Here is a 55222-nt window from a genome sequence, read left to right as displayed (position 1 = left end):
CAGCGTGTGAGTGGCTATCTTCGGCAAAACGACGCAACTTCATGCCTGGCAGATCCTGCACCGCCACAGTTGCAGCCGTACGACCTTTAAGCACACGGGGCAGGAAGCTCTCCATGTCCGGGCCGATCCAGTACAGCAGGTCCACCGATTGCACGCGCCGTACGTCGGATGGACGCAACGCATAGTTATGCGGCGACGCACCGGGTGGCAACAACACCTCCGGAACCGCCACACCGTCCTGTACAGCCGCGGCGATCAACTGCAACGGCTTGATGCTGGTCAACACCTTGACCTCGGCCTGAGCGGCGCCAGTAATGAACAAACTGGTGACAAATACGACAAAAACGGGAAAAAGTCGGGACACGATGACCACTCAATGGCGTAGGAACGGGTAACATAATAACGTCTCTATCAAATATCTGTCGCCGCTCATGCCTAAAACACCGCTTGCCAGCCGTCCCCACGACCACTCTCACTGCGTGCATACCGCGCTGTCGGAGGCCGACACCCTGTGCACACAGAAGGGTCTGCGCCTGACCGCACTGCGTCGCCGCGTGCTGGAACTGGTGTGGCAGAGCCACAAGCCGCTGGGCGCCTACGACATTCTCGGCGTACTCAGCGAGCAGGATGGCCGCCGCGCCGCGCCGCCCACCGTGTACCGCGCGCTGGATTTCCTGCTGGAAAACGGCCTGGTGCATCGCATCGCTTCGCTGAACGCCTTCGTCGGCTGCAGCCACCCGGAACACGCGCACCAGGGCCAGTTCCTGATCTGCCGCGAGTGCCACGCCGCCATCGAGCTTGAACAAAAAAGCATCAGCGACGCCATCATCAAGAGTTCTGCCGAGGTCGGCTTCCGGGTCGAAGGGCAAACGGTCGAAGTGGTCGGCCTGTGCTCGGGCTGCCAGGGGGCTTGATGAGCAACGCGTTAATCCGCCTGGAACAGGTCGGGGTCACGTTCGCCGGGCTAAACGTGCTGGATAACATCGCACTGAGCGTGGAACCGGGGCAGATCGTTACCCTGATCGGCCCCAACGGCGCCGGCAAGACCACCCTGGTGCGCGCCGTGCTGGGCCTGCTCAAGCCCGACACCGGCAGCGTGTGGCGCAAGCCCAGGCTGCGTGTCGGCTACATGCCGCAGAAGCTGCATGTGGATCCGACCTTGCCATTGTCAGTCCTGCGTTTCCTGCGCCTGGTGCCCGGCGTGGACCGCGCACGCGCCCAGGCTGCGCTCAGGGAAGTCGGCGCCGAACAGGTCATCGACAGCCCGGTGCAAAGCATCTCCGGCGGCGAAATGCAGCGCGTGCTGCTGGCCCGCGCCCTGCTGCGCGAGCCGGAGCTGCTGGTGCTGGATGAGCCCGTGCAGGGCGTCGACGTCGCTGGCCAGGCCGAGCTGTACAGCCTGATCACCCGCCTGCGCGACCGCCATGGCTGCGGCGTGCTGATGGTGTCCCACGATTTGCATCTGGTGATGAGCACCACCGATCAGGTGGTGTGCCTCAACCGCCACGTGTGCTGCTCGGGCCACCCGGAACAGGTCAGCGGCGACCCGGCGTTCGTCGAGCTGTTCGGCAAGAACGCCCAGAGCTTGGCGATCTACCACCACCATCACGACCACGCCCACGACCTGCATGGCGCCGTCGTCGATGACCCCGCCGCCCCTCACACCCACGTTCATGGAGATAGCTGCAAGCATGGCTGATTTTCTGCTCTACGCCCTGCTGGCAGGCTTGGCTCTGGCGTTGGTGGCGGGCCCGTTGGGCTCGTTCGTGGTCTGGCGGCGCATGGCCTATTTTGGCGACACCTTGTCGCACGCCGCGTTGCTGGGCGTGGCCCTGGGCTTTCTGTTGGATGTCAGCCCGACCATCGCCGTGACAGTAGGCTGCCTGTTGTTGGCGGTGCTGCTGGTGACCCTGCAACAGCGCCAGCCCCTGGCCTCCGACACCTTGCTCGGCATCCTGGCGCCAAGCACCCTGTCCCTGGGCCTGGTGGTGCTGAGCTTCATGCATGAAGTGCGCATCGACCTGATGGCCTACCTGTTCGGCGACCTGCTGGCGATCAGCCCCGGCGACCTTGCCTGGATCCTCGGCGGCAGCGCGGCTGTACTGGTGCTGCTGGTCGCCCTGTGGCGCCCGCTGCTGGCGATAACCGTGCATGAAGAACTGGCTACGGTGGAAGGTTTGCCCGTGCCGGCCCTGCGCATGGCCCTGATGTTGTTGATCGCCGTGGTGATTGCTGTCGCGATGAAGATTGTCGGCGTATTGTTGATCACGTCGCTGCTGATTATTCCCGCGGCCGCTGCCCAGCGCCACGCCCGCTCACCGGAGCAGATGGCAATCGGCGCCAGCCTGCTGGGGATGCTCGCCGTGTGCGGGGGCCTGGCGCTGTCCTGGTTCAAGGACACGCCGGCCGGGCCATCGATTGTGGTCACGGCCGCCGCCCTGTTTCTGCTGAGTTTTGTCCTGCCCCGTCGAGGGGTGTAGACTTGCTCGCTTTTTGCGCAAATAGAGAGTCGCAGGAATGAAGCCGTTCACCTCCCGTTATCTGCTCCTTGCCGCATTTTCCCTGCTGCTGGGCGCCTGTCAAAGCACACCGCCCGCCGCCCCCGAGGCCCCGGACGCACGCGCTGTGGCCATCGCACAGCTGGAGCAAAACCTGGCCAGCAGCGAGCTTGCCACTGCCGAGGACCAATTGGCGGCGCTGCAAGCCCAATCGCCCAACGACCCAGCGCTGGAAACCTACCAGCGGCAATTGGCCGAAGCCTACTTGCAACGCAGCCAGATCGTGCTGCAAAAGGGTGATGTAAACGCCGCCGCGACCGCCCTTAGCCGTGCCCGCGCCCTGATGCCCAAGGCACCCGCACTGACCGGTGGTGTCAACAGCGCCATCAGCCATGCGCGCAAGGCCGAGCTGGACAAAGCCGAAGCCGACCTGAAAGCCGCCGAAGCCAAGCCCGCCGCCAAGGTCATCGACCCGACGGCACCCAGCACCACCGTGGCACTGAACCTCACCAACATCGAAGAACTGCGCCATCAGCTGGATGCCATTGCCACCGACGTGGTGAATTATCAGTGCGATGTGAGCATCCAGGCGCCGCGCACAGAGGATTACCCATGGCTGGCCACGTTGCTGACCAAACGGGTGAAACGAATTGATTCGGGGTATGACCTGAAGATTCACCGGCAGATTCTGAAGAAGATTCCGGCGCAGGTTGTGTTGATTCCGCGCAAGGCGGAATAAAACCATCGGGGGCAAGCCCCCTCCCACATTTTGAGCTGTGAATACATTCAAAGTGTGGGAGGGGGCTTGCCCCCGATGACGATCTAACAAACCACCAAAGACTTAAGCCGGAATCGCCTTGGCCTTCGCCTCACGATCCCATACCCGATGCTGCCCAATCGCGGCAAAGAACGCCTTGAACGCCTTAGCGTCCGCGCCCACGATCAACCCCGCATCCACTTCAAGTTTCAGCAGATCCAGCAAGGGCTTGGCATCACTGGCCACGGCAATCGCCTTGAGGTGCTTGTACGCCTCCAGCACGTAATGCAGCGCCACGCCGTCACCACTCAGCGCCTTCACCGACTCTTTGCCGCCAGGGATGAACACCGCATCGAACGCAACCGACGGCAGGCCTTCCATCGATGCATCCACCGGCAGGCTCTTGCCATCGGCCGTCTTCACCGGCGCCGAGGTCGGCCCCAGCAGCTTGGCATGCGCACCTTCGGCCTGCAGCGCCTTCTTCAATGCAGCAATCGCCGCCCCGTCCACCCCGTTGGCTGCCAGGATCGCCACCTTGCGGGTCTTGATATCGCCCGGCAGCAAATTCGCCTGGCTCAGCGCAGGCGAACGCTCCGGCTGGGTTTTACGTACCGGCACCGTGCCTTTGGTCGGCGCGGGCAGCCCCAGGTTCTGCGCCACGCGCTTGGCCAGTTCCAGGTCGATATTGGCCAGGATCTCGTTGACCTGGCGTGCACGGATAAACTCACGCTCGACCTTGCCCAGCTCAAAGCTGTAGGCAGCAATGATGTGCTCCTGCTCGTGCTTGCTCATGCTGTGGAAGAACAGACGCGCCTGGGAGAAGTGATCGCCGAACGACTCGCTGCGCTCACGGATCTTGTGCGCGTCGATACGCTCAGGGTAGGACTCAAAACCGCCATCCTGCGCAGCCGGTGGGGTTTCTTTCGGCCAGCCGCCATCGATGGAGTTCGGCTCATAAGCGGCGCGTCCTTTATCGATGGTGCTGCGGTGCATGGCATCGCGCTGGTTGTTATGCAGCGGCGTCACCGGCTGGTTGATCGGCAATTGATGAAAGTTCGGCCCGCCGAGTCGGCTGATCTGCGTGTCGGTGTAGGAAAACAGCCGCCCCTGCAGCAGCGGATCGTTGGAGAAGTCGATACCCGGCACGATATGGCCAGGGCAGAACGCCACCTGCTCGACTTCAGCGAAGAAGTTGTCCGGGTTGCGGTTGAGCACCATCTTGCCCAGCGGTGTGATCGGCACCAGCTCCTCAGGGATCAGCTTGGTCGGGTCGAGGATGTCGAAGTCGAACGCATGTTCCTTGTCCTCGGGAATCACCTGCACACCCAATTCCCACTCGGGGTAGTCGCCCATCTCAATGGCTTCCCAGAGATCGCGGCGATGGTAGTCGGTATCTTTACCGGCCAACTTTTGCGCTTCGTCCCACACCAGCGAGCAGGTACCGGCTGTAGGGCGCCAGTGGAATTTGACGAAGTTGGATTTGCCTTCGGCGTTTACCAGGCGAAAGGTGTGCACGCCGAAACCCTGCATGCTGCGCAGGCTTTTTGGAATGGCGCGGTCAGACATCGCCCAGATCACCATGTGCGCCGATTCAGGCTGCAATGAAACGAAGTCCCAGAACGTATCGTGTGCCGACCCGCCGGTAGGGATTTCATTGTGCGGCTCGGGCTTCACGGCGTGCACGAAGTCAGGAAACTTGATCGCGTCCTGAATGAAAAACACCGGCATGTTGTTGCCCACCAGGTCGAAGTTGCCTTCTTCGGTGAAGAACTTCACGGCAAAACCGCGCACGTCACGTACGGTGTCACCCGAACCACGCGGGCCCTGCACGGTGGAAAAGCGCGTGAAGACCGGCGTTTTATGTCCAGGGTCACGCAGGAAACCAGCCTTGGTCAGCGCCGAATGGTTCTCGTAGGTCTGGAAATAACCATGGGCACCGGTGCCACGGGCATGCACGATGCGCTCCGGGATACGCTCATGGTCAAAGTGCGTGATTTTTTCACGCATGATGAAATCTTCGAGCAGCGACGGCCCGCGTGCGCCGACCTTCAAGCTGTTCTGGTTGTCGGAGATCTTCACACCCTGGTTGGTACGCAGGGCCTGGCCGGTAGCGTCGGAGCGGAATTCTTCCAAAGACTCTAGCTTGGCATTGGTGTTCTTACGGTCCAGGGTGTCGGTCCCTGCGAGTTCGCTCTTTGGCTTTTTCGTACTCATCAGTCAAAACTCCTTATTCAGACCCAGGCACGGCACCCGGGAATCGCATTGCTTAAGTAGTGACTGATGGGGTTTTGGGCCGTTCCTTTTTTATGACCTTTGATCGCGTTATTGCCAAATCGCTGGTTGAATACGAAATAAATGCTAAGAAACGCTATACGGACAGGCTAAAATGCGCGCCCGGCTAACCGCTGATCCCTTTTCCATGCGCCCCACAAGGTTCGCTACGTGATCGAGTTTCAAAACGTCCATAAAACCTACCGCGTCGCCGGTAGGGATATTCCCGCGCTGCACGCCACCAGCCTGAGTGTCGCAAACGGCCAGGTGTTCGGCCTGATCGGCCACTCCGGCGCGGGTAAAAGCACCCTGCTGCGCCTGATCAACCGCCTCGAAGAACCCAGCGGCGGCACAATCACGGTAGACGGCGAAGAAGTCACCGCCCTGGACGCCAACGGCCTGCGCCGTTTCCGTCAGCAGGTCGGGATGATCTTCCAGCACTTCAACCTGCTGGCCTCCAAGACCGTCGCCGACAACGTGGCACTGCCGCTGACCCTGGCCGGCGAACTGTCGCGCAAGGACATCGACCTGCGCGTCGCAGAACTGCTCGCCCGCGTCGGCCTGTCGGACCACGCCAAAAAGTACCCGGCGCAGTTGTCCGGCGGCCAGAAACAACGCGTCGGCATCGCTCGCGCCCTGGCGACCAAGCCAAAGATCTTGCTGTGCGACGAAGCCACCAGCGCCCTCGACCCGCAGACCACCGCCTCGGTGCTGCAACTGTTGGCCGAGATCAACCGCGAGTTGAAGCTGACCATCGTGCTGATCACCCATGAAATGGACGTGATCCGCCGTGTCTGCGACCAAGTGGCCGTAATGGACGCCGGCGTGATCGTCGAGCAAGGCTCGGTGGCCGACGTGTTCCTGCACCCCAAGCACCCGACCACCAAGCGCTTCGTGCAAGAGTCCGAGCAGGTCGACGAAAACGAGCAACGCGACGACTTCGCCCACGTGCCAGGCCGTATCGTGCGGCTGACATTCCAGGGCGAAGCGACCTACGCGCCGCTGCTGGGCACCGTCGCCCGCGAAACGGGCGTGGACTACAGCATCCTCGCCGGTCGTATCGACCGCATCAAAGACATCCCTTACGGGCAATTGACCCTCGCCGTCACCGGTGGCGACATGGAAGCCGCGTTTGCGCGCTTCACCGCCGCTGACGTCCACATGGAGATCCTGCGCTAATGGACGTCCTGTTGAGTTTCTTCGCCAATATCGACTGGTCCGAAATCTGGCTGGCCACCGGCGACACCATGACCATGCTGTTCGGCTCGCTGTTCTTCACCGTGGTGCTGGGCCTGCCCCTGGGCGTGCTGCTGTTTCTGACCAGCCCGCGCCAACTGTTCGAACAGAAAGGCCTGTACGCGCTGCTGTCGCTGATCGTGAACATCCTGCGCTCGCTGCCGTTCATCATCCTGCTGATCGTGATGATCCCGTTCACCGTGCTGATCACCGGCACTTCGCTGGGCGTGGCCGGTGCGATTCCGCCGTTGGTGGTGGGCGCGACGCCGTTCTTTGCACGCCTGGTTGAAACCGCGCTGCGCGAAGTGGACCGCGGCATCATCGAAGCCACGCAATCCATGGGCGCCAGCACGCGCCAGATCATCACCAACGCCTTGCTGCCCGAAGCCCGTCCGGGCATTTTCGCGGCGATTACGGTGACGGCGATTACACTGGTGTCCTACACGGCTATGGCCGGTGTGGTGGGTGCCGGTGGCCTGGGCGACTTGGCGATCCGTTTCGGTTACCAGCGTTTCCAGACTGACGTGATGGTGGTCACGGTGGTGATGCTGTTGATCCTGGTGCAAATTCTGCAAACCGTCGGCGACAAGCTGGTGGTGCACTTTTCTCGAAAATAACGGCCATTGCCGGTGACATGCCGGCACATGCCCGAACAAGGAGCTTGTTGGATGAAAAAACTACTGGTTGCTTTCGCCGCCGTTGCCGCGTTTTCCGCCCACGCCGAGACCCTCACGGTCGCCGCTTCGCCGGTCCCGCACGCGGAAATCCTCGAATTCGTGAAGCCTGCCCTCGCCAAAGAAGGCGTGGACCTGCAGGTCAAAGTCTTCACCGACTACGTGCAGCCCAACGTACAAGTCGCGGAAAAGCGCCTGGACGCCAACTTCTTCCAACACCAGCCATACCTGGATGAATTCAACAAAGCCAAGGGCACTCACCTGGTGAGCGTTGGCGCGGTGCACCTGGAACCCCTGGGCGCGTACTCCAGCAAGTACAAGAAGCTGGACGAACTGCCAAGCGGCGCCAACGTGGTGATCCCGAACGACGCCACCAACGGCGGCCGCGCCCTGTTGCTGCTGGCCAAGAACGGCCTGATCACCCTGAAGGATCCGACCAATATCCTGTCGACCATCAAGGACATCACCGCCAACCCTAAAGGCCTCAAATTCCGCGAACTGGAAGCCGCCACCCTGCCGCGCGTACTGACCCAGGTCGACCTGGCGCTGATCAACACCAACTATGCGCTGGAAGCCAAGCTGGACCCGTCCAAGGATGCGCTGGTGATCGAAGGTAGCGACTCGCCTTATGTGAACATCCTGGTGACCCGCGAAGACAACAAGGATTCGGACGCCGTGAAGAAGCTGGTTGCAGCCCTGCACACGCCTGAAGTGAAGAAGTTCATCGAAGAGAAGTACAAAGGCGCGATCAAGCCGGCGTTCTGATGTGATTCGATCTCCAACACGCTGAAGATCAAAAAATGTGGGAGGGGGCTTGCCCCCGATTGCTGAGTGTCAGTCACTGCACCTGGTGGCTGACCCACTGCTATCGGGGGCAAGCCCCCTCCCACATTTGTTTTGCGGTGTATTTACTGACGCTTCAACAACCCCGGCAACTGCGCCACCAGCTTCTGGTTGTTCAACGGCGCCCGAATAAACCCACGCTGCGTCCCATCCGGCCCGATCAATGCCAGGTTGCCGCTGTGGTCGACGGTGTAGTTGGGCTTGCTGGTATCCGCCGGGATGAACGGAATGCTCACCGCATTCGAGACCTTCTGCACCTCCTCCACATTCGCGCCGGTCAGGCCCTGGAACTGCGGATCGAAGTAACCCAGATACTGCTTGAGCTGAGTCGGCGTGTCGCGGTTCGGGTCCACGCTGACCAGGATTACCTGCAACTTATCCACCGCGTCTTTAGGCAGCTCGCTCTTGATCTGGCGCAGCTGGGCGAGGGTGGTCGGGCAGATGTCCGGGCAGAAGGTGTAGCCGAAGAACAACAGGCTCCACTTGCCTTTCAATTCATTGACCAGCACTGGCTGGCCGTCCTGGTTGGTCATGGTCACCGGCGGCAGTTGGCGACTTTGCGGCAGCAGGATGATGCCGGCGTCGATCAAGGCAGTGGGGTCGCCCTGGCCCTTGCCCGAGAGCACTTTGTTAACGGTCAGGCCCATGATCAATGCCACCAGGGCCACCAGGATGAAGACAGTCTTTTGAGTTCGAGTCATAGGTTCAACAGTAGGTAGTGGTCTACGAGCAGGGCGATAAACAGCAGCAGCAAGTACCAGATAGAGTACTTGAAGGTGTTGATCGCCGCGTGCGGCCGACCGCCACGGTACAACACCCAGGCCCATTGCAGAAAGCGCCCGCCCAATACCAGGGCGCAGCCGAGGTACAGCAGGCCGCTCATGTGGATCACATAGGGCATCAGGCTCACCGCCAGCAGGGCGAAGGTGTAGAGCAGGATATGCACCTTGGTGTAGTGCTCGCCGTGGGTCACCGGCAGCATCGGGATATCGGCCTTGGCGTATTCTTCCTTGCGATGGATGGCCAAGGCCCAGAAGTGTGGCGGGGTCCAGGCGAAGATGATCAGCACCAACAGCAGGGGCTCGGCGCTGATATGCCCGGTCACGGCAACCCAACCCAGCAAAGGAGGCGCTGCACCGGCCAGGCCACCGATGACGATGTTCTGCGGCGTCGCCCGCTTGAGGAAGCCGGTGTAGATCACTGCATAGCCGAGCAGCGAGGCCAGCGTCAGCCAAGCCGCCAGAGGGTTGGTAAACGCCAGCAGCAGAGCCAACCCTGCAACAGCCAGAAACAAAGCAAAGGCCAGCGCCGCCAGCGGCGACACACGGCCTTGCGCCAATGGCCGCTTGTGGGTCCGCGCCATCACCGCATCGATCCGCCGATCCACCACATGATTCACCGCCGCCGCGCCACCGGCACACAGGGCAATCCCCAGGTTGCCAAACACCAGCACGGTCCACGGCACGCCGGCGCGGGTCGCCAGGAACATCCCCACCAGCGAAGTGATGAGCATCAGCACCACCACCTTCGGCTTGGTCAGCTCCAGATAATCACGCCAGATGGCCTGGCCGTGACGCGCGCCGATCAAGGTCGCCATGGCATCTCTCCTTTAAGAGTAACGAGGCCCGACACATGCTTGCGCGGGATAAAGCGCCAGCCGAACGGCAGCTGGTTGCGCACCCGGACCAGGCTGGTGCGGGCGTGGTAGTTGACCAGCACCAGCGTCAGCAACAACGCCGCACCACCCGCGTTATGCCCCACCGCAACCGGCAGCGGCAGATGGAAATACACATTGCTCAGGCCCAGGCAGATTTGCGCCGCCAGGGCGATCAGCAGCAAGCCGGCCAACCGCGTCATGCCAACCGCGCGCAATTGCCACGCCAGACCCAGCAGCACCAGGCTGACGACGACGGCGCCGATGCGATGGGTCAGGTGGATGGCGGTGCGCGCCTCGCTGTCCAGCTGCCCACCCAGGTAATTGGGGCCGATGTGTTGGGTGAGGTGGAAGCCGTTGGCAAAGTCCGCCGCCGGCCACCACTCGCCATGGCAGGTCGGCAAATCGATACAGGCCACCGCCGCATAGTTGGAACTGACCCAGCCGCCCAAGGCAATCTGGCCGATCACCAGCACCAGGCCTGCCGTCGCCCAATATTGCAGGCGCTTGGGCACGATCAAGGCGGGCAATACGCCGGACAAGCGCAAGGTCAGCAGGAACAGCAGGCTCAAGGTCGCAAAGCCGCCCAACAAATGCCCCGTCACCACCTGCGGCCACAGCTTCAACGTCACCGTCCACATGCCAAATGCGGCCTGGGCGAACACCACCGCCAGCACGAACAGCGGCAGTTTCACCGGCTGGCCCGGATCGCGCCGATGGCTCCACGAGCGCGCCGCCAGCAACACAATCAACAAGCCCAGGGTGCCGGCGAAGTAGCGATGGGTCATCTCGGCCCAGCCCTTGTCGGCCTCTACCGGTGTATCGGGGAAATGCAGCTCGGCATGGGCCAGTTGAGCCTCGGTGTTGGGCACGCTGATAAAGCCGTAGCAGCCGGGCCAATCCGGGCACCCCAGGCCGGCGTGGGTCAGGCGGGTATAAGCGCCGAGCAGTACGACGATCAGCGCCAGCAGGGTGGCAAACAACGCGAGGCGAAATCCAGGTTTGGCCATGACGATGCCCCTATCCGATGTTCGACAGTTTCAGCAGATGGCGCAGGTCGTTGAGCAAGTCCTTGCCCTTGACCCTGGCGTCGTAGCGCAGCACCAGGTTGCCGTGGGGGTCGACGATCCACAGCTGAGCATCGCCCGGCGCAGCAGCATTTTTGCTGAAGGTCGACAAGTCCAGCGGGTAGCGTTGCAGTTGCGGGTACTCGGCCTTGAGTTTGGCGTCATAGTCGCTGCCCAGCGGCAGCGCACTGGCCAAGGCATGGCTGGCACGGGAAGCGTCGCGCCCCAGGCCAATCTGCAATTGGCGCGCAAGGTAAACCAGTTGCTGGCAATCGGCGGCACAGGCGGCGGGCGCGGTGACCAGCAGTTGCCAGCGCTGCTCATCGGCCTGCACGCCAATGTCGGCGCGGGTCTGGCCGTTGCCGATCATCTCGCCGTGGTAGCTGCGGCTGTCCGGCACCCAGAACTGCAGCTTGTACATGAAGGTGGCCAGTGCCATCGGGCCGATCACCATCATCAGGATCAGGATCAACTGCCAACGGCCTTTGCGCCGATCAGGCACCTCAGACATGTTGGGTGGATTCATGGCCGCTCCCATGGGGCTTCTCCTTTTTGTTGTGCCATCCGAGATAGAGGTAAAGCGCCAGCAACGCCAGCGACATGGCGAACCACTGCACGGCATACGCCAGGTGTTTTTCCGGCCCCATGGCCACGATGGGCCAGGCGGTTTCGTAAGTGCCGGGGCCGGGTTCGGCACGTAGCTCATAGGTGAAACCGCTGCGCCCCAGTTCCGCCCACAACGCAGCAGGGTGCAGCGCCGTCAGCAGGCGTGGCCATTGCGCACTGGCGGGGTCGGCGTGCAATTGGAAGGTTTCGCCAGGGGCGACGTAGACCCAGGCATCCAGATTCAAGACCTGCTCCGGGGTGCTGAAGGCCGGAGGTGTGCGCCGGTCCGGCCAGGGCAACCAGCCGCGATTGAGCAACAGCCACAGGCCGCTGGCCTGATCATGGAAGGGTTGCAGCAGCTCTACGCCGGCCTTGCCGTCGCGCATGCGGTTGTCGAGAAACACGCTGTGCTCGGCATCCAACTGCCCGCGCAGGCGCACGCGGCGAAAGGCCGGGTCGGCCATGTCATCGAGTTGCGCACTGCTGACCGGCTCGGCTGCGCGCCGCTCGGCATAACTGTCCACCAGCCGCTGCTTTTCATGACCGCGCGACAGTTGCCAGAACCCCAACCCCACCATCAGGGGCAGCAGCACCAGCACCACTAAAGTGGGTGCAATCCCTGGACGAAAGCGTTTTGCGGCGCTGGCTATACTTGTTTTCATTGCCCGCCCATCCCCGTGGAGCCCGACCATGCTCAAAGCCGCTATTGCCCTGATGCTGATCGCGACCGTCGTGAGCCTGTTCAGTGGCTTGTTCTTCCTGGTCAAGGACGAGGGCAACTCCAACCGCCTCGTCAACGCCCTGACCGTGCGTGTCGTACTGGCCGTGATCACCCTGGCCTTGATCACCTGGGGCTTTTTCAGCGGCCAACTGGTTTCTCATGCGCCGTGGTAAGCCGTCTCACAACACGTAGACGAAGAAAAACAGCCCGATCCACACCACGTCCACAAAGTGCCAATACCAACTGGCCGCCTCGAAGCCGAACTGGTGCTCGGCATTGAAATGCCCCTTGAGGATGCGCATCAGCATTACGAACAGAATGAGGGTGCCGATGGTCACGTGGGCGCCGTGGAAGCCGGTGAGCATGAAGAAGGTCGCGCCATAGACGCCGGAGCCGAGCGTCAGGCCCAACTCTTTGTACGCGTGGATATATTCCTCGGCCTGGAAGCCCAGGAACGCCATACCCAGCAGGACGGTGATCGCCAACCAGATTTTCAGCGCGCCGCGATGGCCTTTGCGCAGGGCATGGTGAGCGATGGTGATGGTCACGCTGGAACTCACCAGCAGGATGGTATTGACCAGCGGCAGGCCCCACGGACTGATGGTGCCTTCCGGTGCCGGGTACATTTTCGGGTCGGGGTTGTTCAGCAGCGGCCAGGCAAACTCAAAGTTCGGCCACAGCATGTGCGCGACACCCTTTGAGCCTTCACCCGCCAGCCAAGGCGCCGACATATGCCGCACATAAAACAGTGCACCGAAGAAGGCGATAAAGAACATCACTTCGGAAAAGATGAACCAGGTCATACCCCAGCGGAACGAGCGGTCCATCTGCGGACTGTACAAACCGGCGCGGCTTTCCTTGATGACCGCACCGAACCAGCCGAACAGCATGTACGCCAGCAGCAGCCCGCCGACGAAAAAGATCCACGGGCCGTGGGATTCCGGGCGTGCCGCCTTCAAGTCGTTGAACCACACCGCCAGTCCATACACGGTGACCAGCAGGCCCATCGTGGCAATTATCGGCCATTTGCTTTGCGCCGGTACGTAGTACGTATCATGAGTCGACATGTATTCGCTCTCCTGATTGAGGGGGCAAACAGTAGCTAGCCGCCGCTGTGCACAGCCACGGGCGGTTGGCGCGCAGTGATATCGAACAGCGTGTACGCCAGGGTCAGATGCTTCACATCCTTGGGCATGTCGCGGTCGACGATGAAACGCACCGGCATCTCGATGCGCTGACCCGGCTGCAGCACTTGCTGGGTGAAGCAAAAGCATTCGGTCTTGTGGAAATACATCGCCGCTTCGGCCGGGGAAATGCTCGGTACGGCCTGAGCGGTCATCGGCTTGTCGGTGGGGTTGTGGGCCACGAACAGCACCTCGGTCACCGCGCCCGGGTTGACCACCACTTCGTCCGCCTTGGCATAGAAATCCCAGACCATGTCGATGGCGTTGGTAGACAAGAACTGCACGCGCACCTGGCGTGTCGGGTCGACCACTTGCTCGCCCTCGTACTGCCCGGCGGTCTTGCCGTTGATGCCGAACGCCTTGCACATCACGTCGTAGATCGGCACCAGCGCAAAGCCGAAGGCGAACATTGCCACCACCAGGATCAGCAGCCGTGTGACCAGGCGCTTGGTTGGCAAGGATTCAGCCATGACGCCCACCCAATGTGAATGAGGCCATTGTGGGAGGGGGCTTGCCCCCGATAGCTGTTTTACAGCCAATAATGACGTCGGCTGGCACACCGCCATCGGGGGCAAGCCCCCTCCCACATTGGCCGTGTACGCAGTGCCAAGGCGTGTTCATTTGACCTCCGGCGGCGTGGTAAAGGTGTGGTACGGCGCCGGCGAAGGGATGCTCCACTCCAGGCCTTCGGCGCCATCCCAGGGCTTGGCCGGCGCCGGCGGGCCGCCACGGATGCACTTGATCACGATAAAAAGGAAGAAGATCTGCGTGGCGCCGAACATGAAAGCGCCGATCGACGAGACCATGTTGAAGTCAGCGAACTGCAGGTTGTAGTCCGGCACCCGCCGCGGCATGCCCGCCAGCCCGACGAAGTGCATCGGGAAAAACGCCATGTTCATGCCCACGAAAGACAACCAGAAGTGCAGCTTGCCCAGGGTTTCGTCGTACATGTGGCCGGTCCATTTCGGCAGCCAGTAGTAGGCCGAGGCGAAGATGCCAAAGATCGCACCGGGCACCAGTACGTAATGGAAGTGCGCCACCACGAAATAGGTGTCGTGGTACTGGAAGTCCGCCGGGGCAATCGCCAGCATCAGCCCGGAGAAACCGCCGATGGTGAACAGGATCACGAAGGCCACGGCAAACAGCATCGGCGTCTCGAAGGTCAGCGAGCCTTGCCACATGGTGCTGACCCAGTTGAACACCTTCACCCCGGTGGGCACGGCAATCAGCAGGGTGGCGTACATGAAGAACAGCTCGCCCACCAACGGGATACCCACCACGAACATGTGGTGCGCCCACACGATGAACGACAGGAACGCAATGCTCGCCGTGGCGTAGACCATCGAGGTGTAGCCGAACAACGGCTTGCGCGAAAAGGTCGGGATGATCGAGCTGACGGCGCCGAAGGCCGGCAGGATCATGATGTACACCTCGGGGTGGCCGAAGAACCAGAACACGTGCTGGAACAGCACCGGGTCACCGCCGCCGGCCGCGCTGAAGAAGCTGGTGCCGAAGTGGATGTCCATCAGCATCATGGTCACGCACCCGGCCAGCACCGGCATCACCGCGATCAGCAGGAACGCGGTGATCAGCCAGGTCCAGACGAACAGCGGCATTTTCATCAAGGTCATGCCCGGCGCACGCAGGTTGAGGATGGTGGCGACCACGTTGATCGCGCCCATGATCGAGCTGATGCCCATCAGGTGGATGGCGAAGATAAAGAACGTCACGCTTTCCGGCGCGTAGGTGGTGGAGAGCGGCGCGTAGAAGGTCCAGCCGAAGTTCGGCCCGCCGCCTGGCGTGAACAGCGTCGAGACCAGCAGCAGGAACGCCGCCGGCAACAGCCAGAAACTGAAGTTGTTCATGCGCGGCAGGGCCATGTCGGGCGCGCCGATCATCAACGGGATCATCCAGTTGGCCAGGCCGACAAACGCCGGCATCACCGCGCCGAACACCATGATCAGCCCGTGCATGGTGGTCATCTGGTTGAAGAACGCCGGCTGCACGATCTGCAGGCCGGGCTGGAACAGCTCGGCACGGATCACCATGGCGAACGAGCCGCCGAGCAGGAACATGGCGAAGGCGAACCACAGGTACATGGTGCCGATGTCTTTGTGGTTGGTGGTCAGCACCCAGCGCATCAGACCCTTGGCGGGGCCGTGGGCATGGTCGGCGTGACCATGGTCGTCGATCACAGCGCTCATGGTCGTTCTCCTGCAAGCGAGTGGGCGGGGCGGGTCGAGGTCAATGCCATGGGAGAGGTCATTTGCTTTCCGCCTGCTTGATGGCCAGCACGTCTTTAGGCGTGACCATGTCGCCTTTGTTGTTGCCCCAGGCGTTGCGCTCATAGGTCACCACCGCGGCGATGTCCACTTCCGAGAGCTGCTTGCCGAACGCCGCCATCGCGGTGCCGGGCTTGCCGTGGTACACGAGGCTCAGGTGATCGGCGGCGGGGCCGGTGGCGATCTTCGAACCCTTGAGCGCCGGGAACATCGGCGGCAGGCCCTGGCCTTCGGCCTGGTGACAGGCCACGCAGGTGGTGTGGTAGACCTTGTCGCCACGGGCCACCAACTCTTCCAGGGTCCACTCTTTGGAGGTCAGCTCCTTGAGCTTGGCGGCCTCTGCCTTGCGCTCGCCGAGCCAGGTGTCGTAGTCGGCCTTGGACTTGACCTCGACGACGATAGGCATGAAGCCGTGGTCCTTGCCGCACAGTTCGGCGCACTGGCCACGGTAGATGCCAGGCTTCTCGACACGGGTCCAGGCCTCGTTGACGAAGCCGGGAATCGCGTCGCGCTTGACCGCAAACGCCGGCACCCACCAGGAGTGGATCACGTCGGCGGCCGTCACCAGAAAGCGCACCTTGGCGCCCACCGGCAACACCAGCGGCTGGTCGACTTCCAGCAGATAATGTTCGCCCTTGGTCGCCTGGTTGTGGATCTGTTCGGCGGGCGTGGCCAGGTTGCTGAAGAACTCCACGTCCTGGCCCAAGTATTTGTAATGCCACTTCCACTGGTAGCCGGTGACCTGGATGTCGATATCCGATTCACTGCTGTCGTAGATATTGATCAGGGTCTTGGTCGCCGGAATGGCCATCGCGATCAGGATCAGCAAGGGCACGACGGTCCAGAGGATTTCCACCGTGGTGCTCTCGTGGAACTTGGCCGCGACCTGGCCCGTGGACCGGCGATGAACGATCATCGACCAGAACATCGCGCCAAACACGATGATGCCAATCACCACACAGATCCAGAAAATGGTCATGTGCAGGTCGAACACAGCGTGACTGACTTCTGTCGCCCCTGGCGCCATATTCGTTGTCCAGGCGGCATGTGCCTGGCCGAATACTGACCACAACAGGAGGCCCATCCAAACGTGTGGATGTCGCATCATTGCGGGTTCCCCTTATCGTTCTTGTTATCCCGCCGGTTTGCACCTGCGTCGAAGGGAGCGGCTTCCATACTGCTTACAACCGCCTGGCCTTGCCTGCTTATGCAGTCTGGCGTCATCAGCTAATCGCGTACAAATCCGAGTATAGACAGGCTCTGCAACCCCGCAATGTGTAGGGGCAAATGAGTAAAAATGAGCGGCCGGAGCCAATAAAACCGGGTACGGAATCGTTTATCCGACGAACGATGGCAATTCGATATAACGCGGGCGCATAACCATGAAATAATTATGACAAATGCGTCTTAGGCGCTCGTATAAACGAGCTACCTTATCTTCTCCCTTTTCCTACGCCTGCATCACTGGAGCTTTCATGAACACCGCCGCATTGCGCGAGCAGATTTCCCGTGCCCATCAACACGAAGCCAGCACGGGCCAGCTTGCCCAGCAACTGGAAAAACAATTGCCGCACCTGCATTCGGCCATTTCCCTGGCTGACGGTGATCGCAACATTGTCATGACCCGCTTTGTCACCGCCTACATCGACTTGGTCCCGGACTTGCTGGACGCCGCCAACGACGTGGCCCGCGAGGCCGGTATCGAAAGCCAGATCAAGCCGGTACTGAAGATCGCCGAGCATTTCTTCCTGCAACCGCCCGCCATCCTGGCCGGCCATGAAGGCCTCGATGGCCTGCTGGACGAGGCCTATCTGGCTCATCGTCTGGTCGAAGAGGTCAACGATCTGTATATCAAGCACTTTGGCCAGCCGTTGATTCCGGCCGATACCACTGTGGCCAATGTCATTGCCCATCAGCTGATCGGCGAAGCCTTCGCCAACCAGCTGGATGAAGCGGTGCACCACGCCGTGGATGAAATGCTCAACGAAGACAGCTTTGCGCTGGAGTCCGTGGAGGCTTATCGCGAGCAGCTCAAGAGCCCGGACACTGAAGCCGCATGGAAGCGCTGGCCGTGCCTGTCGCGACAGCTGGGGGTTGAGTTGGCGCTGGATCAGCCAGCCTGAGGCCCATCACGCTTCTGTAGGAGCGAGCTTGCTCGCGAAAAAACCAAAGACACCGCGGGCATTCAGAACACCCGCGTCATCGTTGACGTTCTTCGCGAGCAAGCTCGCTCCTACAAGAGGGTTCAGACGGCGGCGGAGCCTATCCCCGTGGTCGTGCGCACACGCCCTTCCAATCGGCGCTTCAACCCGCGCGCCTCGATCACCAGCTTCGAGCCCTTGGCCGCATTGGCCCGCCCCCATTCCTCCAGTAACTCCAGGCAGGAATGGTCGATGTAACTCAGGTTGCTCAGCGGAACATGCACAGTCGTCCCGGCAGGCACCGTCGACAAGACTTGGGTCAACGCAGGCACTTTCAGAAAGGTCGCCGCACCGGTCAGGCGCAGCTCCATCTCACCGTCCTGAGGCAGGTCGATCAGGCTGACCTTCAATCGCGACGCCTTGAACGCCAGCTTGACCAACGTCAACCCGAAGCCCACCAATACGCCGGTCAGCAGGTCGGTAAAGATGATTGCCAGCGCTGTGGCCGCGTAGGTAAACATCGGCATCCGCCCATAACGTCCCAGTGCCTTGAACGCCTTGATGTCCACCAGCTTGATACCGGTGTACACCAGCACCCCCGCCAGGCTCGCCACCGGGATACTTTGCAGCACGCTCGACAGCAATAGCACGAACGCCAGCAACCACAGGCCATGGAACATCGCCGACAAGCGCGTGGTAGCGCCGGCCTGCACGTTGGCCGAGCTGCGCACGATCACGCCGGTCATCGGCAGGGCGCCGACCAGGCCGCAGAGCATGTTGCCGACACCTTGAGCAGACAATTCCTTGTCGAAATCCGAACGCTGACCGCTGTGCATGCGGTCGACCGCCGCTGCAGAAAGCAGCGTTTCAGCGCTCGCGATAAACGCCACGGCAAATGCCGCGATCAACAGCTGGGGATCGGCGAGGTTCAACAGGTCGCTGGGGCGTAGCCAGTCGATAGCATCGGCGAGGTTTTCCGGGACTTCGACACGCTTGACCTGCAACGCCAGCACCAGGCTGACCACCGTGGTCAGGCCCACGCCCAGCAAAGCACCGGGCACAAAGCGCAGCTTCTGCGGGCGCAATTTGTCCCAGGCGTACATCACCAGCATCGTCGACAAACCGAGCAGCCCCGCCTGCCAGCCGAGGCCACCGCCCAGGGTCGGGATAGCGTCGGCCAGTGCCGCCGGGAAGCCTGCCAGGTTGTCGAGCCCCGAAGGCTTGGGCGCTCCGTCGAGCATCACATGAATCTGCGACAGCACAATTAACACGCCAATCCCCGCCAGCATGCCGTACACCACCGCTGGGGCCGTGACGCGAAACCAGCAGCCCAGGCGCAAACGCCCGGCAACCAGTTGCAGGAATCCCGCCAGCAACAGAATCGGCCCGAGCATCAGCATGCCGTGCTGGCGCACCAACTCGAACACCAGCACCGCCAGGCCCGCCGCCGGGCCACTGACCTGCAACGGTGAGCCCGCCAGCCAGCCCACCACCAGGCCACCAATAATCCCGGTAATCAGGCCTTTGGCCGGCGGCATGCCGGAGGCGATCGCGATCCCCATGCACAAGGGCAGGGCGACCAGAAACACAACTACGGAAGCGAGCAGCTCCCTTGGCAATACAGCTTTCAATTGAGCAGCACGCATGATGACTCTCCCGAGGCATTCGCCGGGCGCGGTAAAGCCTGGCTGCGTCCATGGCAGCCACCGCTTTACCCGGCAGGGAAGTGTTTTTAGAAGCGCGCTTTAGGCGTCGCGCAAGGGATCGGTCCGTCGCCGCTCAACGGTCGGAACGTCGACTGGTCGGCATCGTAGGCGCGGATTTCGCTGGTCTCGATGTTGTAGATCCAACCGTGGATAAACAAATGACCATTGGCCATGCGCGAAGCCACGGAAGGGTGGGTACGCAAATGTTGCAGTTGGGCGATGACGTTTTCTTCGGTGAGCACCTTCATGCTCTCGCCTTCATTGGCGCAGTCGCAGTTGTCATGGACCATGGTCTTGGCGACCTCGGCGTGCCGCAGCCAGGCCTTGACCGTCGGCATCTTCTCCAGGCTGTCAGGGTTGAGCACCGCGCGCATGGCGCCGCAATCGGAGTGCCCGCAGACGATGATGTGCTGCACGCCCAGGGCAAGTACCGCGTACTCGATGGCCGTGGAAACACCGCCGTTCATCTGGCCGTAAGGCGGTACGACGTTGCCGACGTTACGGGTCACGAACAGATCGCCCGGAGAACTTTGGGTGATCAGCTCGGGCACGATGCGCGAGTCGGCGCAGGTAATGAACATCGCCCTTGGGCTCTGGGCCGTGGCGAGTTTCTTGAAGAGTTCTTCCTGCTGGGGGAAGACGTCGTGATGGAAATGCAAAAAGCCGTCAACAATGTGCTTTAGCGCTGCATCGGCGGTTTCAGCCACCTGAGGGGCAGAAGCCGACGCAGCCAACGGCTGTTTATCCTTGTCACTCATGATTCATCCTCTTGATTAATGCAGGGGAGTGTTCAGGTCAGTTGGACGCTTGGCCAGTGGATTAGTTGTAAAACGCCAGGGGCCAGAGTGCCGACTCATCAGTCACTCGCTGAACAAGGTAACCGCCGAAACTTAACTCAAACTGAATGAACCGCTCTAGATCGCGGGTTTCAGTGATATCAAAACGCGACTATTCCTACAGGAACGGTGCATTCGACCCTGTCAGTCTACAACAATGCCATCTGTCTGCCCGGAGGGCAGAACGCCGTGCAATCCAGGTCAAACCCTTCCCGCCGGTTGAGCCCCAGCCGTTTGATGGCTTTGCTGAAGCGCTGCGCCAGCAAGTCTGCAAACGGCCCTTCGCCACGCATGCGCACGCCGAAGCGGCTGTCATACACCTCGCCGCCGCGCACCTGGCGCACCAGGCTCATCACATGGGCCGCACGCTGCGGGTAATGCGCCGCCAGCCACTCCTCGAACAACGGTGCCACCTCCAGCGGCAGGCGCAGCATCATGTACGCCGCACTTTGCGCGCCCGCTGCGTGAGCTTCGGCCAACAGGCTTTCCAACTCACTGTCGTTGATCATCGGGATCATCGGCGAGCACAACACACCCACCGGTATCCCCGCCTCACGCATCACCCGGATCGCCCGCAGACGCGCCTTGGGCGCTGCCGTGCGTGGCTCCAGGATGCGCTTGAGTTCATCGTCCAGACTGGTGAGGCTGATCATCACGGCCACCAGCCGTTGGCGCGCCAATTCTGTGAGCAGGTCCAGATCGCGCAAAATCAGCGACCCCTTGGTGATGATGGTCACCGGGTGGCGATAGCGCAGCAGCACTTGCAGGGTTTGCCGGGTGATCTTGTATTCGCGCTCGATCGGTTGGTACGGGTCGGTGTTGGAGCCCAGGTTGATCGGCGCGCACACATAACCCGGTTTCGACAGTTGCTGTTCCAGCACATCGGCAGCGTTGGTCTTGGCGATCAGTTTGGTCTCGAAATCCAATCCCGGCGACATGTCCCAATAGGCATGGCTCGGCCGCGCGTAGCAGTAGATGCAGCCGTGCTCACAGCCACGGTAGGGGTTGATCGAGCGATCAAACGGCAAGTCCGGTGAGTTGTTGCGGGTGATGATGGTCTTGGCCGTTTCGATACGCACTTCAGTGCCCAGGGTCGGCGGCACTTCCTGGAACCAGCCGTCATCCTCCACCACGCTGACCGTCGGTGCGAAGCGGTTGTGCAGGTTGGTGGCCGTGCCCCGGCCTCGGGGCGGCAGCGGAGTAGACATGAAAGCGCCTCGGTACTGTTTTTATATACAGTATCGAGGCGCAAGGCTTCTGACCAGTGCCGTTTGGCGGTAAGCCAGGGATCAGTGCTGTTGCGTAACCTGGCCCAGGTCATCGCCCGAGGTGGTGCGCATATCGTTCTTGCGCAGATCCGCCACATCGTTGGCTTTCACCGGCGCACCTTTATTGCCCCAACTGCCCCGAACGAAACTGACCACATCCGCCACTTCCTGATCCGACAAACGCCAGGCGAACGCCGGCATGGTGAAGGTCGATGGCGCCGCGTGGGTAGCCGGCAAGGTGCCGCCGTTCAACACAATGTTGATCAACGACGTGGCATCCGCCGTCTGCACCACCGGGTTACCCGCCAGCGCCGGGAACACCCGCGTATAGCCATGCCCGTCGGTACGGTGGCAGGCCGCGCAGTTGTCGATATAGACCGACGCTCCCGGCTTGCGGTCATCGCCTTTCCACAGCGCCTCGGCCACCTGCTTGTCGTACTGATGCGGCTGGTCCTTGGAGTCCACCGCCGGCAAGCTCTTGAGGTAACGGGCGATAGCCGTCAGGTCAGTTTCCGACATGTACTGCATGCTGTGGACGACAACGTCGCTCATGCCACCAAACACCGCGCTGCGATCACTGCGGCCGGTCTTGAGGAATTGCACCAACTGTTCCTCACTCCAACTGCCGAGGCCATCCTTGTGGTCACCGCGCAGGCTTTTGGCGATCCAGCCCTCCAGTGGTGCGCTGCCGGACAGAAAGGCATTACCGTCAGCGGCACTCAGGGCTTTTTCCTGCATGGTCAAGGCCCGTGGCGTATGGCACGCGCCACAGTGGCCGAGACCTTCTACCAGGTAGGCACCGCGGCTCACCACCGGGTCGGCGGCGGCTTGCGCCTGATGCGCTTCGACCGCCGGCGCAAACATCCAGCGCCACGCTGCCAGCGGCCAACGCATGCTCAAGGGCCACGGAATATCGCTGTCCTTGTTCTCTTGGGCGACGGGCTCGACACCTTTCATGAAGTACGCATACAACGCCTGCATATCGCTGTCGCTGACGCGTGCGTAAGACGGGTAGGGCATCGCCGGGTAAAGCGTACTGCCGCTCTTGGCTACGCCATGGCGCACGGCCTTGTCGAAGTCCTCGAAGCTGTAGTCGCCCAGGCCGGTCTTGTCCGGGGTGATGTTGGTGGAATAAATCACGCCGATGGGCGTTTCCATCGGCAAGCCACCGGCAAAAGGCTTGCCGCCCTTGGCGGTGTGGCAGGCCACGCAATCGCCGGCGCGGGCCAGGTATTCACCCTGCTTGATCAAATCGCTTTCAGCCGCACTGACAGAGCAGCTACTGAAAAGCGCGAAGGTGGCGATAACAAGTGCTTTCATGGTCATCGCTCCTTATGCCTGAACCAGTGGGCCGGGGTTTTTCAGGTACTGCTCGCGAATGGCCCGCGCCGACCAGTAGGTCAACGCCGCCACAAGGCCGGTAGGGTTGTACCCCAGGCCTTGTGGGAAAGCGGACGCGCCAGGAACAAACACGTTGTGCACATCCCAGCACTGCAGGTATCGGTTCAACGCGCTGGTTTTCGGGTCGGTGCCCATGATCGCGCCGCCGTTGAGGTGGGTGGTCTGGTAGGACGCCGTGTTGAAGTGCTCACCGACCTTTTTGCCGAGCAGGGCAATCGCCTTGGGGTTCATCGCCTCGGCGACCTTGCTCATTTTCTCGACCATGAAGCGGTTCATCTTGATGTCGTTTTCCTGCCAGTCGAACGTCATCCGCAGTAGCGGCAGGCCATAGGCATCGCGGTACACCGGGTCCAGATCCAGGTAGTTGCCCCGGTAGGATTGATGCGCACCGTGGGCATCCATCGACACCTGGTGCGTGTAGTAATCGGCGGTGGCGCGTTTCCAGGCGCTGCCCCAGGCCGGAGTGCCCGGGGGGTTGGACGTACCGGCAATCGGCCGGCTGCCGGCCTGGTTGACCCACATCGGCGAGCCACCCACGAAGCCATGTGGGCCGTGGTCGAAGTTGTCGGCGTTGAAGTCATCAATGGCCACGCCATTGCCGCCTGCGCCGATGAAGTTGTTGGTATGGGTATCTTTGTCGAAGAAGGCCTTGATGGTGGCCATGTTCTGGTAGGCGAAGTTCCTGCCCACCACGCCCTCATTGGTTATCGGGTCGTAGGGCTTGCCGATGCCCGACAACAGCATCAACCGCACGTTGTGGAACTGAAAGGCGCCAAGGATCACCAGGTCCGCCGGCTGCTCACATTCCCGGCCCTGGGCGTCGATGTAAGTCACGCCAGTGGCCTTGCTCTTGGTGCTGTCGAGATTGACCTTGAGCACGTGCGAGTTGGGCCGCAGCTCGAAGTTCGGCACCTGGCGCAACGCCGGCAGGATGTTCACGTTCGGCGAGGCCTTGGAATACATGTAGCAGACATAGCCGCTGCAGAAACCGCAGAAGTTGCACGGCCCCATCTGCGCACCGTAAGGATTGGTATACGGCCCCGAGGTATTGGCGGACGGCAGGTTGTAGGGTTTGTAACCCACCTCGGCAGCCGCTTTCTGAAACAGCTGTGCGGAGACGGTATTCTTCTGCGCTTCCAACGGAAACGGATTGGAACGGTCCGGTGCATACGGGTTGCCGCCACGGCCTTCGCCGACCAGTTGGCCTTTCACGGTCCAGGCTTGCCCAGAGGTGCCGAAGACTTTTTCCGCGTAGTCGAAAAACGGCTCCAGCTCTTCATAGCTCACGCCGAAGTCCTGGATGGTCATGTCCTTGGGGATGAAGTGTTTGCCGTAGCGCTCCTCATAGTGGCTGCGCATACGCAGCTCGATCGGGTCGACACGGAAATGCACGCCCGACCAATGCAGGCCCGCACCGCCCACGCCGTTGCCCGGCAAGAACGCGCCCAGCTGACGGTTGGGCAAGGCGACGTCATTCACGCTATGGCGAATGGTCACGGTCTCTTTGGAAATGTCCTGGAAGAGTTTTTTACGCACGCTGTAGGTCAGTTCGTCGATGACCTGGGGATAGTTGCCGTCCGGGTAGGTGTCCTGCATCGGGCCACGCTCCAGCGCGACCACGTTGAGGCCAGCTTCCGTCAGTTCCTTGGCCATGATCGCGCCGGTCCAGCCGAAGCCGACGATCACCGCATCCACTTTCTTCATGATGGTCGCCACGTTCAAGCCCTCTCGCCACGGATGGAAACTGCCGGGAAGGGGTATTGCTCGTTGCGTTCAACCCAGTCCATGAAATCGGCGCGAGCGCCGGGGAAGCCGATCATGGTCCAGCCGACCATGCCTTTGTTACCACCGTGGATGGGGTCGCAAAAGAACCCTTCCTTGGTGTTTTGCAGCAACAGGTTGAAGAACATCTTCGGCGGCACCGCTTCAAAATGTGCCGTCACTTCACTTCCGCCGGCTTCCAGACGACGCAACATATCGTCTCGGGTAGCGCTGTCTTGCGCAGCAAAAGTTTTACCGTTGAAGGCTTTCGACCAGGCATCCGTCGCGGCAATGCCCAGGCGATAGATGTCCTTGGGCACGAGCTTGGACTGCCAGCCCATCTCTGGAGCAGCATCCGCGTTGAACGGGCCTTGCATGAACCACAAGGCACCACTGGCGTACGGCGTGTTCATCTGACGGTCGATGTACTCCGGCGCACCGGCTTCGAGGGCGCCCGGGCCTTGCTCATCGGCGGGGATCAAGCGCTCGACGGCGGCGTTTATAAACGCCCACTCCTCGGCCGTGAAGTAAGTAGGCTCATAAGCCTTTTCACTCGCCGCAGGCTTGGCTGGAGCGGCCTGCGCCGGCTCTGGTGTTGCCATCAGCATCGAGCCGCCAAGGCCGGTGCTGGCAACCGTGACCACCGGGATCAAGGTCAAGGATTTGCGCAAAAAGTCACGCCGGGGGTTGTCTTGATCTTGATCAGACATGGTGGCACCTCATCATGTGGTCACGGGTTTATCCGCCGCTTCTGGGAGCAGCGTGATGTGTGGCAAGCCAGTGGGATATCACGCACCGGCAAACAATAGTTACAAATGATAGCAGCCTAAGCATCAGGACGAATCGATTGAGCGGTAAAAACACCGGATCAGATGAGGCCATTCACGTTTCTTTGACGAGCACCTCACACGGTGTTGACCCCCCCTGGGCGAATCTGCGCTCCATCAGCCATTTCCCTATTGGGTCACAAAGCGCATGTCCAACACTCGATTGCTGCCTGCTCTCGGCCTGGCACTCATGGCACTGCTCGGCGCCGTTCACGCCAAGGCCGATGAGACTTCGTCCATTCGTTCACCCGAGTGGGCCCAGCCAGTGGGCAACCAATTCAACCTGCACCAAATGACGCCAACGCTCTATCGCAGCGCTTTGCCCGATAGCAGCGCCGTGCCTGAGTTGGAAAAACTCAAGATCGGTACAGTGATCAACTTTCTGCCGGAATCTGATGCCGCCTGGTTGAAGTCATCTGATATCAAACAGGTACAGCTGACTTATCGCACTAACCATGTCGACGATTCCGACGTACTGGCGGCACTCAGAGCCATCCAGGAAGCCGAAGCCAACGGCCCGGTACTGATGCATTGCAAGAATGGCTCTGATCGCACCGGCCTGATGGCCGCGATGTATCGAGTGGTGATTCAGGGGTGGAGCAAGGAAGACGCGCTGAACGAAATGACCCTGGGCGGGTTTGGCACCAGCAACGGCTTCAAGGACGGCGTTCGCTACATGATGAAGGCTGATATCGACAAGTTGCGCACCGCCTTGGCAAATGGCGACTGCAGCACCAGCGCGTTTGCGCTGTGCTCGATGAAAGATTGGATCACAACCTCCAGCAAAGCTGAGGAACACCTGTAGGAGCAAGCTTGCTCGCGAAAAACGTTAACGATGACGCGTTTATCCTGGATAAACGTGGCGCCTTCCAGTTTTCTTCGCGAGCAAGCTCGCTCCTACAGTGATTCGTGCGGTGCGTCAGTCTTTTTTCAGCTTGGGATTGGGGAAAAACTGCACCGCCTGCACCTTCGGGTCCGCCGGCGCTTTCAACGCCGTGGTATTGACCCGCGTGCCCAATTCCTTGGGCACCGACAGACCTTGGTCATTCAACGTGTCGGTATAACCGCAGGCCACACACTCACGGTGCGGCACGCTGTCCTCGGTCCACATCTTCAGCTTGTCCGGCTCACTGCACGCCGGGCAGACCGCCCCGGCGATGAATTGCTTTTTGGTAATCACAGGCCCTTCACTCATGCTGCCGCGTCCTCACTCAGGCCGCTGTGGCGCAAGAGTGCGTCAATCGACGGCGCACGTCCGCGGAAGTCGACGAACAGCACCATCGGCTCCTGGGAACCGCCACGCGCCAGGATCGCTTCGCGGAAAGCACGACCGGTTTCGGCATTGAGCACGCCGTCTTCTTCGAACTTGGAGAAGGCATCCGCCGAGAGCACTTCGGCCCACTTGTAGCTGTAGTAACCCGCCGCATAACCGCCAGCGAAGATGTGCGCAAAACTGTTGGGGAAGCGGTTGTAGGCCGGCGGACGCATCACCGACACCTCATCACGCACGCCTTCCAGCACCTGGGCCACGCTGCGACCATCGCCATGGGTGGCGTGCAGCTCAAAGTCGAACAGCGAGAACTCCAGCTGACGCACCATCATCAGGCCGGACTGGAAGTTTTTCGCTGCGAGCATTTTTTCCAGCAGGTCCTGGGGCAACGGCTCGCCGGTTTCATAGTGGCCGGAGATCAGTGCCAAGCCTTCCGGCTCCCAGCACCAGTTCTCCATGAACTGGCTCGGCAGTTCCACCGCATCCCAGGCCACGCCGTTGATGCCGGACACGCCAGCGTGTTCAACACGGGTCAATAGGTGATGCAGGCCGTGGCCGAATTCGTGGAACAGCGTAGTCACTTCATCGTGGGTCAGCAGGGCAGGCTTGCCGCTGTCGGCCGGGGTGAAGTTGCACACCAGGTTGGCCACCGGGCTTTGCAGCACGCCGTCGATTGTGCGGCGACGGTCGCGGGCGCCATCCATCCAGGCGCCGCCGCGCTTGTTGGCACGGGCGTACAGGTCAAAGAAGAAGCGGCCCACGTGCTGGCCGTTTTCCTTGATTTCAAACAGGCGCACATCCGGGTGCCAAGTGTCGAAGCCTTTCTGCTCGGCGATCTCGATGCCGTACAGGCGCTGCACGATGGCGAACAGGCCGCCCAGCACTTTGTCGATCGGGAAGTAAGCGCGCAGGGCTTCCTGGGACACGCTGTAGCGCTGCTCGCGGAGTTTTTCGCCGTAGAAACCGCTGTCCCAGCTTTGCAGATCCGCACAGCCTTGTTCGGCAGCATAGGCTCTGAGCTGTTGCAGGTCCTGGGCGGCAAACGGCTTACTGCGCTTGGCCAGGTCACGCAGGAAGCTCAGCACCTGGTCGCTGGACTCGGCCATCTTGGTGGCCAGGCTCAGTTCGGAGAACGACGCATAACCCAGCAACTGGGCCAGCTCTTGGCGCAGGTCGAGGATCTGTTCCATCACCGGGCCGTTATCGTTCTGACCGGCATTCGGGCCTTGGTCCGACGCTCGGGTGCAGTAGGCCGCGTAGACTTCTTCACGCAGCGCGCGATCCTGGGCGTAGGTCATGACGGCGTAGTAGCTAGGGAATTCCAGGGTGATCAGCCAGCCGTCGAGGCCTTTGGCCTGGGCGGCAGCGGCCATCTGCGCCTTGGCCGAGTCGGTCAGGCCCGCGAGGGTGGCTTCATCGGTGACGTGCTTGGTCCAGGCCTGGGTGGCGTCCAGCAGTTGGTTGGAAAATTTGCTGCCCAGCTCGGAGAGTTTGCTCTGCACTTCGGCGTAGCGCTTTTGCTGCTCCGGCGGCAGATCGATACCCGACAGACGGAAGTCACGCAGGGAGTGCTCCAGGATGGTTCTCTGCGCCACGTCGAAACCGGCGGCTTCCGGGCTATTGGCCAGGGCTTCGAAGGCCTGGAACAGCGCGCGGTTCTGGCCCATCTCGGTGGAGTAGGCGCTCAATGCCGGCAGGCAGCCTTCGTAGGCTTCGCGCAGTTCAGCGCTGTTGCACACGGCGTTGAGGTGGCTGACCGGGCTCCAGGCGGCGCCCAGGCGGTCATTCAGTTCGTCCATCGCCAGGACCAGACCGGCCCATGTCGGATTTTTGCCCTGGCTTTGCAGGATGCCTTCGATGGCAACGCGGTTGTCGGCGAGGATCTGTTCGATGGCCGGCTGGACGTGCTCGGCACGGATCGCCGAGAACGGCGGCAGGTCGTAGGGCTGCAGAAGAGGGTTGTTCGCGCTCACGGTGGGCACCTTGGCTGAAGAAACATATAAGAACAAAGATGGGGCCATCTTAATTACAATCAACGCCCACCGCAGCTATCAGCAGAAGAGAGAGAGGCTATCGTGACCCTTCGCACCTATCAGAACCACACGCCAGCCCTGGGCGCCGGGGCGTTTGTCGATATTTCGGCGGTGGTGATCGGCGATGTCGAAATCGGCGCCGACAGCTCGGTCTGGCCACTGACCGTGATCCGTGGCGACATGCACCGCATCCGCATCGGTGCGCGCACCAGCGTGCAGGATGGCTGTGTGCTGCACATCACCCACGCCGGGCCGTTCAACCCGGACGGTTTCCCGCTGCTGATCGGCGACGACGTGACCATCGCCCACAAGGTCATGCTGCATGGCTGCACAGTCGGCAATCGCATCCTGATCGGCATGGGCAGCATCGTGATGGATGGCGCCGTGGTCGAGGACGATGTGATCATAGGCGCCGGCAGCCTGGTACCTCCGGGCAAGAAACTTGAGAGCGGTTTTTTATATGTCGGCAGCCCGGTTAAACAAATCCGCCCGCTGACTGACAAGGAACGCGCCTTTTTCACCTACAGCGCCGCGAATTACGTGAAGCTCAAAGACCTGCACCTGGCTGAAGGATTCGACCGATGACCCTGCGTTACCAAACCGTCCTGTTCGACCTGGATGGCACCCTGACCGATCCACGTGAGGGCATCACTCGCTCGATCCAGTACGCCCTCGGTAAAATGGGTATCGACGAGCCGGACCTGACCAAGCTGGAGCACTTCATCGGCCCGCCCTTGCTGCAGGCGTTCATGCAGTTCTATGGCCTTGATGAAACCCAGGCCTGGGAGGCATTGAATTTCTACCGGGAGCGCTTCAAGGTCACCGGGCTGTATGAAAACCGCGTATTCGACGGTGTGATGCCGTTGCTGGAGGACTTGAGCGGCCAAAGTCGCCAGCTCTACATTGCCACCTCCAAACCATGGGTGTTTGCCCGCGAAATCGCCCGGCACTTTGACTTTGCCAAGCATTTCAAGGTGATCTACGGCAGCGAGCTGGACGGGACGCGCACCAACAAAGTCGAACTGATCGCCCACCTGATGAGCGAGGAAGGCCTGGACCCGGCCACCACCTTGATGATCGGTGATCGCAAGCATGACCTGATCGGCGCACACAAAAATGGGCTGGATTCGGCGGCGGTGGGGTATGGGTTTGGTAGTTTCGAGGAACTGAATGCCGAGGCGCCGACCTGGCATTTTGAGACATTGGCGCAGATGCATCAGGCGTTTTTGCAGCGCACTTGAGGACGCCATCGGGGGCAAGCCCCCTCCCACAATTGACCGGCGTACACGGTCAAAATGTGGGAGGGGGCTTGCCCCCGATGAGGCCCTAAAGAGCACCCCCTTCCAACTGCCTCAACGCCGCCTTGCGCTGCGCCACTGGCAACCCGCCCATCGCCTCCACCGCCTTATAAAACCTCACCCAATCCCCACCTTCCCGCGCAAACAACGCCGCAAACGCCGGCACCCACTGGTCATACAGCCCAAACGGCAACAGCCGCGCATTGTTCATGGGTTGGTTGATCCACGCGTCATACCGTTTGTCCCCGCCCCACTGGCTGTCGCGCATCTGCCGGTAATCGCCACGCAGACGCTCGAACTCGGCCGCCTTAGCCTGGCGCATCACATCAGTGGCCAAGGGTTGGGCATAGAGTTTTTCCAAGCGTTGGCGGGTATCGAGGATCAGCTGAATGAACTCATCACGCTGCTTCGAAGCCGACAGGCTCTGCGGCGCCAAGCCCCGTGCAGCACGCCACTGGCGCGTGCCTTCCTGCTCGACGAAATTGGCAAACGACTCATTGAACTCGGTGTCGTCCTTCACATAGAAACGCTGGTGCGCCAGCTCATGGAAGATCAACGTGGCCAGGCGCTCATCGCCCCAGTTCATCATCGAGTTCATGATCGGGTCATTGAACCAGCCCAAGGTGGAATAGGCCTCGACACCGCCAATCGACACGTCCATGCCGCGCTGCTTCAACAACGCCGCCTCACCACGCGCCGCGCCCTGGTTGTAGTAGCCGCGATAGGCCACACAACCCGCGATAGGGAAGCAATGGGTTTCGGGGGACAGGGAAAATTCCTGCGTAGCGAAGACGTTCCAGACCACATAGGGTCGGCCAATGTCGGCATACAACCTGTAGCTCTGGTTGTCAGGCAGATGCAGGTGTTCACTGGCGAACGTACGCGCCTTTTGCGATTGCGCCAGATGCTCGCGCAACAGCACTGGGCGGGAAGGGTCGGCGATGACCTGCGTCACCGGCTCCCGGGCGCGCAGCAATTGCCACTGACCATTGGCCAACTGACCGTAATAACTGACACTGGAACAGCCGCTGAGCAGCACAACCATCAACCCTGGAAGAAAACGCCTGACCATGCCCCGACCGCTCCTGGGTAATTTGCTCGCCAGACTATCGCGCCCAGGCGGAATTTTTCCATGGCGAGACGTGTTTATACTTACAAGGAGTCTGTCGCCGCTGGCATCAGGCTTAACTTTTTCCTACGTGAGTGCCTGCCATGCGTCAGCTCTGGTTTCCCGTCGCCGCCCTGTTCCTCAGTGCCTGCACCACTACCCCGGTGCCACCAGTGGACCCGCAACAGGCGTGGGTCGATTTCACCACGCCGACGCCGGGGTCCAAGCTGGTAATGGCGCAACGCTTGGACGGCAAGAATCTGGATGACGGACGTTTCTTCCAAATGCCGCCCGGCCATCATGAACTGATGGTGCGTTTCGACTTTGAAGTTCCCGCCGGCGGCGGTTTGGGTGGGCTCAGCCAGATGATGTACCGCACCTGCTTCATGACCCTGGAATACGGCCACTTCCAGGCGGGCCAGCGCTATGTGCTGGAAGGGCGCTCGCTGGCCTTCACACCCAACATCCGGTTGTATGACGCGGCGCGTCAGTTGCTCGCAGAAGAACGCAGCGTCAACTGCATCTGATCAGTCGTTGTTCTTCTGGTAGACAATGGCCTTGGTGCCGTTCTCACAGCTGCCGACGACCATGGCGCTGTCGTGCTTGTCGGCTTCTTCCTTGCTGACGATCTCCAGGGTGTAGGACGGCACCGCGTTAGCCTGGATCTTGACCTCGATCTCCTTCCTGAGCTCTTCGCAGTCTTTTGGCGCGGCCACAGCCGACGTGGCCACTACACCGCAGATGATCGCCAAGGCAAAACGTTTCATGTGTGAAGCTCCCTGAATGCATTGCGCACGGGTGTGCGCCTAGGCTGCATGGTAATAGGACCACACTGACAAAACACGAGTTCTGATCCAACGCAGAACAAAATGTGGGAGGGGGCTTGCCCCCGATAGCAGTGAAGCAGTCAACATCTCTGTTGCTGATCGACCGCCATCGGGGGCAAGCCCCCTCCCACGTTGGACCTGCTGCTTTAGCTGACCAAAGTGGCATCCAGGCTGATTTTCGCGTTCAGCACTTTGGACACCGGGCAACCTTCCTTGGCTTTTTTGCTGAGTTCATCGAACTGCGCCTGGCTTGCGCCCGGAATTTTGGCCTTGAGCACCAGGTGCACAGCGGTGATCGCAAAACCACCGTCAACCTGGTCCAGGGTCACTTCGGCCTGGGTATCGATGCTGTCAGCCTTGAGCCCGGCGTCGCCGAGAATCATGGAAAACGCCATGGAGAAACAGCCGGCGTGGGCCGCACCGATCAGTTCTTCCGGGTTGGTGCCCTTACCGCCTTCGAAACGGGCCTTGAAGCCGTAGGGCGCTTCACGCAGTACGCCGGTTTCCGTGGAAATGGAACCCAAGCCGGTCTTCAGGTCACCTTCCCAATGCGCAGATGCTTTTTTAACGATACTCATAGCGGTCTCCTCGAACGGTGGTTTTGTGTCAGTAAGGGTTCTGAGGATAGTCGGACTGGCAAAGTTCATCCTGTAAGGGAAACCTAGCAAGACAGTAGGAAATTTCCTGGCGTGCTATTGAATCTCGGGTATATGCCCTTATTGCATAGAGCATGCACATGAAGCGGCAGGTTTTGGTTCGTCTAAAAAGCCTGCGGCCCCTTTGGAGAAGCAGGCTTATGAAATCGCTGTCCGACGTAAAGTTCTCGACCCTCGACCTGGTGCCCGTGCGCGCCAACGGCAGTCCGGCGCAGTCGCTGCGCAATTCCCTGGACCTGGCCCAACACGTGGAAAAGTTCGGCTACAACCGTTTCTGGGTGGCTGAACACCACAACATGGACGGTATCGCCAGTTCGGCCACCTCGGTGCTGCTGGGTTACCTGGCCGGCGGCACCTCGACGATTCGCGTCGGCTCCGGCGGCGTGATGCTGCCCAACCACGCGCCGCTGGTGATCGCCGAACAGTTCGGCACCCTGGAAAGCCTCTACCCCGGCCGTATCGACCTGGGCCTGGGCCGCGCGCCCGGCTCCGACCAGATGACCGCCCGCGCCCTACGCCGTGAGCGCTCCGGCAGTGCCGACGATTTCCCGGAAGATGTGGCGGAGCTGATGGCCTACCTCGGCCCACGCACCCCCGACCAACGGGTGATCGCCGTTCCTGGCACCGGCACCAACGTACCGGTCTGGCTGCTGGGCTCCAGCCTGTTCAGCGCGCAATTGGCGGGCGAGCGCGGTTTGCCCTACGCCTTCGCCTCGCATTTCGCACCGCGCTTGATGCATGAGGCGATTCGCGTGTACCGCAATCACTTCAAGCCTTCGGAAGTGCTGGACAAGCCTTACGTGATGCTCGGCATTCCACTGGTCGCGGCAGATACAGATGAACAAGCCGACTACCTCGCCACCTCGGTCTACCAACGCATCCTCGCACTGATGCGCGGGCAAAGCCTGGTGCAGCGCCCGCCGGTGAAAACCATGGACGGCCTGTGGCTACCCCATGAAAAAGACGCGGTCGGCAGCTTCCTCGGCCTGGCCATGGTCGGCAGCCCGGCGAAGATCCGCGCGAAGCTGGAGGTGCTGATCGAACAGACCGGCGCTGACGAGCTGATCTTTACCTGCGACCTGTACGAGCACGCCGACCGGATTCATTCCTACGAGCTGCTGGCACAGTTGATGAAGGGCTAAAACCTTCAGGCGAAAAAAAACCGACGCACTTGCGTCGGTTTTTTACGTCTGCAACACGGGATTAACCGCGCTTGTAGGCGATTTCCTTGGTGCCGGCTTCGCAACTGCCGACTACTTTGTGGTCACTCGGCGCAGCACCTTTATCCACCACTTCCAACGAATAACCCGAAGCGCCCTTGGCGTCGATTTTCGCTGCAATTTCGCTTTTGAGCTCTTCACAAGGCTTGCCCGCCGCCAAGGCCGTGCCTGCAATGCTCAACAAACCTACCGCTAACAGGAACTTCTTCATCCGTTACTTTCCTTGCGCTGATCAAAAAGAGCGTGCCGACGCTTGCGGCATCGGCACCCATTGGTTGTAGCGCAGGTTATGGCAATCGGCCAGTCAGCAAGTTCAACCGCTGCGATCAACTACTGGCAATTCGGAACCCTACCTTGAGGGTGACCTGATAGTGCGCAACCTTGCCATTCTCGATGTGGCCGCGTGTTTCAGTCACTTCAAACCACTCCAGATGCTTGATGCTCTTGTTGGCTTCAGCGATAGCATTGTTGATCGCGTCTTCAATACTGGTGGTCGACGAGCCGACCAATTCGACTTTCTTGTAGGTGTGATGATCACTCATGGCAGTTCTCCTAAGGGTCGTTAAGCAAGCGTAGCAGTCAATGTTCGTACTGCTTCTGGCGACCGTTCCTACCTGAAAGTTCAGATTAACTGCACTTTCTGAAACGCCCGCAGTCGGTATCTACACACGCCACTCAATCACTTCAGGAGAGTCCACATGGCCAACACTTCTTTACGCAAAGCGTCGCTGGAAAGCATGGAAGCCGAGATTTCGAGCCTGCTCAAGTCTCTGGAAAGCCTCAAGGACGATGCGTCTGACGAATCGCGCAAAACCTTGAAGGCCCTGAAAAGCAATGCCGAGAATGCCCTCAAGCATTCCCGCCACCTGATCAGCGATGCCTACGAAGAAAGCAAAGTCAAAATCCGCGAAACCGGTGTTGCAACCCGGGACTACGCCCAAGAGCACCCATGGACTACCGCCGGTGTTGCCGTAGGCGCACTGGGCCTACTGGCCGCCTACCTGCTGTGCAAGCGCGGTGACTAAACCGGCTGGCGCAACAGCTCAGCCTTGAGCCACTGCGCCAGCTGCCCGGCGCGCCCGTCCGCGGCGCGCTTGGGTAGCCACAACGCCAGGTGCGCCGGGGTTTCACTGAAACCCCACGGCGCCACCAGGCGACCCGCACGCAAGTCCTCGACCACCAGTGGTTCCGGCGCGATAGCAACACCCAGCCCGGCCACTGCCGCCTCCAGTAAATAATACAAATGCTCAAACCCCTGGCCGTGTTTCAACGCGTCGGGTTCGATGCCGTGTTGCCGCGCCCAACTGGGCCAGGCTTGCGGACGTGAGGTGGTGTGCAACAACGCTTCGCCACACAACGCCGACGCGGCTGCCTGGCGCAGCTGCTCGTAGCCGGCGAAACGCGGGCTCATCACCGGGCCGATGCGTTCGCTCGCCAGTTCATACACCTGCATATCCGCAGGCCAGGGTGGCTCGGCGAACACCAGCAAGGCATCCAGGCCAGGGCGCCGGGGGTCAAGGTCACCGTCACCCGCCGACAGGTGCAGGCGCAGGTCGGGCAGGTCCGCGTTCAAGCGACCCAGGCGGGGGATCAGCCAGCGCGCCAGCAAGCTGCCCGAGCAACCCAGCACGAACGGTGCGTCGGCGCTGCTCTGGGTGAGCTCGGCGCACACATCCCGCAACCGCTCGAACGCCTCGGCGCTGGCGTCGCGCAAACGAACGCCCGAATCTGTGAGTTTAAGGCCGCGCCCCTCCTTGACGAACAAACTCACGCCCAAGTGTTCCTCCAGCACCTTCAACTGCCGGCTGATCGCGCCATGGGTCACATGCAATTGCTCGGCGGCTTGGCTGACGCTGTTCAGGCGGGCGGTGGCTTCAAAGGCACGCAAGGCATTGAGGGGTGGAAGGTCTCGGCTCATCTGTGAGTTTTCCTGACAGGTTGCGGCGATCTTATCGGTTTTCAGCGCAGGACGTCAGGGGTAGAGTGGCCCTCATTGTTTTCCACACCCATTCTCTCCTGGAGCGTCCCATGACTCAGTCCCAGACCGATCTACGCAACGGCCCAGACGCCAACGGCCTGTTCGGCGCGTTTGGCGGCCGTTACGTCGCTGAAACCCTGATGCCGTTGATCCTCGACCTGGCCCGCGAATACGAAGCGGCCAAGATCGATCCGGCGTTCAACGAGGAATTGGCCTACTTCCAGCGCGACTATGTCGGACGTCCAAGCCCGCTGTATTTCGCTGAGCGCCTGACCGAGTTCTGCGGCGGCGCCAAGATCTACCTCAAGCGCGAAGAGCTGAACCACACCGGCGCGCACAAGATCAACAACTGCATCGGCCAGATCCTGCTGGCGCGGCGCATGGGCAAAAAACGCATCATCGCCGAGACCGGCGCCGGCATGCACGGCGTGGCGACCGCCACCGTGGCCGCGCGCTTCGGCCTGCAATGCGTGATCTACATGGGCACCACCGACATCGAGCGCCAACAGGCCAACGTGTTCCGCATGAAGCTGCTGGGCGCCGAAGTGATCCCGGTGGTCGCCGGCACCGGCACCCTCAAGGACGCGATGAACGAAGCCCTGCGTGACTGGGTGACCAACGTCGACAGCACCTTCTACCTGATCGGCACCGTGGCCGGCCCGCACCCTTACCCGGCCATGGTGCGCGACTTCCAGGCCGTGATCGGCAAGGAAACCCGCGACCAACTGCAAGCCCAGGAGGGCCGCCTGCCGGACAGCCTGGTGGCGTGCATCGGCGGGGGTTCCAACGCCATGGGCCTGTTCCACCCGTTCCTGGATGACACCAGCGTCGAAATCATCGGCGTTGAAGCCGCCGGCCACGGCATCGAGACCGGGAAGCACGCCGCCAGCCTCAACGGTGGTGTACCGGGTGTACTGCACGGTAACCGTACCTTCCTGCTGCAGGATGACGATGGCCAGATCATCGACGCCCACTCGATCTCCGCCGGCCTGGACTACCCCGGCATCGGCCCGGAACACGCCTGGTTGCATGACATCGGCCGCGTCCAGTACACCTCGGTGACCGATGACGAAGCCCTCGACGCCTTCCACAAATGCTGCCGCCTGGAAGGGATCATTCCAGCCCTGGAAAGCGCCCACGCCCTGGCCGAAGTGTTCAAGCGCGCACCGACCCTGCCGAAGGATCACCTGATGGTGGTGAACCTGTCCGGCCGTGGCGACAAAGACATGCAGACCGTGATGCACCATATGGAACAGTCCCAGCAGGAGAAACACTAATGAGCCGCCTGCACACCCGCTTCGCTCAGCTGAAAGAACAGAACCGCGCCGCCCTGGTGACCTTCGTCACCGCTGGCGACCCGGGCTATGACACCTCGCTGGCCATCCTCAAAGGCTTGCCCGCTGCCGGTGCCGATGTGATCGAGTTGGGCATGCCCTTCACCGATCCGATGGCCGACGGCCCGGCCATTCAGCTGGCCAACATCCGTGCGTTGAATGCCAAGCAGAACCTGGTGAAAACCCTCCAGATGGTCCGCGAGTTCCGTAAGGACAACAACGACACGCCGCTGGTGTTGATGGGCTACTTCAACCCGATCCACAAATACGGCGTGCCGCAGTTCATCGCCGACGCCAAGGAAGCCGGGGTGGACGGCCTGATCGTGGTCGACATGCCGCCTGAGCACAACGGCGAGCTGTGCGACCCGGCCCAGGCTGCCGGTATCGACTTTATCCGCCTGACCACGCCAACCACCGACGACGTACGCCTGCCCACCGTGCTCAACGGCAGTTCCGGCTTCGTGTACTACGTGTCGGTCGCCGGCGTGACCGGTGCCGGCGCGGCGACCCTGGAACACGTCGAAGAAGCCGTGACCCGCCTGCGTCGCCACACCGATCTGCCGATCAGCATCGGTTTTGGTATCCGTACACCGGAACAAGCGGCGGCCATCGCCCGCCTGGCCGACGGTGTGGTGGTGGGTTCGGCGCTGATCGATCACATTGCCAATGCCAAGAATGACCAGCAAGCCATCGACGGCGTATTGAGCCTGTGTGCGGCATTGTCGGAAGGCGTGCGTAACGCCCGTAAGTAAGCGCCCCGTAAGCAGTAGGTAAAGTTCCTGATACAGAGGAATCAACCCGCGCGGGCACGGCCTAAACAGCAAGACCAAGGGATTTCGAACCTCGTTCGACGTCCCTTTTTTGTTTGCGTGCCCTGAGGAATACCCGATGAAAATGCCCACATCCGTGATCGCAGGCCTTGGCGTGCTGGTGCTTGGCGCCAGCGCGCTGGTGCAAGCCGCGCCTTATGACCAAGGCGGCCCCGACCGTGGCGGCCCGCAAGGCCAGCACGAGCAACATGGCGACGACCATCGCGGCCCGCAGGACAACCGTCGCGGCGGCCCGCCCCAGGACTTCGGCCCGGTACGCCAGATCATCCATGACAACCACGGCCAGTTCTCCCGTGGCGCACCGCCGCCGCCCAATGTTCGCCTGGTACGTGGCCAGCCATTGCCCCGTGGTTACTACGGCGAACGCCTCGACAACCGCGCCCTCGCGCGCCTGCCGGTGTACCCAGGCTACGAATGGCGCCGTTCGGGTCCGGATGTGGTGCTGATCGCGGTGGGCACGGGCATCGTCTACGAGATCCTCGACGGCGTACTCAACTAACCCCCCGGGCCTTCGCCTTTTTCCGCTAGGCTTGAGGGTGGACATTGCGTCCTCCCTCAACGCACTTCATGCCTATTGCCGTCTAACTGCCTGCGCAAGCCCCGCATTCCTTGCCCTCCCGGTCGTTAAGTTAGCCGCATCAGAAGTCATTCTTGGCTCTTTGGAGTACATCATGGCATTTGATCTCATTACCGCTGCGGACCGTCGTCATTCAACGCTGCAAAAAGGGTTCAACCTGCGCTGGCCGCTGGGCAATGTACAGGGTGAATCTTCGTCAAACGGCGCCAACCTGATTTATCTCTGCTACAGCCCCCAGGACATCATCGACGCCGCCGCCCAGGCGCTGGCGATCCCCAATGGCCGGATCACGGTGCGCAGCGGCGGCCACTGCTATGAAGGCTTTGTCGCGAACAAGATGCCCGACAGTCTCGACGAAGTGCTCTCGATCCTGGATATCAGCCAACTCAACCAAGTGGTCTACGACGCCACGGGGCAGATTGCCTCGGAGTTGGTGCCCACCTCGCCTCATCGCTATAGCTATCGCCTGGAGGCGGGCGGCCAGAACTGGGATGCCTACGTGGCGCTGTACAAGCTGGCCAACACGAGCTTGCCCGGCGGGTCGTGCTATTCGGTTGGGCTGGGTGGGCATATTTGCGGCGGCGGCTACGGGTTGCTGTCGCGCAAGGATGGCCTGGTGTGCGACTGGTTGAGCGGCGTCGACATGCTGGTGCCGAACGCCCAAGGCAACGGCCTGGTCGCTGTGCATGTCGCCCGCAACAGTGCCCAACAGGACGAACTGGATCTGTTCGCCGCCTGCTGCGGCGCAGGCGACGAACTGGATCTGTTCGCCGCCTGCTGCGGCGCAGGCGGCGGGCAGTTCGGGATTATTACCAGCTACTACTTCGAACGTTTGCCGCAAGCCCCCAAGGAAGTGCTGTGGCTGGTGCTGGAGTGGGACTGGTCGCTGCTGACCAAGCCAGCCCTCGAGAGATTGCTGGCGGCCTATCAGGACTGGTTTGCCCGCAACCAGGCAAACCCGGACACCTGGGGCCTGGCGACCAAACTGGAGATGCGCCACCAGAACACCGGCAACATCACGATGGATGTTCATTACGTGGACAAGCAGGGCGAGTTGATTGATCAAGCTCCCTTTGAAGACTTTGTCAGCTCGATGCTCAATGCCATCGGCATTCCTGCCACCGAATGCCTGAGTCCTTCCCCAACGACCCACCTGCCACGCAGCAACCCGCCAGGGCCGACGATCAATTCACTGGCGTCTGCCCTGGCCGCGACGCGTCGAATGGATTGGCTGCATTGCCAGCAGACGCTCAATGGCTCAGGGCCAAACCAGCGGGGGCGGTACAAGTCGGCCTACCAGACGGGTATTTTCACCGCCACTGTGCTGCAGGCGATCTGGAACACACTGACGAGGGACGACCCCGATAAGCGGCTGACTCAAAGCCTGATCCAGATCCAGTCCTTCGGTGGGCAAATCAATCAGGCCAGCGCCGCCGTGCGACGGGAGTCATCGGTTGCACAGCGTTCGTCCTATTTGAAGTGGCAACCACAATGCTACTGGCGTGACGAAAGCAGCGCTTCGGATCAAGCCCATGCGCAATGGATCCAGGGACTGTTTTTCGCGGCATTTGCCAACGACAACGGCGTTCCGGTCAATGCCCAGTTCGAAGGGTGCTACATCAATTACCCCGACCGCGACATGCTGTTTATCGACGGCGACCCCAACAAGGGGCCCAACCCGCAGTGGTACAAGGTGTTCTTCCCTGACCTCATGATTGAAAGCCGCCTGCGCCGCACCAAGCAGCGCTGGGACCCGCTGAATGTGTTCCGTAACGAGATGTCGGTGCCCTGAGCCGAAAGGAAAAAGGGCGACCGCAAGGGTCGCCCTTTTTTACAACTCGATCCGCTCGACTTTACCGACCAGCAACACGTAGGAAAGCGCTCCGAGCAAGGCCAGCACCGCAATGTAGGTAATCGCCGGCGCAAACGAATCGCCGCTGGCCAAAAAGCCGATCACAATCGGCGTGGCAATCGCCGACAGGTTGCCGATGAAGTTGAACACCCCACCGGTCAGCCCCAACAGGCGGGCCGGTGCCAGGGTCGACACCAGCGACCAGGTAATCGACGCCAGGCCATTGCCAAAGAACGCCACCGCCAGGAACGCAATCACCCAGGCCGTCGAGTCCACATAGTTGGCGCCGATGATCGCCGTGGAGATCAGCAGCCCGCCAATGATCGGCAACTTGCGCGCAAACCCCACCGACGCGCCGCGACGAATCAGCCAATCGGAAAAGATCCCGGAACACAGCACGCCGACAAACGCCGCCAGGAACGGCAACGATGCCAGCAGGCCGGATTTGATGAAGTCCATGCCGCGATATTTCACCAGGTAGGTGGGAAACCACGTCAGGAAGAACCACAGCGTGGAGTTCAGGCAGAACTGCCCCAGGTAGATGCCCCAGAGTTTGCGCTTGCTCAGCACGATACCCAGGTCGACCCAGCTGAACGGCGCCTTGGCGGCTTTTTCCTGCATGTCCACCAGGCCACCGCCTTCGCGGATCAGCTCGATTTCAGCAGCGTTGGCGCCTTTGAAATCCTTCGGCTCGCGGTACACCGCGTACCAGATGATCCCCCACAGGATGCCAACTCCGCCCGTGACGACAAACACCATGTGCCAGCCGAAAGCATGTTGCAGCCAGGCCAGTACCGGCGTGAGGAACGCCAGCCCGACAAACTGCCCGGAGGTATAGAAGCCAATCGCCGTGGCGCGTTCGCGCTCGGGAAACCAGGTGGTCACCACACGGCTGTTGATCGGATACGCCGGCGCTTCCAGGGCACCCACCGCCATGCGCAGTACGAACAACGCGATAAAGCTGGCAGCGAAGCCGAGCATCACGGTGGCGATGGACCACAAAATCAGCGCGGCAGCATAGAGAATACGCGGCGGCACGCGGTCCACCAGCCAGCCGCCAGGGATCTGCATGGCTGCGTAGGTCCAGCCGAACGCGGAGAAGATCAGCCCGACCTGAACCGGGTCGATGCCCAGTTCGCTGGTCAGCGCCGGGGCGGCAATCGACAGGTTGCTGCGGTCGAGGTAATTGATCACCACGGTGATGAACAGCAGCACCATGATGAAAAAACGCTTTTTGGTAGGCGTGACTAAAGAAGCCTGCCCGGTGAAGGATTCAGGGTGCATGGGGGTTGCCTCTTCTTATGTTTGTTGAGGACAGGTTTTACTGAAGAACCGGATCAAAATGTGGGAGCGGGCTTGCTCGCGAAAGCCGTACTTCAGTCACTGATGTGTTGAATGACACACCGCTTTCGCGAGCAAGCCCGCTCCCACAGTTTTAACCGCATTGCTTCAGTGAGACATCACCACTCGGCGAAGCTGCCGTCGGCATGCCGCCAGATCGGGTTGCGCCAGCGGTGGCCGATGGCCGCGCGCTCGATCACGTATTCTTCGTTGATCTCGATGCCCAGGCCCGGCCCGTTGGGGATCTTCACGAAGCCCTGGTCATAGTCGAACACGCCGGGGTCGCGCACATAGTCGAGCAGGTCGTTGCTCTCGTTGTAGTGAATGCCCAGGCTCTGCTCCTGGATAAACGCGTTGTAGCAGACCGCATCCAGTTGCAGGCATGCCGCCAGGGCAATCGGGCCCAGCGGGCAGTGCAGCGCCAGGGCCACGTCGTAGGCCTCGGCCATGTTGGCGATCTTGCGGGTTTCGGTGATGCCACCGGCGTGGGAAGCATCGGGCTGGATGATGTCGACATAGCCTTCGCTGAGCACACGCTTGAAGTCCCAGCGCGAGAACAGGCGCTCACCCAAGGCAATCGGCGTGCTGGTCAGCGGTGCGAGTTCCTTGAGTGCCTCGTAGTTTTCGCTGAGCACCGGCTCTTCGATGAACATCAGTTTGTACGGGTCCAGCTCTTTCATCAGCACCTTGGCCATGGGCTTGTGTACCCGACCATGGAAGTCGACGCCGATGCCAACGTTCGGGCCGACCGCATCGCGCACGGCGGCAACGTTGGCCAGGGCCAGGTCAACTTTTTCGAAGCTGTCGACGAACTGCAGTTCTTCAGTGCCGTTCATCTTCACTGCGGTAAAGCCTCGGGCCACAGCCTCTTTGGCGGCACGGGCGGTGTCGGCCGGGCGGTCACCACCGATCCACGAGTACACGCGGATCTTGTCGCGCACCTGGCCGCCCAGCAAGTCGCTGACGGACACGCCGAGGGCCTTGCCCTTGATGTCCCACAGCGCCTGGTCGATACCGGCGAGGGCGCTCATGTGCACCGCACCGCCGCGGTAGAAGCCGCCGCGATAGAGCACGGTCCAGATGTCTTCGATGTTGCGCGGGTCTTTGCCGATCAAGTAATCGGACAGTTCTTCGACGGCAGCGGCCACGGTATGGGCGCGGCCTTCGACCACGGGCTCACCCCAGCCGGTCACGCCCTGGTCGGTCTCGACCTTGAGGAAGCACCAGCGCGGCGGGACGATAAAGGTCGTCAGTTTGGTGATTTTCATCTCTTGTCTCTCTTATAGATGCGGCGCCAAGGGCGCGGAACTTGATGTCAGCTCAGGGCTTTCCAGGCGGCGACATAAGCCTGGGCACGGCTCGCTACCTGATCCACTGTCATACCCGGTTTGAACAACCCGGAACCCAGCCCGAACCCTTTGGCGCCGGCATCGATAAACACCTGCATGTTGTCCGGGGTAATGCCGCCGACCGGCAGCAGCAAAGTGCCAGCGGGCAAGACTGCCAGCCACGCCTTGATCACCGCCGGGCCCATTTGCTCGGCGGGGAACAGCTTCAACACGTCGGCACCCTCGGCCAGTGCGGCGAAGGCTTCGGTCGGTGTCGCTACGCCTGGCGACAGGAACAGGCCTGCGGCTTTCGCCGCTCGCAGCACCTTGGCATCGCTGTGGGGCATCACGATCACCTGGCCACCGGCCGCCTTGACCTGTTCGACCTGCTCAGGCAGCAACACCGTACCGGCGCCGATCAGGCAATCGGCGGGCAGGCTGTCGCGCAGGGTGCGGATGCTGGTGTAAGGGTCGGGCGAGTTCAGCGGGACTTCGATCACCCGAAACCCGGCCTCGTACAGCACCTGGCCGACGGCCTCGGCTTCGTCCGGGCGAATGCCACGCAGGATGGCGATCAAACCGTTTTGCGCGAGTGCGTGCTTGAGCATGTCAGGCCTCCAATACAGGTTGAGTGAGCCCGGACGCTACCGCCAATTGCCACAACCCGCGCTCGGTGGCTTCTTGCGCCAGGCTGACGTGGGCGAAACCGCAGAGGGCGAGGGCGCGTTGATAGCGGGCGCAGAGGGGCGCGGCGCCGACCAGGATGATCGGCTTGTGTCGGGCACTGCCGGGCAGGCCGGCGAGTTCGTGGCCGATGAGCAAGCCGGAGAGGTAATCGGGCTGCTGCTCGGGGCTGAGTTCGGCGGTGAGGCCCAGGGTGCGCGCACTGAACAGCGTCGACAGCACGCCGCGCTGGCCGTCTTTGGACAACGCCACCTGCACGCCTCGGTCAAAGGCGTCGGCCTGGAATTGTGCGGAGTGTTGCTGGGTACGTCCGAGGAGACTGTGCTTGCTCAACACCGCAAACAGCTCGCCGGTCATGAAGGTGTCGAAGTGGATGATGCAGCCATCGACCACCTCCACCCACTTGGAATGGCTGCCGGGCAGGCCGATCAATGCGTCGGTGCCCAGCCCCTGCAACACGCCCAGCACCTGGGTTTCTTCGCCGCGCATCACGTTGGGCAAGCCGACCTGCTCGATCACGCCCGGCACGATATGCACGTCCACGCCACGCAGGCTGCGCACTTTATGCAGCGCCTGGCCGAGGCTGGCGACATCGACAGGGGTATTGCGATAAGCCGCTTCGCTCCAGCCCTGGGCGCTGCCGACCATGCCGCAGGCAATCACCGGCAAACCGGGCTCGGCGTCGAGCCAGTCACCACACGCGGCATCGAACGCCAACTCGAAGCCATCGCTGCAACGCACGCCAGCAATGTCCCGGGGTTCATTGGGCAAATGCATGATGCCCCACGCCAGTGAGCGCTGTTCCAGCACTGTGCCAGCGGGGCCGAGTTTATAAGCACGAAGGGAACTGGTTCCCCAATCGAGCGCGATCAATTGCGCCTGCATCGCTTCACCTGAGTTCTGAGCGGATGCAGCGAATATAAACCTACGAAGGAGAAAGTCTCAATATATAAATGACTATCCCATATTTAGGGATTAACTTTAAGAAAAGGCTGACAAGTTCAGCTCCCGCATCGCCCCCATCCAGACGGCATAGTCCGTGTGGTCCTTCAGGTCATCGCCGGTATCGGGGTGCAGGAACACCACCAGGCCATTGCGATGGATCACCAGCCACGGCAGCACCACACCGATGTATTCCGGGTCGAACGCCAACTGGCAGCTCCAGTCCGGGTGCGGCCCTACCGGCCGTTGATGCACACGGCCCATGCGCAGCGGGAACAGTTTGGCGGCGTCTTCGCACAAGGTGCGCGCCTGTTCGATAGTGTTCGCGTCGAAGTAGATATGGGCGTGATAGCCCTTGATACGTTGCATGACGGACTCCGGATCCAATATGCGCCAGATGCTAGACCGCAATCGACGGCAGGGCCAGCCCGGTCAGCGACTGTGCGCTGCTGGCCTGCTCGGCCACCAGCCAGTCGACGAAACGCTCCACCAACTGCCCTCGGCGTTTGCGCTGGGGTTGCACCACGTAATAGCCGAAACGTGAGATCACCGTGTCGCTCACCGGCCGGCACAGCCAGTTCTGTTCCAGCAGGTTGTCCACCAGATGGCGCCAGCCGATGGCCACGCCCTGGCCGGCAATCGCAGCCTGGATCAACAGGGTGTAGTTATCGAAGCGCAACTGGCCGGGGGTGGGCGCGGTGGTGATGCCCAGTTCGCGAAACACGCCGCTCCAGTCGAACCACTGGCTGTTGTTTTCCTGGCGCAGGTGCAGCAGCGGGAAATCGTGCAGATTTTGTACAGTCAGCGGCGTGGCCTGTTCTTTGAGCCACTGCGGGCTGCACACCGGGAACACTTCCTCGTTGAACAGCCACAGGCTGTCGCCCTGCTTGAAACGGCCGTCGCCAAACAGCACCGCCACGTCGATATCGCTGCGCAAGGTCGCGTGGTTGCGCTCGCTGGTCACCAGGCTGACGTCCACCTGGGGGTTGGCCTGGTGGAAGCGGTGCAAACGCGGCATCAGCCAATAGGCGGCGAAGGCGAAGTCGGTGGCTACTTGCAGCACTTCATGCTGGTCCTGCTGGGTGATCAGGCTCAGCCCCTGGTTGATGCCTTGCAAACCGCCCTGCACATGCTCGAACAACAGGGCGCCGGCATCGGTCAATTCAATGCCACGGTAGATGCGATCAAACAGGCGGATCGCCAGTTGCTCTTCCAGGCGCTTGATCTGCTGGCTGATCGCGGGCTGGGTGGTGCCCAGTTCCATTGCAGCGGCGGTAAAACTGCGGTGGCGTGCCGCCGCTTCGAACGCGCGCAGCAGATCGAGGGACAGGTCGCCAAGGGCTTCATACATAAGCGGTGCTTATCCTAGACATTGCCTTTCATGGGCTTTACCCCACTTTTCATGGGCTGCATGCTCATTCGCATAAACACCGCCTATGGAATGCCGATAGATCATGAAGCGCAAGAACATTCTTTTCATCATGGCCGATCAAATGGCCGCGCCGATGCTGCCGTTCTACGGACCTTCCCCGATCAAATTGCCCAACCTGAGCCGCCTCGCCGCACAGGGCGTGGTGTTCGATGCCGCGTATTGCAATAGCCCGCTGTGCGCACCGTCGCGCTTCACCCTGGTCAGCGGCCAGTTGCCGAGCAAGATCGGCGCCTACGACAACGCCGCCGATTTCCCCGCCGATGTGCCGACCTACGCCCACTACCTGCGCCGCCTCGGCTACCGCACCGCGCTGTCGGGCAAGATGCACTTCTGCGGCCCCGACCAACTGCACGGTTACGAAGAACGCCTGACCAGCGACATCTACCCCGCCGACTACGGCTGGGCGGTGAACTGGGACGAGCCGGACGTACGCCCCAGCTGGTACCACAATATGTCGTCGGTGCTGCAAGCCGGCCCGTGCGTGCGCACCAACCAGCTGGATTTCGACGAAGAGGTGGTGTTCAAGGCCCGGCAATACCTGTTCGACCACATCCGCGAAGACGGTGAAAAACCGTTCTGCCTGACGGTGTCGATGACCCACCCGCACGACCCGTACACCATTCCCAAGCCGTTCTGGGACCTGTACGACGACGCCGACATCCCGTTGCCTACAACATCCGCGCAAAGCGATCTCGACCCCCACTCCCAGCGCCTGCTCAAGGTCTACGACCTGTGGGACAAGCCGCTTCCCGTGGATAAGATCCGCGATGCGCGCCGTGCCTACTTCGGCGCGTGCAGCTACATCGACAGCAACGTCGGCAAGCTGCTGCAGACCCTGGAAGACACCGGCCTGGCCGATGACACCATCATCATCTTCTCCGGCGACCACGGTGACATGCTCGGCGAGCGCGGCCTCTGGTACAAAATGCACTGGTTCGAAATGGCCGCCCGCGTACCGCTGCTGGTCAGTGCGCCGGGGCAATTCGCGGCGGGCCGCGTGACCCACTCCGTGTCCACCGCCGACCTGCTACCGACCCTGGTGGAACTGGCCGGCGGCGAGCTCGACCCACACCTGCCGCTGGACGGCCGCTCGCTGGTCCCGCACTTGCAAGGGCAGGGCGGGCACGACGAAGTGTTCGGCGAATACATGGCCGAAGGCACCATCAGCCCGCTGATGATGATTCGCCGAGGCGCCTACAAATTCATCTACAGCGAAGACGACCCTTGTCTACTGTTCGATGTGCACAACGACCCGCACGAGCGGGAGAACCTCAGCCAGTCACCGGAACACCGGCCACTGTTCGAGGCGTTTTTGAGTGAGGCGCGGGCCAAATGGGACATCCCGGCGATCCACCAACAGGTGCTCGCCAGCCAACGTCGCCGTCGCCTGGTGTTTGAAGCCCTGACCCAGGGCAAGCTGAAGAGCTGGGATCACCAGCCACTGGTGGACGCCAGTCAGCAATACATGCGCAACCATATCGACCTCGACGACCTGGAGCGCAAGGCACGTTTTCCACAACCCTGCCAAAACCAATAAATACAGAGGGAAGGCCATGCAAAAGTTGACTGTGATGTTGAGCCTGTTGGTACTGACCAGCGCCAACGTGTACGCGGACGCCAGTTGTGAAACCGTAAGAATGGCCGATCCGGGCTGGAGCGATATCGCAGCCACCAACGCCATCACCGGTTTCCTGCTGACCGGCATGGGCTACAAACCGAAGGTGGACACCCTGGCGGTGCCGATCACCTTCGGCGGGCTCAAGGACGGCCAGGTGGATGTGTTCCTCGGCAACTGGATGCCGGCGCAGCAGGGCTTCTACGACAAGTTCGTGGCCAATGGCGATGTGGTGCAGTTGGCGAAAAACCTCGACGGCACCGAGTTCACCCTCGCCGTGCCCGACTATGTGTGGGACGCCGGGGTGCATGACTTTGCCGACCTGAACAAGTTTGCCGACAAGTTCGACAAGAAGATCTACGGCATCGGCTCCGGTGCGCCGGCGAATATCTCGTTGCAGGAAATCATCAAGAAGAACGACTTCGACCTGGGCCAGTGGAAGCTGGTCGAGTCCAGCGAACAGGCGATGCTGGCCGAAGTGTCGCGAGCGGTGAAGAAACAGAAATTCGTCACCTTCCTCGGCTGGACCCCGCACCCGATGAACGTGCAGTTGAAAATGCACTACCTCAAAGGGGGCGAGAAATACTTTGGTGACACCGGCAGCGTGTATACCTTGACCCGCAAGGGTTACGCACAGGCCTGCCCGAACGTAGGAAAACTGCTGACCAACCTGAGTTTTACCCAGGAGATGGAGAACAGCATCATGGCCGAGGTGGCCAACAACAAAGTCAGCAACGCCGATGCGGCGAAGGCGTGGATCAAGGCCAATCCGGCGGTATTGGATAAGTGGCTGGAGGGTGTAAAAACACTGGACGGCCAAGACGCACTCTCTGCAGTTAAAGCCAGACTCTAAGGCCGGATGCAATCCAAATGTGGGAGGGGGCTTGCCCCCGATAGCGGTGTGTCAGCCATGGATGTATCAACTGACACTCCCTCATCGGGGGCAAGCCCCCTCCCACATAGGCCCTGTGTGTACTGATACTCTGATGCAAACCTTCCGATCCGAGTCCGCGATGCCCCGGCCCAACCGCCACACACTCTTTCCCTTCCTCAGCTGGCTCCCGCGCCAGACCCGCGCCAGCGTCGGTCGGGATGCAATCGTCGGCCTCAGCGGCGCAGTCCTCGCCCTGCCACAATCGATTGCCTACGCGCTGATCGCGGGGCTCCCACCCGAATACGGCCTGTACGCCGCGATCATCCCGGTACTGATCGCTTGCCTCTGGGGCTCGTCCTGGCACTTGATCTGCGGGCCCACGGCAGCGATTTCCATTGTGCTGTACGCCAGCGTCAGTCCATTGGCCGTGCCGGGATCACAGGACTACATCACCCTGATCCTGCTACTGACCTTCCTCGCTGGCGTTTTCCAATGGCTGTTGGGCATGTTGCGCTTCGGCGCGCTGGTGAATTTCGTATCGCACTCGGTGGTGCTCGGCTTCACCCTGGGCGCCGCCGTGGTGATCGCCCTTGGCCAGTTGCCCAACTTGCTGGGGCTGGATCTGCCAAGCCAGGCCACCGCCATCAATAGCCTGTTGGCGCTGATCCATCACAGCGGCGAATGGGACCATGCGTCCCTCCTGCTAGGGCTTGGCACGTTGCTGGTCGGCGCGCTGCTCAAATACCTGGTGCCTCGCTGGCCAACGCTGTTGATTGCGCTGGCACTGGGCAGCCTGGTGGCGTGGCTGTGGCCGGCGATGTTCGGGCACGTAGCGCTGGTCAGTTCGTTTGTCGGCAAACTGCCGCCGTTCAGCCCGCTGCCGATGGACCTGGACCTGCTCCTGCGCCTGCTGCCGAGTGCCGTGGCGGTGGGCATGCTCGGGTTGGTAACCAGCCTGTCGATTGCCCGCTCGTTGTCGGCGCGCTCACAGCAATTGCTCGACGCCAACCAGGAAGTCCGTGCGCAGGGTCTATCCAATATCGCGGGCGGATTTTTCTCCGGCTACTTGTCCGCCGGTTCGTTCACCCGCTCCGGCCTCAGCTACGAGGCGGGCGCGTGCTCGCCGTTGGCCGGGGTGTTTTCCGCGTTGTGGGTGGCGTTGTTCGCGTTATTTGGCGCAGCGCTGATCGCCCACATTCCGATCCCGAGCATGGCCGCAAGCATCCTGCTGATCAGTTGGGGGCTGGTGGACCGTCGCGGTATTCGGGCGTTATTTCGCGTCAGTCGCGCCGAGTTTGTGGTGATGAGCCTGACCTGTGTGGCCACCTTGCTGCTGGAACTGCAAACGGCGATTTATGCCGGGGTGCTGGCGTCGCTGTTTTTCTACCTCAAGCGCACATCCCAGCCACGGGTACAACAGTGGCGAGACGGCGATGAGGATGTACTGCGGGTGGGCGGCTCGATCTTTTTCGGGGCCAGCCATTACCTGCAAGTGCGCCTGCAAAGTCTGCAGGGCGAGCGCGTGGTGATCGAGGCGCAGCAGATCAACTTTATCGACTATTCAGGGGTAGAGATGCTGCATCAGGAGGCTCGGCGCTTGCGTGGGCTGGGGCGCAGTTTGACGCTACGCCGGGCCAGGCCGCAGGTGGTGGAAGAGTTGAGAAAGCTGGAAGGGGCCGACAATTGCCCCATCCAGTTCCAAGACTGAAAACGATCAACAATGTGGGAGGGGCTTGCCCCCTCCCACCTTTGGATCAGTGTCAGATCAACTGGCGGCGAAGTTCAGCCAATACAGGCGCCGAATCCGGGCGTACGCCGCGCCACAGGAAGAAGGCTTCCGCCGCCTGTTCCACCAGCATGCCCAGGCCATCCATCGCCACGGATGCACCTTGCTCAGTCGCCCAACGGCAGAACGCGGTCGGTTCCTTGGCGTACATCATGTCGTAGCAAAAGGTCTTGCCCGGCTCGATCAGGCTGCCCGCAATCGGCGGTACATCGCCTGACAGGCTGGCGGACGTGGCGTTGATGATCACGTCCACCGGCTCACGCAGCCAGTCGAAACCACTGGCGGATACCGGGCCCAAGTCGTCGAACAACTCGGCGAGCAACTCGGCCTTTTCCACGGTACGGTTGGCGATGATCAGCGAGGCGGGTTGCTCAGCCAGCAACGGTTCCAACGCGCCACGTACCGCGCCACCCGCGCCCAGCAGCAGGATACGTTTGCCGTGCAGGCTCAACCCGGCGTTGACGATAAGGTCGCGCACCAGGCCGGCGCCATCGGTGTTGTCGCCCAACAGACTGCCGTCTGCCAGCTTGCTCAAGGTGTTCACCGCGCCGGCGCGCTGGGCACGTTCGGTGAGGGTGTCGGCCAGTCGGTAGGCGTCTTCCTTGAACGGCACGGTGACATTGGCGCCACGGCCCTGCTGAAAGAACTCACGGGCACAGCCGGTGAAATCCTCCAACGGCGCCAGCAAGGTGCTGTAGTCCAGTTGCTCGCCGGTCTGCTCGGCGAACATGCGGTGGATCAGCGGCGACTTGCTGTGGCCGATGGGGTTGCCGAACACGACATAACGGTCCATCAGACAGCCGCCTTGGGCGCGTCAAGGCCCAGCCAGTCGCGGTCTTGCAGGAAGTAGTCGGTGAGGCGTGCTTCTTCGCTGCCAGCCTCGGCTTTCCAGTCGTAGCTCCAGCGCACTTGCGGCGGCAGCGACATCAGGATCGACTCGGTACGCCCACCCGACTGCAACCCGAACAAGGTGCCACGGTCGTAGACTAGGTTGAATTCAACGTAGCGGCCACGGCGGAATTCCTGGAATTCGCGCTGTTGCTCGGTGTAGGCGATGGCCTTGCGGCGCTGCACGATCGGCAGGTAGGCGTCGATGTAGGCATCACCGATGGCACGGATGAAGGCGAAGCAGGTGTCGAAGTCCCACTCGTTCAGGTCATCGAAAAACAGGCCGCCGATACCACGCGGTTCGTTGCGATGCTTGATGTGGAAGTAGGTGTCGCACCACGCTTTGTAGCGCGAGTACACGTCCGCACCGAACGGCGCGCAGGCCTGCTCGGCCACGCGGTGCCAGTGGATGCAGTCTTCTTCGTTGCCGTAGTAAGGCGTGAGGTCGAAGCCACCGCCGAACCACCACACCGGCTCTTCGCCTTCTTTTTCAGCGATGAAAAAGCGCACGTTGGCGTGGGAAGTCGGCACATGAGGGTTATGCGGGTGGATCACCAACGACACACCCAGGGCCTCGAAACCGCGACCGGCCAGCTCAGGCCGATGCGCGCTGGCAGACGGTGGCAGGCCGCTGCCAAATACGTGGGAAAAGTTAACGCCGCCTTTTTCGATGACAGAACCGTTTGCAATCACACGGGTGCGACCGCCACCGCCGGCAGGCCGGGTCCAGGCGTCTTCGATAAAGCGAGTGTCCGTCTCGAAGGTTTCCAGGGCGCTGCAAATGCGGTCTTGCAGGTCAAGCAGGTAGGCCTTTACAGCCTCGGTGCGGGTAGTCATGGCATCACCTTGAATCGGGCAAAGCTACGCGAGGCCATTGGGCGTCGGCGGCAAATGGGCGCACAGGATACCACCGCACCCACGCACGTCGCAGTTGACGAAGATCAAGCTTAGGAGTCCGATAGGGGGCTACGCGATTCGACCTTAAGGAGAAGTGCAGATGGCCAAACGTATCCAGTTCAGCGCCCATGGCGGCCCCGAAGTGCTTGAGTATGTGGACTACACGCCGGCCGAGCCTGGCCCACAACAGGTTCGCGTGCGTAACGAGGCGATCGGCCTGAACTTCATCGACACCTATTTCCGCAGCGGCCTGTACGCGCCGCCGGCCTTGCCATCGGGGCTGGGCGCGGAAGGCGCGGGTGTGGTCGATGCCATCGGCAGTGAAGTCACCCAATTCAAGGTCGGCGACCGCGTGGCCTACGGCAGTGGCCCGTTGGGCGCCTACAGCCAACTGCATGTGTTGCCCGCCGCCAACCTGGTGCACTTGCCGGACGACATCAGCTTCGAACAGGCCGCCGGCGCCATGCTCAAGGGCCTGACCGTGCAGTACCTGCTGCGCCAGACCTATGAACTCAAAGGCGGTGAAACCATCCTGTTCCACGCCGCAGCCGGTGGTGTGGGCTCCCTGGCGTGCCAGTGGGCCAAGGCTTTGGGCGTGAAGCTGATCGGTACGGTGAGCTCGCCGGAAAAAGCTGCCCTGGCCAAATCCCTCGGCGCCTGGGAAACCATCGACTACAGCAAGGAAAACGTCGCACAGCGTGTGCTGGAATTGACCGACGGCAAAAAGGTGCCGGTGGTGTATGACGGTGTTGGCAAGGACACCTGGCTGACCTCGCTGGACAGCGTGGCGCCCCGTGGGCTGGTGGTGAGCTTCGGCAATGCGTCAGGCGCGGTGGATGGGGTGAACCTGGGGATTCTGTCGGCCAAGGGTTCGCTGTACGTCACCCGGCCGACCCTGGCGACCTATGCCAACAACCCGCAGAACCTGCAGGCGATGGCCGATGACCTGTTCTCGATGATCAAGAGCGGCAAGGTGCGCATTGATATCAACCAGCGGTACTCGCTGGCAGAGGCGGCCAAGGCGCAGACCGAGTTGTCGGCACGCCGCACGACGGGGTCGACCATTCTGCTGCCGTAAGGCAATCGATATCTGGAGTCTGTAAGGGCCTCATCGCGGGCAAGCCCGGCTCCCACATTTGACCGCGTTGTCATGAAAGACGCGGATCAGGTGTGGGAGCCGGGCTTGCCCGCGATGGCCGCACCTCGGTCTCAGGAAGGCCGCACAACCTCGCCGGTCACCAGGTCACGAATCAGGCTGGGGTTCTTGCGCCCACCCAGGGCGCCGCCCAACACCAGGTCCACCTGGCCACGGAAGTACTGCTCCACGCGAATCCGTGTACGCGCCGCCGGACGACCCTGAGGGTTGGCCGAGGTAGAAATCAACGGCCCCACCAGCGAGCACAAGTCCCGCACCAGCGGATGGTCCGTCACCCGCAGCGCCACCGTGTCATGCACGCCTGTCACCCATTCCGGCAGCAAGTCCTGATGGGGCACCAGCCAGGTATGCGGCCCGGGCCAGGTGGCGGCCATGCGGTCGATCCAATCCTGTGGGAAGTCTTCGAAGAGAAAGTCGAACTGACGGATGCTGTCCGCCACCAGGATCAGGCCCTTGTCCACCGAGCGATTCTTGATGGCGAGCAAGCGGTCTACTGCTTCTTCGTTCCACGGGTCGCAGCCCAGGCCCCAAACCGCTTCGGTTGGGTAGGCAATCACCGCGCCTGCGCGAATTTCTCGTGCGGTTTCCAGCACACGCCACCGGTTGACCATTATTCACTCTCCAGACTAAAGCTCTGCGCAGTTTACCGATCTTCGTTACAAAACCTAGCAGCGCGCAAGCCAGCGCCCGCTTTCGCAGATAACCTGGCCCTCCAGCTCCAGCTCCGTAAGCGTCGCCAACACCTGGGACAACGGCCGCCCGCTGGCAATCGCCAGCGCTTCACTGGTGTGCGGCGCCGCATGCAGCAGTGCCACCAGCGGATGAGTCACCGGCATAGGCGCCGGACGGGACAGCGCCTGCCAGCCGCGCAAGCCTTCGAGGATATGCTCGATGGTTTCCACCAATACAGCCCCATCGCGGATCAACTGGTGACAACCTTTGGCGCCGGGATGATGGATAGAGCCCGGAATTGCGTAAACCTCGCGTCCCTGCTCGGCCGCCAGCTTCGCGGTGATCAGCGAACCGCTGGCCATGCTGGCTTCCACCACCAGTACGCCAAGGGACAAGCCGCTGATGATGCGGTTACGCCTGGGGAAGTTGGCCGCCTGGGGTGGGGCGTCCAACGGAAACTCGGAAACCACGGCGCTGCCTTGGTCAATCATCGCCGCCGCCAACCGTCGGTGGCGCTGTGGATAAAAATTTTCGAGCCCGGTGCCAAGTACACCGATTGTCTGACCGCCGACATCCAATGCCGCCTGATGGGCTGCGCCATCAATGCCTACAGCAAGACCGCTCGTGATGACAAAACCGGCACTCGCCAGGCTACGGGAAAACGCAGCGGCGGTGTCCATGCCAGGGCGTGATGCACGTCGGCTGCCCACCATCGCCAGTTGCGGTTTTTCCAGGATCAGAGGGTCACCCGCGACGAATAACAGCGGCGGCGCGTCGTCAATCTGGGCGAGCAGTGCGGGGTACTCCGGCTGGTCCCACATCAGCAAATGCTGGGCCGGGCACGCCAGCCAGGCCAATGCCGCACTGGCGCCCTCGCGGATTTCATGGCTG

At 61.4% G+C, this 55222-nt stretch carries 57 protein-coding genes and 1 pseudogene (2 of these 58 cut by a window edge); 23 read left to right on the top strand and 35 right to left on the bottom strand.

Translation table 11 applies throughout. From position 1 onward, the window contains the following. Positions 1-373, bottom strand: partial view of a zinc ABC transporter substrate-binding protein ZnuA gene (locus BLR69_RS22035; protein ID WP_071494783.1) — the start only. 557 nt of this gene lie to the left of the window's left edge; only the first 373 of its 930 coding nucleotides appear in the window; its start codon is at positions 371-373; the stop codon falls past the left edge of the window. 58 nt (positions 374-431) lie between these two features. Between BLR69_RS22035 and BLR69_RS22030 the strand changes: the two genes are divergently transcribed. The 4 genes from BLR69_RS22030 to BLR69_RS22015 are packed head-to-tail and all read left to right on the top strand — an operon-like array spanning position 432 to position 3237. Continuing rightward, on the top strand, positions 432-914 hold the full coding sequence (locus BLR69_RS22030; RefSeq protein WP_025854323.1) for a Fur family transcriptional regulator: 483 nt from the start codon (positions 432-434) through the stop codon (positions 912-914). Beyond that, positions 914-1699, top strand: a complete 786-nt coding sequence (gene znuC, locus BLR69_RS22025; protein WP_071494782.1) for a zinc ABC transporter ATP-binding protein ZnuC — start codon at positions 914-916, stop codon at positions 1697-1699. Before BLR69_RS22030 ends, znuC begins: the two co-directional genes overlap by 1 nt. Then, on the top strand, positions 1692-2480 hold the full coding sequence (znuB, locus tag BLR69_RS22020) for a zinc ABC transporter permease subunit ZnuB (RefSeq protein WP_071494781.1): 789 nt from the start codon (positions 1692-1694) through the stop codon (positions 2478-2480). Before znuC ends, znuB begins: the two co-directional genes overlap by 8 nt. Before the next feature lie 37 nt (positions 2481-2517). Beyond that, positions 2518-3237: a PA5502 family lipoprotein gene (locus tag BLR69_RS22015; protein ID WP_058424425.1), complete on the top strand. Its 720-nt coding sequence runs from the start codon at positions 2518-2520 to the stop codon at positions 3235-3237. Positions 3238-3339: 102 nt separating this feature from the next. On the opposite strand, the gene katE is transcribed toward BLR69_RS22015, so the two are convergent. Continuing rightward, positions 3340-5469 (bottom strand): catalase HPII, encoded by a 2130-nt coding sequence (gene katE / locus BLR69_RS22010; RefSeq protein WP_071494780.1) that lies wholly within the window; start codon positions 5467-5469, stop codon positions 3340-3342. 228 nt (positions 5470-5697) lie between these two features. Between katE and BLR69_RS22005 the strand changes: the two genes are divergently transcribed. Genes BLR69_RS22005 through BLR69_RS21995 form a run of 3 tightly spaced genes read left to right on the top strand, consistent with a single transcriptional unit; the run spans position 5698 to position 8201 of the window. Then, entirely contained in the window at positions 5698-6705 is a 1008-nt protein-coding gene (locus BLR69_RS22005; protein WP_071494779.1) for a methionine ABC transporter ATP-binding protein, read from the top strand. Further along, on the top strand, positions 6705-7379 hold the full coding sequence (locus tag BLR69_RS22000) for a methionine ABC transporter permease (protein ID WP_010207814.1): 675 nt from the start codon (positions 6705-6707) through the stop codon (positions 7377-7379). Before BLR69_RS22005 ends, BLR69_RS22000 begins: the two co-directional genes overlap by 1 nt. Positions 7380-7430: 51 nt before the next feature. Then, positions 7431-8201 (top strand): MetQ/NlpA family ABC transporter substrate-binding protein, encoded by a 771-nt coding sequence (locus tag BLR69_RS21995; RefSeq protein WP_071494778.1) that lies wholly within the window; start codon positions 7431-7433, stop codon positions 8199-8201. Positions 8202-8344: 143 nt separating this feature from the next. Here the strand turns inward: BLR69_RS21995 and BLR69_RS21990 are convergent, their stop codons facing one another. The 5 genes from BLR69_RS21990 to BLR69_RS21970 are packed head-to-tail and all read right to left on the bottom strand — an operon-like array spanning position 8345 to position 12268. Further along, positions 8345-8980 (bottom strand): SCO family protein, encoded by a 636-nt coding sequence (locus BLR69_RS21990; RefSeq protein WP_071494777.1) that lies wholly within the window; start codon positions 8978-8980, stop codon positions 8345-8347. Continuing rightward, positions 8977-9876, bottom strand: a complete 900-nt coding sequence (cyoE, locus tag BLR69_RS21985; RefSeq protein ID WP_071494776.1) for a heme o synthase — start codon at positions 9874-9876, stop codon at positions 8977-8979. The genes BLR69_RS21990 and cyoE overlap by 4 nt, the downstream gene beginning before the upstream one ends. After that, complete coding sequence (locus BLR69_RS21980; protein WP_071494775.1) at positions 9864-10943, bottom strand: COX15/CtaA family protein; 1080 nt, start codon at positions 10941-10943, stop codon at positions 9864-9866. Before BLR69_RS21980 ends, cyoE begins: the two co-directional genes overlap by 13 nt. Before the next feature lie 10 nt (positions 10944-10953). Beyond that, the gene (locus tag BLR69_RS21975; protein WP_071494823.1) at positions 10954-11538 is read right to left on the bottom strand and encodes a hypothetical protein; all 585 of its coding nucleotides are present in this window, start codon (positions 11536-11538) and stop codon (positions 10954-10956) included. Further along, complete coding sequence (locus BLR69_RS21970) at positions 11504-12268, bottom strand: SURF1 family protein (RefSeq protein WP_071494774.1); 765 nt, start codon at positions 12266-12268, stop codon at positions 11504-11506. The genes BLR69_RS21975 and BLR69_RS21970 overlap by 35 nt, the downstream gene beginning before the upstream one ends. A 28-nt stretch (positions 12269-12296) precedes the next feature. Between BLR69_RS21970 and BLR69_RS21965 the strand changes: the two genes are divergently transcribed. Next, on the top strand, positions 12297-12500 hold the full coding sequence (locus BLR69_RS21965) for a twin transmembrane helix small protein (RefSeq protein ID WP_058424417.1): 204 nt from the start codon (positions 12297-12299) through the stop codon (positions 12498-12500). Between the two features lie 6 nt (positions 12501-12506). Here BLR69_RS21965 and BLR69_RS21960 read toward each other — a convergent pair whose 3' ends face one another. The 4 genes from BLR69_RS21960 to coxB all read right to left on the bottom strand — a co-directional run bounded on the left by BLR69_RS21960 (position 12507) and on the right by coxB (position 16901). After that, positions 12507-13394, bottom strand: coding sequence for a cytochrome c oxidase subunit 3 (locus tag BLR69_RS21960; RefSeq protein WP_071494773.1), 888 nt, complete (start codon positions 13392-13394; stop codon positions 12507-12509). A gap of 35 nt (positions 13395-13429) precedes the next feature. After that, a complete protein-coding gene (locus tag BLR69_RS21955) occupies positions 13430-13981 on the bottom strand; it encodes a cytochrome c oxidase assembly protein (protein ID WP_071494772.1) in 552 nt (183 codons plus the stop codon). A gap of 147 nt (positions 13982-14128) precedes the next feature. Further along, a complete protein-coding gene (gene ctaD / locus BLR69_RS21950) occupies positions 14129-15715 on the bottom strand; it encodes a cytochrome c oxidase subunit I (RefSeq protein ID WP_016978771.1) in 1587 nt (528 codons plus the stop codon). Positions 15716-15773: 58 nt separating this feature from the next. Beyond that, a complete protein-coding gene (gene coxB / locus BLR69_RS21945; protein ID WP_058424414.1) occupies positions 15774-16901 on the bottom strand; it encodes a cytochrome c oxidase subunit II in 1128 nt (375 codons plus the stop codon). A gap of 367 nt (positions 16902-17268) precedes the next feature. Here coxB and BLR69_RS21940 point away from each other — a divergent pair, with 367 nt between their 5' ends. Next, entirely contained in the window at positions 17269-17916 is a 648-nt protein-coding gene (locus tag BLR69_RS21940) for a hypothetical protein (RefSeq protein ID WP_071494771.1), read from the top strand. A gap of 122 nt (positions 17917-18038) precedes the next feature. Here BLR69_RS21940 and BLR69_RS21935 read toward each other — a convergent pair whose 3' ends face one another. The 6 genes and pseudogenes from BLR69_RS21935 to BLR69_RS21910 all read right to left on the bottom strand — a co-directional run bounded on the left by BLR69_RS21935 (position 18039) and on the right by BLR69_RS21910 (position 25616). Then, positions 18039-19580 (bottom strand): SulP family inorganic anion transporter, encoded by a 1542-nt coding sequence (locus BLR69_RS21935; RefSeq protein ID WP_071494770.1) that lies wholly within the window; start codon positions 19578-19580, stop codon positions 18039-18041. Positions 19581-19666: 86 nt separating this feature from the next. Beyond that, positions 19667-20398 (bottom strand): carbonic anhydrase, encoded by a 732-nt coding sequence (locus BLR69_RS21930; RefSeq protein WP_071490929.1) that lies wholly within the window; start codon positions 20396-20398, stop codon positions 19667-19669. Between the two features lie 227 nt (positions 20399-20625). Beyond that, a complete protein-coding gene (locus BLR69_RS21925) occupies positions 20626-21684 on the bottom strand; it encodes a PA0069 family radical SAM protein (RefSeq protein WP_071494769.1) in 1059 nt (352 codons plus the stop codon). 85 nt (positions 21685-21769) lie between these two features. After that, positions 21770-23070, bottom strand: a pseudogene (locus tag BLR69_RS21920) (c-type cytochrome); the annotation flags it as partial. 6 nt (positions 23071-23076) lie between these two features. Then, complete coding sequence (locus BLR69_RS21915) at positions 23077-24861, bottom strand: GMC family oxidoreductase (protein ID WP_071494822.1); 1785 nt, start codon at positions 24859-24861, stop codon at positions 23077-23079. A 2-nt stretch (positions 24862-24863) separates the two neighbouring features. After that, positions 24864-25616 carry a gluconate 2-dehydrogenase subunit 3 family protein gene (locus tag BLR69_RS21910; RefSeq protein WP_071494767.1) on the bottom strand — a complete coding sequence of 251 codons (753 nt, stop codon included), beginning with the start codon at positions 25614-25616 and terminating at the stop codon, positions 24864-24866. 265 nt (positions 25617-25881) lie between these two features. Between BLR69_RS21910 and BLR69_RS21905 the strand changes: the two genes are divergently transcribed. Further along, the gene (locus tag BLR69_RS21905) at positions 25882-26538 is read left to right on the top strand and encodes a dual specificity protein phosphatase family protein (RefSeq protein ID WP_071494766.1); all 657 of its coding nucleotides are present in this window, start codon (positions 25882-25884) and stop codon (positions 26536-26538) included. A gap of 114 nt (positions 26539-26652) precedes the next feature. Here BLR69_RS21905 and BLR69_RS21900 read toward each other — a convergent pair whose 3' ends face one another. Both BLR69_RS21900 and prlC read right to left on the bottom strand, forming a co-directional pair. Next, positions 26653-26928 carry a YheV family putative zinc ribbon protein gene (locus tag BLR69_RS21900; RefSeq protein WP_020301415.1) on the bottom strand — a complete coding sequence of 92 codons (276 nt, stop codon included), beginning with the start codon at positions 26926-26928 and terminating at the stop codon, positions 26653-26655. Further along, positions 26925-29024, bottom strand: a complete 2100-nt coding sequence (prlC, locus tag BLR69_RS21895; protein WP_172832136.1) for an oligopeptidase A — start codon at positions 29022-29024, stop codon at positions 26925-26927. The genes BLR69_RS21900 and prlC overlap by 4 nt, the downstream gene beginning before the upstream one ends. Before the next feature lie 54 nt (positions 29025-29078). Here prlC and BLR69_RS21890 point away from each other — a divergent pair, with 54 nt between their 5' ends. Together BLR69_RS21890 and BLR69_RS21885 are read left to right on the top strand one after the other, a co-directional pair. Continuing rightward, positions 29079-29621 carry a gamma carbonic anhydrase family protein gene (locus tag BLR69_RS21890; protein ID WP_016978759.1) on the top strand — a complete coding sequence of 181 codons (543 nt, stop codon included), beginning with the start codon at positions 29079-29081 and terminating at the stop codon, positions 29619-29621. Further along, positions 29618-30277, top strand: a complete 660-nt coding sequence (locus BLR69_RS21885) for an HAD family hydrolase (protein ID WP_071494764.1) — start codon at positions 29618-29620, stop codon at positions 30275-30277. The genes BLR69_RS21890 and BLR69_RS21885 overlap by 4 nt, the downstream gene beginning before the upstream one ends. Before the next feature lie 85 nt (positions 30278-30362). On the opposite strand, the gene BLR69_RS21880 is transcribed toward BLR69_RS21885, so the two are convergent. Beyond that, complete coding sequence (locus BLR69_RS21880) at positions 30363-31406, bottom strand: aminopeptidase (RefSeq protein WP_071494763.1); 1044 nt, start codon at positions 31404-31406, stop codon at positions 30363-30365. 140 nt (positions 31407-31546) lie between these two features. On the opposite strand from BLR69_RS21880, the gene BLR69_RS21875 reads away from it, so the two are divergent. Next, complete coding sequence (locus tag BLR69_RS21875) at positions 31547-31969, top strand: PA0061/PA0062 family lipoprotein (protein WP_071494762.1); 423 nt, start codon at positions 31547-31549, stop codon at positions 31967-31969. Here the strand turns inward: BLR69_RS21875 and BLR69_RS21870 are convergent, their stop codons facing one another. After that, the gene (locus BLR69_RS21870) at positions 31970-32209 is read right to left on the bottom strand and encodes a DUF1161 domain-containing protein (RefSeq protein WP_058424400.1); all 240 of its coding nucleotides are present in this window, start codon (positions 32207-32209) and stop codon (positions 31970-31972) included. Between the two features lie 206 nt (positions 32210-32415). Beyond that, entirely contained in the window at positions 32416-32847 is a 432-nt protein-coding gene (locus tag BLR69_RS21865) for an OsmC family protein (RefSeq protein ID WP_027608131.1), read from the bottom strand. Positions 32848-33065: 218 nt separating this feature from the next. On the opposite strand from BLR69_RS21865, the gene BLR69_RS21860 reads away from it, so the two are divergent. Continuing rightward, positions 33066-34067, top strand: coding sequence for an LLM class flavin-dependent oxidoreductase (locus tag BLR69_RS21860; protein WP_071494761.1), 1002 nt, complete (start codon positions 33066-33068; stop codon positions 34065-34067). Positions 34068-34128: 61 nt separating this feature from the next. Here the strand turns inward: BLR69_RS21860 and BLR69_RS21855 are convergent, their stop codons facing one another. Next, positions 34129-34356: a DUF1161 domain-containing protein gene (locus BLR69_RS21855; protein ID WP_071494760.1), complete on the bottom strand. Its 228-nt coding sequence runs from the start codon at positions 34354-34356 to the stop codon at positions 34129-34131. A gap of 115 nt (positions 34357-34471) precedes the next feature. Continuing rightward, positions 34472-34687: a dodecin gene (locus BLR69_RS21850; RefSeq protein WP_032885105.1), complete on the bottom strand. Its 216-nt coding sequence runs from the start codon at positions 34685-34687 to the stop codon at positions 34472-34474. A 156-nt stretch (positions 34688-34843) separates the two neighbouring features. Here BLR69_RS21850 and BLR69_RS21845 point away from each other — a divergent pair, with 156 nt between their 5' ends. Next, a complete protein-coding gene (locus BLR69_RS21845; RefSeq protein WP_003170746.1) occupies positions 34844-35170 on the top strand; it encodes a DUF883 family protein in 327 nt (108 codons plus the stop codon). Here the strand turns inward: BLR69_RS21845 and BLR69_RS21840 are convergent. Further along, the gene (locus BLR69_RS21840; protein ID WP_071494759.1) at positions 35167-36063 is read right to left on the bottom strand and encodes a LysR family transcriptional regulator; all 897 of its coding nucleotides are present in this window, start codon (positions 36061-36063) and stop codon (positions 35167-35169) included. The genes BLR69_RS21845 and BLR69_RS21840 overlap by 4 nt on opposite strands. A gap of 110 nt (positions 36064-36173) precedes the next feature. Between BLR69_RS21840 and trpB the strand changes: the two genes are divergently transcribed. The 4 genes from trpB (at position 36174) to BLR69_RS21820 (ending at position 40656) form a co-directional block, all read left to right on the top strand. Beyond that, positions 36174-37400, top strand: a complete 1227-nt coding sequence (gene trpB, locus BLR69_RS21835) for a tryptophan synthase subunit beta (protein WP_058424396.1) — start codon at positions 36174-36176, stop codon at positions 37398-37400. Continuing rightward, complete coding sequence (gene trpA, locus BLR69_RS21830; protein ID WP_071494758.1) at positions 37400-38209, top strand: tryptophan synthase subunit alpha; 810 nt, start codon at positions 37400-37402, stop codon at positions 38207-38209. Before trpB ends, trpA begins: the two co-directional genes overlap by 1 nt. A 136-nt stretch (positions 38210-38345) precedes the next feature. After that, complete coding sequence (locus BLR69_RS21825) at positions 38346-38786, top strand: anti-virulence regulator CigR family protein (protein WP_071494757.1); 441 nt, start codon at positions 38346-38348, stop codon at positions 38784-38786. A gap of 172 nt (positions 38787-38958) precedes the next feature. Then, the gene (locus BLR69_RS21820; RefSeq protein ID WP_071494756.1) at positions 38959-40656 is read left to right on the top strand and encodes a BBE domain-containing protein; all 1698 of its coding nucleotides are present in this window, start codon (positions 38959-38961) and stop codon (positions 40654-40656) included. Between the two features lie 39 nt (positions 40657-40695). Here the strand turns inward: BLR69_RS21820 and BLR69_RS21815 are convergent, their stop codons facing one another. From BLR69_RS21815 to BLR69_RS21790, 6 genes are all read right to left on the bottom strand, one after another. After that, positions 40696-42000 carry an MFS transporter gene (locus tag BLR69_RS21815; protein ID WP_071494755.1) on the bottom strand — a complete coding sequence of 435 codons (1305 nt, stop codon included), beginning with the start codon at positions 41998-42000 and terminating at the stop codon, positions 40696-40698. Between the two features lie 176 nt (positions 42001-42176). Next, on the bottom strand, positions 42177-43325 hold the full coding sequence (dgoD, locus tag BLR69_RS21810; protein WP_003170741.1) for a galactonate dehydratase: 1149 nt from the start codon (positions 43323-43325) through the stop codon (positions 42177-42179). Positions 43326-43372: 47 nt separating this feature from the next. Continuing rightward, positions 43373-43993: a 2-dehydro-3-deoxy-6-phosphogalactonate aldolase gene (locus tag BLR69_RS21805; RefSeq protein ID WP_071494754.1), complete on the bottom strand. Its 621-nt coding sequence runs from the start codon at positions 43991-43993 to the stop codon at positions 43373-43375. A 1-nt stretch (position 43994) separates the two neighbouring features. Further along, positions 43995-44954, bottom strand: coding sequence for a 2-dehydro-3-deoxygalactonokinase (locus tag BLR69_RS21800; RefSeq protein WP_071494753.1), 960 nt, complete (start codon positions 44952-44954; stop codon positions 43995-43997). Positions 44955-45050: 96 nt separating this feature from the next. Next, entirely contained in the window at positions 45051-45380 is a 330-nt protein-coding gene (locus BLR69_RS21795) for a DOPA 4,5-dioxygenase family protein (RefSeq protein ID WP_071494752.1), read from the bottom strand. A 31-nt stretch (positions 45381-45411) separates the two neighbouring features. Further along, positions 45412-46362 carry a choline sulfate utilization transcriptional regulator gene (locus tag BLR69_RS21790; protein WP_071494751.1) on the bottom strand — a complete coding sequence of 317 codons (951 nt, stop codon included), beginning with the start codon at positions 46360-46362 and terminating at the stop codon, positions 45412-45414. A 103-nt stretch (positions 46363-46465) separates the two neighbouring features. Between BLR69_RS21790 and betC the strand changes: the two genes are divergently transcribed. The 3 genes from betC to BLR69_RS21775 all read left to right on the top strand — a co-directional run bounded on the left by betC (position 46466) and on the right by BLR69_RS21775 (position 50640). Then, positions 46466-47980: a choline-sulfatase gene (betC, locus tag BLR69_RS21785; RefSeq protein ID WP_071494750.1), complete on the top strand. Its 1515-nt coding sequence runs from the start codon at positions 46466-46468 to the stop codon at positions 47978-47980. Between the two features lie 16 nt (positions 47981-47996). After that, positions 47997-48911, top strand: a complete 915-nt coding sequence (gene choX, locus BLR69_RS21780) for a choline ABC transporter substrate-binding protein (RefSeq protein WP_071494749.1) — start codon at positions 47997-47999, stop codon at positions 48909-48911. 160 nt (positions 48912-49071) lie between these two features. Continuing rightward, positions 49072-50640 carry a SulP family inorganic anion transporter gene (locus tag BLR69_RS21775; protein WP_071494821.1) on the top strand — a complete coding sequence of 523 codons (1569 nt, stop codon included), beginning with the start codon at positions 49072-49074 and terminating at the stop codon, positions 50638-50640. A gap of 52 nt (positions 50641-50692) precedes the next feature. Here BLR69_RS21775 and aroE read toward each other — a convergent pair whose 3' ends face one another. Both aroE and hemF read right to left on the bottom strand, forming a co-directional pair. Beyond that, positions 50693-51511 (bottom strand): shikimate dehydrogenase, encoded by an 819-nt coding sequence (gene aroE / locus BLR69_RS21770; RefSeq protein ID WP_071494748.1) that lies wholly within the window; start codon positions 51509-51511, stop codon positions 50693-50695. Continuing rightward, positions 51511-52443, bottom strand: coding sequence for an oxygen-dependent coproporphyrinogen oxidase (gene hemF, locus BLR69_RS21765; protein WP_071494747.1), 933 nt, complete (start codon positions 52441-52443; stop codon positions 51511-51513). Before hemF ends, aroE begins: the two co-directional genes overlap by 1 nt. Before the next feature lie 160 nt (positions 52444-52603). Between hemF and BLR69_RS21760 the strand changes: the two genes are divergently transcribed. Then, the gene (locus tag BLR69_RS21760) at positions 52604-53581 is read left to right on the top strand and encodes a quinone oxidoreductase family protein (protein WP_058424384.1); all 978 of its coding nucleotides are present in this window, start codon (positions 52604-52606) and stop codon (positions 53579-53581) included. Between the two features lie 131 nt (positions 53582-53712). On the opposite strand, the gene BLR69_RS21755 is transcribed toward BLR69_RS21760, so the two are convergent. Together BLR69_RS21755 and dprA are read right to left on the bottom strand one after the other, a co-directional pair. Next, positions 53713-54270 carry an L-threonylcarbamoyladenylate synthase gene (locus BLR69_RS21755; RefSeq protein WP_071494746.1) on the bottom strand — a complete coding sequence of 186 codons (558 nt, stop codon included), beginning with the start codon at positions 54268-54270 and terminating at the stop codon, positions 53713-53715. Positions 54271-54324: 54 nt separating this feature from the next. Then, on the bottom strand, positions 54325-55222 hold the 3' portion of the coding sequence (gene dprA, locus BLR69_RS21750; protein ID WP_071494745.1) for a DNA-processing protein DprA. Its footprint extends 197 nt past the window's final position; only the last 898 of its 1095 coding nucleotides appear in the window; the start codon falls outside the window, past its right edge; the stop codon is at positions 54325-54327.

Source organism: Pseudomonas azotoformans (assembly GCF_900103345.1).
Lineage (GTDB): Bacteria > Pseudomonadota > Gammaproteobacteria > Pseudomonadales > Pseudomonadaceae > Aquipseudomonas > Aquipseudomonas azotoformans.
This window is presented reverse-complemented; position numbering and strand designations above follow the sequence as displayed.

Coding starts and splice junctions, on each gene's coding strand:
- znuB (WP_071494781.1), top strand. CDS start 1,692: ATGGCTGATTTTCTGCTCTACGCCCTGCTGGCAGGCTTGGCTCTGGCG.
- BLR69_RS21805 (WP_071494754.1), bottom strand. CDS start 43,993: ATGCTCAAGCACGCACTCGCGCAAAACGGTTTGATCGCCATCCTGCGT.
- BLR69_RS21930 (WP_071490929.1), bottom strand. CDS start 20,398: ATGAGTGACAAGGATAAACAGCCGTTGGCTGCGTCGGCTTCTGCCCCT.
- BLR69_RS21875 (WP_071494762.1), top strand. CDS start 31,547: ATGCGTCAGCTCTGGTTTCCCGTCGCCGCCCTGTTCCTCAGTGCCTGC.
- BLR69_RS21820 (WP_071494756.1), top strand. CDS start 38,959: ATGGCATTTGATCTCATTACCGCTGCGGACCGTCGTCATTCAACGCTG.
- BLR69_RS21940 (WP_071494771.1), top strand. CDS start 17,269: ATGAACACCGCCGCATTGCGCGAGCAGATTTCCCGTGCCCATCAACAC.
- BLR69_RS21855 (WP_071494760.1), bottom strand. CDS start 34,356: ATGAAGAAGTTCCTGTTAGCGGTAGGTTTGTTGAGCATTGCAGGCACG.
- BLR69_RS21800 (WP_071494753.1), bottom strand. CDS start 44,954: ATGCAGGCGCAATTGATCGCGCTCGATTGGGGAACCAGTTCCCTTCGT.
- BLR69_RS21970 (WP_071494774.1), bottom strand. CDS start 12,268: ATGAAAACAAGTATAGCCAGCGCCGCAAAACGCTTTCGTCCAGGGATT.
- aroE (WP_071494748.1), bottom strand. CDS start 51,511: ATGGACCGTTATGTCGTGTTCGGCAACCCCATCGGCCACAGCAAGTCG.
- BLR69_RS21990 (WP_071494777.1), bottom strand. CDS start 8,980: ATGACTCGAACTCAAAAGACTGTCTTCATCCTGGTGGCCCTGGTGGCA.
- BLR69_RS21880 (WP_071494763.1), bottom strand. CDS start 31,406: ATGGTCAGGCGTTTTCTTCCAGGGTTGATGGTTGTGCTGCTCAGCGGC.
- ctaD (WP_016978771.1), bottom strand. CDS start 15,715: ATGAGCGCTGTGATCGACGACCATGGTCACGCCGACCATGCCCACGGC.
- prlC (WP_172832136.1), bottom strand. CDS start 29,024: ATGGCCCCATCTTTGTTCTTATATGTTTCTTCAGCCAAGGTGCCCACC.
- BLR69_RS21825 (WP_071494757.1), top strand. CDS start 38,346: ATGAAAATGCCCACATCCGTGATCGCAGGCCTTGGCGTGCTGGTGCTT.
- BLR69_RS21935 (WP_071494770.1), bottom strand. CDS start 19,580: ATGCGTGCTGCTCAATTGAAAGCTGTATTGCCAAGGGAGCTGCTCGCT.
- BLR69_RS21960 (WP_071494773.1), bottom strand. CDS start 13,394: ATGTCGACTCATGATACGTACTACGTACCGGCGCAAAGCAAATGGCCG.
- dgoD (WP_003170741.1), bottom strand. CDS start 43,325: ATGAAAATCACCAAACTGACGACCTTTATCGTCCCGCCGCGCTGGTGC.
- BLR69_RS21775 (WP_071494821.1), top strand. CDS start 49,072: ATGCCCCGGCCCAACCGCCACACACTCTTTCCCTTCCTCAGCTGGCTC.
- BLR69_RS21905 (WP_071494766.1), top strand. CDS start 25,882: ATGTCCAACACTCGATTGCTGCCTGCTCTCGGCCTGGCACTCATGGCA.
- BLR69_RS21850 (WP_032885105.1), bottom strand. CDS start 34,687: ATGAGTGATCATCACACCTACAAGAAAGTCGAATTGGTCGGCTCGTCG.
- BLR69_RS21980 (WP_071494775.1), bottom strand. CDS start 10,943: ATGGCCAAACCTGGATTTCGCCTCGCGTTGTTTGCCACCCTGCTGGCG.
- trpA (WP_071494758.1), top strand. CDS start 37,400: ATGAGCCGCCTGCACACCCGCTTCGCTCAGCTGAAAGAACAGAACCGC.
- BLR69_RS21955 (WP_071494772.1), bottom strand. CDS start 13,981: ATGGCTGAATCCTTGCCAACCAAGCGCCTGGTCACACGGCTGCTGATC.
- BLR69_RS21925 (WP_071494769.1), bottom strand. CDS start 21,684: ATGTCTACTCCGCTGCCGCCCCGAGGCCGGGGCACGGCCACCAACCTG.
- BLR69_RS21865 (WP_027608131.1), bottom strand. CDS start 32,847: ATGAGTATCGTTAAAAAAGCATCTGCGCATTGGGAAGGTGACCTGAAG.
- BLR69_RS21790 (WP_071494751.1), bottom strand. CDS start 46,362: ATGTATGAAGCCCTTGGCGACCTGTCCCTCGATCTGCTGCGCGCGTTC.
- BLR69_RS21795 (WP_071494752.1), bottom strand. CDS start 45,380: ATGCAACGTATCAAGGGCTATCACGCCCATATCTACTTCGACGCGAAC.
- BLR69_RS22030 (WP_025854323.1), top strand. CDS start 432: ATGCCTAAAACACCGCTTGCCAGCCGTCCCCACGACCACTCTCACTGC.
- BLR69_RS21760 (WP_058424384.1), top strand. CDS start 52,604: ATGGCCAAACGTATCCAGTTCAGCGCCCATGGCGGCCCCGAAGTGCTT.
- choX (WP_071494749.1), top strand. CDS start 47,997: ATGCAAAAGTTGACTGTGATGTTGAGCCTGTTGGTACTGACCAGCGCC.
- BLR69_RS21755 (WP_071494746.1), bottom strand. CDS start 54,270: ATGGTCAACCGGTGGCGTGTGCTGGAAACCGCACGAGAAATTCGCGCA.
- BLR69_RS21975 (WP_071494823.1), bottom strand. CDS start 11,538: ATGGGAGCGGCCATGAATCCACCCAACATGTCTGAGGTGCCTGATCGG.
- BLR69_RS21900 (WP_020301415.1), bottom strand. CDS start 26,928: ATGAGTGAAGGGCCTGTGATTACCAAAAAGCAATTCATCGCCGGGGCG.
- BLR69_RS22015 (WP_058424425.1), top strand. CDS start 2,518: ATGAAGCCGTTCACCTCCCGTTATCTGCTCCTTGCCGCATTTTCCCTG.
- hemF (WP_071494747.1), bottom strand. CDS start 52,443: ATGACTACCCGCACCGAGGCTGTAAAGGCCTACCTGCTTGACCTGCAA.
- coxB (WP_058424414.1), bottom strand. CDS start 16,901: ATGATGCGACATCCACACGTTTGGATGGGCCTCCTGTTGTGGTCAGTA.
- BLR69_RS22000 (WP_010207814.1), top strand. CDS start 6,705: ATGGACGTCCTGTTGAGTTTCTTCGCCAATATCGACTGGTCCGAAATC.
- katE (WP_071494780.1), bottom strand. CDS start 5,469: ATGAGTACGAAAAAGCCAAAGAGCGAACTCGCAGGGACCGACACCCTG.
- BLR69_RS21995 (WP_071494778.1), top strand. CDS start 7,431: ATGAAAAAACTACTGGTTGCTTTCGCCGCCGTTGCCGCGTTTTCCGCC.
- cyoE (WP_071494776.1), bottom strand. CDS start 9,876: ATGGCGACCTTGATCGGCGCGCGTCACGGCCAGGCCATCTGGCGTGAT.
- BLR69_RS21965 (WP_058424417.1), top strand. CDS start 12,297: ATGCTCAAAGCCGCTATTGCCCTGATGCTGATCGCGACCGTCGTGAGC.
- BLR69_RS21860 (WP_071494761.1), top strand. CDS start 33,066: ATGAAATCGCTGTCCGACGTAAAGTTCTCGACCCTCGACCTGGTGCCC.
- BLR69_RS21885 (WP_071494764.1), top strand. CDS start 29,618: ATGACCCTGCGTTACCAAACCGTCCTGTTCGACCTGGATGGCACCCTG.
- BLR69_RS21840 (WP_071494759.1), bottom strand. CDS start 36,063: ATGAGCCGAGACCTTCCACCCCTCAATGCCTTGCGTGCCTTTGAAGCC.
- znuC (WP_071494782.1), top strand. CDS start 914: ATGAGCAACGCGTTAATCCGCCTGGAACAGGTCGGGGTCACGTTCGCC.
- BLR69_RS21845 (WP_003170746.1), top strand. CDS start 34,844: ATGGCCAACACTTCTTTACGCAAAGCGTCGCTGGAAAGCATGGAAGCC.
- BLR69_RS21870 (WP_058424400.1), bottom strand. CDS start 32,209: ATGAAACGTTTTGCCTTGGCGATCATCTGCGGTGTAGTGGCCACGTCG.
- BLR69_RS21910 (WP_071494767.1), bottom strand. CDS start 25,616: ATGTCTGATCAAGATCAAGACAACCCCCGGCGTGACTTTTTGCGCAAA.
- trpB (WP_058424396.1), top strand. CDS start 36,174: ATGACTCAGTCCCAGACCGATCTACGCAACGGCCCAGACGCCAACGGC.
- betC (WP_071494750.1), top strand. CDS start 46,466: ATGAAGCGCAAGAACATTCTTTTCATCATGGCCGATCAAATGGCCGCG.
- BLR69_RS21815 (WP_071494755.1), bottom strand. CDS start 42,000: ATGCACCCTGAATCCTTCACCGGGCAGGCTTCTTTAGTCACGCCTACC.